This window comes from Chryseobacterium sp. MIQD13, assembly GCF_050496705.1.
Classification (GTDB): Bacteria; Bacteroidota; Bacteroidia; order Flavobacteriales; family Weeksellaceae; genus Chryseobacterium.
Genome location: NZ_JBNWAF010000004.1, coordinates 346,029 through 403,699, shown reverse-complemented (window position 1 = coordinate 403,699; position 57,671 = coordinate 346,029). Strand labels below are relative to the sequence as shown.

Sequence of the window (57,671 nt, the reverse complement as noted above, 5' to 3'; positions counted from 1 at the left end):
AAAACTGTTTGTGCAAAAATACTTGATGCTACCATAACAGTAGCAAAAAACGAATAAAGTTTTTTCATGATTTAAAAAATTTGATTATTAATAATTTACCTCTCAAAATTAATTTTTTTTTTTCATTTGGGACAATAATCGGATTAAATTTTTGTTAATAATGATTAACCCATTTCCATTAACATTTTTTAGTTATTTTTACGAATTATTTTGAAAGACTTGCGCAATCTTTTTATTTTAATCGGTTTGTTTTTCATGGGCATATTTTCGGCCCATGCGCAAATATTTTCGTGGAAAAACCCAAATATTCCGGAGGACAGTATTAAAAAAGACAGTGTTCTTGCCGCAAGATTTGAGCAGGATATTTTTGCAAAAGATACTCTTGATTTTGTAAAAACCAACAACAAAATAATTGTAGACGAAGCTGTACTCGTTAAAAACGATAAGAAACGGTTCCTGGGAGAATTGAATTCTAAAGGCTCCATTATCCGTGGAATTACATTCGGTAACAATCAGGGCCAGTCTGTACAAAGTTCTATGGATCTTCAGATTTCAGGGCGGCTTTCTAAAGATGTGACTATTCTAGCCAGTATATCGGATCATAACCTTCCTATTCAGGCTGATGGCTATACACAAACCCTGGAAGAGTTTGACAAGATCTATATGCAGCTGAATATTAAGGATAAGTCCATTCTCCGAGCCGGACATCTTGACCTTGTGGATGCCAAGACCTATTTTGCTAAATTCCAGAGACGCAGTATGGGGCTTGAGTTTCAGACTGAATTCGGAAAAGATAACAAGACTTTTGTTGATGTTTCTATGGGTGTCGCCCGAAGTGAATTCCACAGAGTCCGTTTTCAGGGAGTGGAAGGTAACCAGGGACCATACCGCTTGACAGGAAAGAACGGAGAACAATTTATTACCCTTATCTCAGGTTCTGAACAGGTATTTATTGACGGTATTCTTATGAAACGTGGGGAAAACCAGGATTACATCATAAATTATAATACCGGAGAGGTAACATTTACCAGTTTCCGTCCGATTTTCCAGCAGAATTTCATCACGATTTCATATAACTACACCAACAGAAATTACTCCCGATATTTATTCACCGGAAAATTAGAGCATCAAAGGGAAAAGTTTAAAGTAGGTCTGAACTGGTTCATGGAAAATGACAATAAAAATGCCCCTCTTTCTTTAAACCTTTCAAAAGAAGACGAACAGATTCTTGCTGACGCAGGTAACGACCCTAATCTGATGTATGCTCCTTCAGGTGTGGTTACGGCATATGATGTTAATAAAATCCTGTACCGCTTAAACCCAGCCGGAAACTTCTACGAATTCTCAACGGATCAGAATGAAACACTTTATCAGGTCTCGTTTACTTATTTTGGTATCAATCAGGGTGATTATAAGATTACCCAGACTACCAATAACGGCCGTGTATTTGAATATGTAGGAAATAATATGGGTGATTATAAAGCTGTAAGAAAGCTTCCTTCTCCTCAGAAATCACAGGTTTACTCTGTAAACTCAGAATATCTTTTAAAAGAAGGGAAGATAGGTGCAGATTTCTCCTTAAGCAATTATGATATCAATTTATTTTCATCAAAAGATGCAGCTCAGAATATAGGATATGCATGGCGTATTTTCGGAAATAAAAGCTTTACAAAAAACAACTGGAAAGGAACTCCCAGCTTTGAATATCAGTATATTGACAAACAATTCCATATTCTAGACCGTATCAATGATGTGGAATTCTCAAGGGATTTTAACTTAGTTCAGGAATTCAGCCAGAGAACTCAAAACAGATTTATTTTCAGCTTTTTAAATAAATGGAATAATAAATCCACCTTAAATTACCGCATCAACTATCTGGATGAACAGGACACCTATAAAGGGATGAAAAATGATCTTGATTTCAGCTGGATCACGGGCAAATTCTTTACAAAAGGAAACCTCTCATATCTTAATACAACCGCTACGCTTCAGGACACCAAATTTATCAGAGGTGGAGTTTCTACGGAATTCACAGGAAAAAAAGGAAGCTGGGCTGTCGGGGGAAGCATGGAACATAATGAGAAAAAGTATAATGATACCCAGCTCATGGATGTTACCAGTTTCAGCTGGAAAGAGATCTTCGTCCAGAAAAAAATCGGCGACAGTACCCGTACAAAGCTACTTGCGAAAGTGTATATGAGGGATAATGATTCTGTACGGGATAACAGACTGGAAAGCATGAATAACATTCTGGGAATCATGGCAGAAAGCCAGCTGATTAAGACAGAGAGAACCACTTTAAATGCTTTGGTACATTACAGAAAATTCTTTTATCAAAATGATGAAGCCGACATGACAAGGAATAATGATTTTGTAGTTGGAAATATTCTGTATAACCAACAGCTGTTCAGAAACGGGATGCGTCTTCAGGCATTTTATGAGCTTGGAAACGGACAGGAAGCACAAAGGGAATTCCAGTACCTTAAGGTAACTGACGGACAGGGTGTGTATAAATGGACGGATTACAACGGAGATGGGGTTCAGCAGCTTGATGAATTTGAAATTGCAGAATATTCCGATCTTGCCCAGTATATAAGGATTTATACAAATTCCGTTCGCTATATTCCTTCCAATAAAAATAAGATCCAGTTAGCATTATTTGTCAATCCGTCTATTGTATTTAACTCTGAAAATGCATTTTTAAAGCGCTGGAATTTCAATGTTTCATTAAACTCACAAAACTCATTCTATAAAAAAGATAAGGTTCTGGTATTGAATCCTTTTGAAAAAAACAGTGACCAGATCTTAAAAAACCAGAATATTTTAGCCTCTGTACAGTTTAATCCGACTGAAAAATCCGGATGGAACGGAAATTACCGTTTTATTACCAATGACAACCTCATCAATGCCAATTTCAGCAATGAAGAACGTGAGCAGGTTTCCCATTTTATCAATATTGGATATTGGTTTAATAAAGAGTTCAGGGTTGACTGGGAAAATTCGATCCACGATCTCAAAAATTCATCTCAGTTATTTGCCACAAGAGATTACCGTCTGAATAATATTGAAACGAAACCAAAGGCAACTTATAAATTTACCGATGCCATTCAGGCTGAACTATCGTCTGCTTACCGCCAGAAAAAAAGAATTGATGGTGAAGAATTACTGAAAGCGTTCGACATTACCGGAACGATTCAATGGGAACGTAAAAAAACTTCGATCAGGGGTAATTTCTCTTTCATTAATAACAATTTTACAGGAAACAATTTCAGTATCGTAGGAAATCAGATGCTGGATGGCCTTAAGCCAGGGAAAAATCAGGTATGGAGTGTTTTCATTCAACAGGCGATCAATTCTTTCCTTCAACTTAATTTAAATTATGAAGGGAGAAATTCTGGAGACAGAACCATTCATATCGGAAGTATGCAGGTAAAGGCAAGTTTCTAGAGTGTGAGAGTTTGAGAATCTTAGAATAAATAGGCCAGGACATATTAAATCTAAGCTTTAAAAAGTCTGAAATCTGATGTCTGAAATCTTAAATCTTGATTCTAATTCACCACTTATTTCTAACCTTTCTCAAATATCTATCACTCATTTATCGTAATAGATATTATCATATTCTCAAATGTTTATAATTTCGTAAATTTGCCGCATGGTAAAAATAGGCAATATAGAACTGCCGGAATTTCCGCTTTTGCTGGCTCCGATGGAAGATGTAAGTGATCCTCCGTTCAGACGTCTTTGCAAAATGCATGGAGCAGACTTGATGTACTCAGAATTTATTTCTTCTGAGGGCTTGATTCGTGATGCGATGAAAAGCCGTAAGAAACTGGATATTTTCGATTATGAAAGGCCGGTTGGTATCCAGATTTTCGGTGGCGATGAAGAAGCAATGGCAATGTCTGCAAGAATTGTAGAGACTGTAAACCCGGATCTGGTTGACATTAATTTCGGATGCCCTGTAAAAAAGGTAGTGTGTAAAGGTGCTGGAGCAGGAGTTCTTAAAGATATTGATCTTATGGTACGCCTTACCAAAGCTGTTGTAAGCTCTACCCATCTGCCGGTAACTGTTAAAACCCGTTTAGGATGGGACAGTACAAGTATCAATATTGATGAAGTGGCGGAACGTTTACAGGAGACAGGAATCAAGGCATTAACAATACATGCGAGAACCCGTGCTCAGATGTACAAGGGGGAAGCAGACTGGGAACATATTTCCAGAATCAAGCAGAATCCTAATATTGAGATTCCTATTTTCGGAAACGGCGATATTGATTCTCCGGAAAAAGCTCTTGAATATAAACAGAAATATGCCTGCGACGGAATTATGATCGGCCGTGCGGCTATTGGATATCCATGGATCTTCAATGAGATCAAACATTTTTTCAAAACGGGAGAACATCTTCCCGAACCTGTTATTGCCGACCGTTTATTAGCTGTTCGCCAGCATGCGGAATGGAGTGCAGAATGGAAAGGTGAAAAATTAGGGCTTATAGAAATGAGACAGCATTACAGCAATTATTTCCGCGGTGTTCCTCATTTTAAAGAATTCAGAAAAAAATTCCTTGAGGTCTTTACTTTGGATGAAATGGATGTGTTGATTAAAGAAACGCAGCAGTTCTACGAAGAATATCAGACACAGGTATAAATAACAAAAAACCATCAAAATTTGATGGTTTTTTTATTTTCTTAATATCCTTCTGAGGAAGTTTCATTTTTTATTAAGCCTAACGCTGAAGAGGTCCCGATCCTTTTCACTCCCATACTGATCATTTTTTCAGCATCTTCGGGGGTCCTTACTCCTCCGGCTGCTTTTACAGGAAGTTTGCCTGCATTATCCAGCATAATCTGTATGCCTTCAAATGTAGCACCGTTTGGTTTACCACCTTCTGTCTGATAAAAGCCTGTGGAAGATTTCACAAAAATGTTGGGAAGATCATTTTCGGAGAAATTTTCCAATGCCCAGTTGGAGATATTTTTAGTGATATCTGCAATCTGCGCATCCGTCAGTGCAGCAATTTCAATAATCCATTTAACTACTTTATGATGCTGCAAAGCAAGTTTCGTACACTGTACAAACTCATCTTTCACCAATGCAAGCTCACCTTTGAGATAGGCATTGTAATTAATCACAAAATCCAGCTCATCTGCTCCGTCTTCAATTGCTTTTGAAGCCTCAGCCAGTTTTTCGGCAATAGAATATGTTCCTTCATGAAAACCTATTACGGTTCCTACCACAACATTTGAATTTTTTTCCTGAAGATACTTTTTGATATCGGCTACATAATCCGGACGGATCATTACGGCAAAAATACCATTCTCCATAGCTTCCTGCGCAAGCTTTTTATCGATCTGTAATGTTTCTTCATCTGAAATACCTGACTGTTCAGGGGTCTTCAAATAGGTTGAATCCAAATATTGGGCAATGTTCATAATCTTTATACTTTCAGTTGTCTGTAAATACCTTGTTCCAAAGATATGAAAGTTTCCGTTCTTGTCACACCTTTCAGCTTCTGAAGTTTGCTCAGGATCTGCATCAGGTGGTCATTGTCTTTACAGAGAACTTTTAAGAATATGGTATAATTCCCTGTTGTATAATGGGCTTCCACCACTTCATTCACATCCTTCAGAGATTTTACAACATCCGGATAATGGCTGGGCTGATCTAAAAACATTCCGATATACGAAATTACTTTATAGCCTATCTTTTTAGGGTTAAGAAATGAAATAGAGTTTTCAATAACCCCCGCATGCTCGAGTTTTTTAATTCTTTGGTGTACTGCTGTTGTGGATATTCCAACATTTTTTGAAATGTGGGCTAATGATGTTTTAGCATTATCCATCAGCATGTAAATGATTTCCTTGTCAATCGAGTCTAAATGATAACTTGTGTTACTTGAATTTTTCATTTTCTACTTTATTATTTATGTTTTTGTTTGCTCAAATTTTACAAAAACCGGAAAGTGGTCACTATATCCGCCCAAGTACCGTGTACCGGCATAGGTTCGGAAGGGACGTCCTTCAAAATTTTTTATCCGGCTGCTTATTTTTTCAGAGTTAAAAATATGGGCACTCTGAAACTTCAAAATATCATTATCAAAAAGCGATTTTGACATGATAATTTGATCATACAACAGTCCGGACTTATAATGAAAAGTAGAATAATTTCTTGTTTGGAACAACTCTTGAAAAGGGTTTACCAGTACCTTATCGCGATTGTTGTCGTAGAGAATTTTTACTAAATTTTCATCATCAGGGTTTTCGTTAAAATCACCACACAATATTACATGTTCCTTTTCGTCACTTACAATTTTCAAAATCCTACCATGGATTTCATTAAGAATAAAGTCTCTTTTCGGCTTATTAATATCTTTTTCTCGCTTAGAGGGAAGATGGGCGATAAAAACATTAATAACAGATTCCTTATACTTAATTTTAGAAAATAGTACGTCTCTCGTTGTGTCGTAATTTTCTGTGTTTTTTCTATTTTCAATTTCAAAGAAGAAGGTAATAGTTTCTGAGTCTATTATTTCCACTTTGTTTTTATTATATAACAGGGCTACATCTACCTTTCTCTCATCCATAGAATTGTAATGCACAATTCCATATTCAGAATTAAAAGGTTCCATTTCCACCAGATCCTCTAGAACTTTCCTTCCGGAAACTTCAGAAAGTCCGATTAAAAACGGGAGGGTTTCATTTTCCTCCTTCATTAACTGAAAAACATGTGATATTTTAAAAAGCTTATTCCTATATCTTTTCTCATCCCAATTTCTCAAACCTGATTTTGTAGGATCTAATCTGTGAACAGGTTTCGGATCAGGCAAAAATAAATTTTCAACATTATAAAAAGAGAACATCTCCATCCGCAAAATTGCTATCTTAAAATTATCAATTTCTTTTTCGTTGTAAATTTATTATTTTTTTTCAAACTTCATTAATTTATTTATAATATTTTCATATTAATATTACACAAGCAACATATGAAATTTAACAAAAAATATCAATTTAAAACACCCTTATATCGCTAAATTATTAATTATTTGAAATTATTATCACAAAAAATAAAATTAAAACAATATATACATATCAAATTAACAAGAAAAAAAATATAAACTTTACCGAATAAAATTAACGATTTACATTTATTTCAATTTTATATAAATTTTTATTCTTTTTCGTTCACAAAATCCTATAAATATGAAATAAAAATATTTTTTTAACAGTTTTCGGCAATTATTTTTAAAGTAAATCAGGTCGTTTTTCCTGCGTAATTCTTACAGCTTCATCGTGGCGCCATTCTTCGATCAGGGCAAAGTTTCCGCTAAGCAATACCTTTGGAACCTCTAATCCTTTATATACCTCGGGTCTTGTATAAATTGGCGGCGAAAGAAGGTCATCCTGGAAGCTGTCTGTAAGAGCACTCTGCTCATCATTCAAAACTCCCGGAAGTAATCTTATAACAGAATCAGCAAGAACACATGCAGCCAGCTCTCCTCCTGTAAGTACATAATCACCGATTGAAATTTCCCTGGTAATATGAAGATCCCGGACTCTCTGATCAATGCCTTTGTAGTGACCGCAAAGAAAGATCAGGTTATTTTTTATGGAAAGGGTATTGGCAATCTTCTGATTCAGGGTAACACCGTCCGGCGTAAGATAAATTACTTCATCATATTCTCTCTGGGATTTAAGCTCAGAGATGCATTTATCCAGAGGCTCTATCATCATTACCATTCCTGCTCCGCCTCCGTAAGGCTCGTCATCAATCTGTCTGTGCTTATTAATTGCCCAGTCTCTAAGGTGGTGAAAATGAACTTCCACCAGGCCTTTATCCATTGCCCTTCTTAAAATAGAAGTCTGAAACGGACTTTCCATTAATTCAGGAAGTACGCTTATTATATCAATTCTCATTGTAATGTTCCGTTTTTCTTGGTAGGCGAAATAATTAATCTTAAAGAAGAATCTTTGTTGAAATAGCTCCACATCCAGTTGAAAAAGACCGCAAGCTTATTTCTTACGCTCAGAATCAGCATCAGGTGAAGGAACATCCAGAAATACCAGGCCAGAAATCCCTGAAACTTCATAAAGGGAAGATCTACTACGGCTCTGTGCTTTCCAATAGTTGCCAATGAACCTTGGTCTTTGTACTCATATTCTATCCAGTCTCCGGTATTCTTATTAAGAAAATTTTTACCTAAATTTTTTGCCTGATTTATAGCTACGTTTGCTACCTGAGGATGCCCCTGCGGATACTTTGGTGTTTCCATATAGGCAATATCCCCTATTGCATAAATATTGTCGTAACCTTTTATCTTATTAAATCTATCTACTATATATCTGTTTTTCACTAATTTTTCGGCAGGAAACCCGCCTACTACATTTCCGGTAACACCCGCTGCCCATATCACATTATTGGATGGAATATTTTTTCCACTTTTCAGATGTACCTTGTCACCGTCATAATCCGTAACGACCTCCCCACTCATAAAAGTAACTCCAAGATCTTTAAGATATTTTTCTGATTTTTCCTGAGCCTCACTGCTCATTACGGCAAGCGGCTTTTCTGTGGAGCTTACCAGAATGATCTTAAGCTGATCGAAATTCATGTAGGGGTAATCTCTCGGAAGAATTTCTTTTTTCATTTCTGCAAAAGCACCCGCCAGCTCTACACCGGTAGGCCCGCTTCCGACAATAACGATATTCCAGTTACCGTCGTCACTTCTGCTTTTCTCGAGGATGAGCTTTTCAAAGGTCATCAGTATATGATTTCTGATGCTTATTGCTTCCTGAGTATTTTTCATTCCGAAAGCCCTTGATTCCATTTCCTTGTTTCCAAAGAAATTGGTTTTGCATCCTGTTGCAATCACCAGTTTATCATAAGTAAATTCAGCATCATCTGTAATCACTCTGTTATTGACAGGATCAATTTCTTTTACCTCGGTAAGGCGAAACTGTGTATTTCTGGATTGCTGAAAAATCTTCCGGAAAGGGAAGGAAATATTGGACGGCTCTATCCTCCCGCAGGCAACCTGATAGAAAAGCGGCTGAAACATATGATGGTTCACCCGGTCCAGAACAATTACCTTTTTGTTCCTGTTATTCAATGTTTTCGCAAGTTGCAGTCCCGCAAATCCCCCTCCTATAATGATGATCTTTTCGCGTGTTTCCATAGTACACAAATTTACTGATTTTATTTAGCATTTAGTAGTGAAATAAGTTAGTTTTGCAAAACTTTATGACACCAAAAAAGTACACCAAAAAAACTGCCAAAAAAGTACATGAGAACCGCCGGAAGAATTATTTTTTCCGACGAAAAGTAATATTGGCCATTTTAATTCTGGCTTTAATAGGAACAGGTTTTTACCTGAAACAATCTATAAGTTATTATTACGCACTGTACTTTAACAAATTCCACCATAAAAAACTGCACAACAGTGAAGTGGAAGCAGCAAGAATCCAGAAAATCCTTACTGCCAATCTTGATAAAACTTACGGCTTTGATGTCTCGCACTATCAAAATAAAGAAGATATCAAATGGGATAGTCTGAGCATCGGAAATAAAACAATTCCACTGGAATTTGTAATTATGCGTGCTACAATGGGAAACCGAAATGCAGACAAGCATTTTGATGAATTCTGGGCAATGGCTCAAAAACATAAACTGATCCGTGGAGCCTATCATTTTTACAGGGCAGATGAAGATCCTGTTATCCAGGCCAATAATTTTTTAGCGAATGTAAAACTGGAAAGCGGTGATTTTCCTCCCATATTAGATATTGAAAAGATTCCTAAACGGAAAACAAATAAAAAGCTTGTGGAAGATCTGAAAGTATGGTGCAAGATCATAGAAGAAACGTATGGCGAAAAGCCGATTATCTACACCTATTATCATTACTACAAGGATTTTCTGAAAGGAGAATTTGATGATTATCCGCTCTGGCTGGCCAATTATAATGATGTACCCTCTCCTACTCCTAATGGCGAATGGGATTTCTGGCAGTTTACGGAAAACGGGATTGTTCACGGGATCAATACCAAGGTAGATCTTGATATCTACAATGGGAACTCATGGTCTTTGAAAAGGCTTACTTTAGATTAGTTATTTCTTCAAAAAGTTCAGAATATCTTCATTCAATTCTTCTGCATTTTCAAACGGGATCATGTGGGTTGCATTTTTATAGATCTTAAGCCCGGCATTGGGAATCTCTTTGGCCATCATTTCGGTGTGATCCTGCTTGATAACATCTTTATCTCCTGCAATGACCAAAACCGGATTTTTGATCTTCGCAAGATCTTTTTTACTGATGTGGGGCTCGTTTAGCATAATCTTTACCAATCTGCGTTCGTTGAATTTTTCGGGTTTGTTCTCTATGTTCAGGACCAGAAGCTGGTTTTTCATATGGGAAACAAGCCTTTCATCAACACCTTCAGGAAAAGCATTAGCACCGACTGCAATTACTTTATTACAGTTTTCTGAATATTTCAAAGCAAATTCAAGCCCTACAATACCTCCATCACTCCAACCGGCAATATTTATTTTATTCAGTCCCAGTTTATCTGCAAGAGCTTTTACATCATCTGCAAACTGAGTGTAAGTGAAATCTTTTTTAGAGGTGTCGGCACTTTTGCCCTGCCCTCTTGTGTCTACAGCAATCACTTTGAACTGTTTGGAAAGAACGGGGATCTGCTGGTAAAAATTCTGAATGCTTCCTGAGTTTCCATGAAGCAGGAAAAGCGGTTCGCCTTCACCATAAATTTCATAGTAAAGCTTTGTATCTTTCAATGGAAGGTAATTTCCTGAGGCTTCATTTTTTCCGTACACTGATTTCCCAGCTTCTATATTATATTGGGAAACATCGGAGATCAGCCCTTCAAGATCATCTCCGGAAGCTGCTGTTTCATCTTTGATATTTTTTGCACTTTTGTCCACTTTTACATCGATATTAATAGCCGGTGCCGCCAATGTCATTTTATGCCAGTCTCCGTAAAATTTCCTCATGAATCCTGTTCTGAAAAGAGCAGCACTGATGTTAATCTTCCCTTCGAATTCTTTCAGGAACTGGATACCGATAAAAAATTTTCCCTGAACCCAGATGTTATGCTCATTGACATCCAGCGTATACGTTCCATCTTTGATCATATCCTCTGTAAGCTGAACTGTAATTTCTTCATCGAGAATATTTTTATCAGGAAAGCCGTTTTTCTCTGTATAAATACTGTATCTCATCAGTACAGGTTTGTCCGAAACATAGCTTGCAATATTCAGGTTGATATTTCTGATCTTGGATCGTTTGCTTGCATTAAATTCAAGGGCTGTTTCACCAAGGAAGTCTTCTTTTCTGAACTTGGGATTAACGGAATACAGAACATGTTTCGTTTTGGTATTCACGCCCCAGTTTTTATCAACCAGTTTCTTAACTTTGATATTGACTTCTTTAATATTCTTAACTTTTTCTTTTAAAAATATCTGCTGCCGATCCTGTTTTCTGAAATTCTGTACTGTTTCCGTATAAACCTCATAACCGGGAACCTCTACTTTGAGTTTTCGTGAAGAGTCAAAACCGGAAAGGTCAATAGAAAAATTACCTTTTTCATCGGAAACTGTACCGCCATTTTCTTTTTCCACTCCAATTCTTACATAAGGAACCGGCTGGTTTTCATTTTTGGAGACAACAGTCCCGGAAATCACCTGCGCATTAAAAGAATAAACCGCTAAAAAGAAAGAGAAAGCATTAATTTTTTTCATGGTATAAGTTTGGTGCAAAATTCTTTATTTTCCCTATTGAATACTCATAACGGCTTACTAAATTTTAAAATCGTTTAGTTAAATTTATTCTAAAAAATCACCAGTTTGTGATCAAAATTCTAAAAAATATATAAACTTTCTTTTTTAAAGGATATTCATGATCTCTTCCCAGGAATGTACTCTTTTGTAGCTTTCATTTTCTATCAGCTCATTGTGAGGCTGGGTAAAAATAAGTTTTTCTCCTGCAAAATGATCCAGGTTTTTCGGATAATCATCGATCATAATATCTCCGTGAACTACTTTTTTGCTGCCGCATAATACAATCTGTTCCCAGCTGATAAAAGGAAAATGCTCAGCCAGCCAGTCGAACTTTTCCCTTAAACTGTTGGGAAACTCCATTCCTGCAGAAACAATATACAGTTCATATTTATTGTTAATATATTCCAATGCTTCACGGCTTCCCTCCATTACAGGAAGTGTTCTGAAAAATCCAATTTCATTAACGTGTTTTTTACCATTCGGAAACGCTTCAATTTCCGGTTTCCCCGAAAGACTGCTGATCTCTAATTCGTTTCCTGAATCTCTTTTTTCAAACTGCACAAGCTGGTGGTAGACATCTGCCATTACCCCGTCCATATCTACAATTACTTTTTTCATTATTTAAATCTGATTTAGTATTGATCTTTAAAAAGTGTAATATTATACTTCAGCAAATTTATTGAATGTCTTTTTAGAAACCTGATTTCAGAATATTAAATAAATCTTAAAACACTTTCTTAACGTGAATCCAAAGGAGTAATGAATCGTCTTTTCTAGTTACATTTTCGTACTTTTGCGGCTCAATCCAAAATCAATATCAAACCATTACATTCCAATGAATTACGTTTCTGCAGAAAATCTTACTAAATCTTATGGCATCAAAGTTTTGTTCAAGGATATCTCTTTTCACATCAATGAAGGAGACAAAATAGCTATTGTTGCCAAAAATGGAAGCGGAAAATCTACCCTCCTGAAAATATTAATGGGGAAAGAAATTGCAGACAGCGGTACGGTAGTGATTAATAAAGATATTCAGGTTGTATTATTTGACCAGGAAATAGAATATAATCCGGATCTTACAATTGATGAGTTTATGATGACTCTGGATTCTGAGCCTATTCTTGCGCTTAAAAATTATCATCAATCTCTCCATTCTACAGACGATGCTTTCATAGAAAAAGCATTGAATGATATGGAAGCCCACAAAGCCTGGGATCTGGAAAACGAAATGAAGCAAATCCTTTCCCAGCTTAAGATTACAGATCTTGATGCCAAGATGGGAACGCTTTCCGGAGGACAGGTAAAACGTGTTGCACTGGCAAAACTTTTGACAGAAACGAGAGCAGAACACAAGCATACACTTCTGATTATGGATGAACCTACCAACCACCTTGATGTGGAAATGGTAGAATGGCTTGAAAATTATTTAACGAAAGCAAAAATCACTTTACTGCTGGTAACGCACGACCGTTATTTCTTGGACAGTGTTTGTGACATTATCTGGGAGATGGAGGATCAAAATCTTTACCTTCATAACGGTTCATATGCAACATATCTGGAAAACAAGATGATTCGTGAGGATAATATGAATGCGACGATTGATAAGGCCAACAATCTTTACAGAAAGGAGCTGGAATGGATGCGCAGACAGCCTAAAGCACGTACTACAAAATCAAAAAGCAGAATAGATGCTTTCTACGAAACTGAAAAGGTAGCCAAAACCGATACAAGCAAACAGGGTCTTGAGCTTGATTTTGAAATGAAACGTCTTGGAAATAAAATCCTTGAATTAAAAAATATTGATAAAAGCTTTGGAGATAAGTTACTGCTGAAAGATTTCAGCTACCAGTTCCAGCGTGGAGAAAAGGTAGGAATTGTAGGAAAGAACGGGGCCGGGAAATCTACTTTACTAAATATTATCCAGGGTTATGAAAAATATGACAAGGGTGAAATTGAAACAGGAGAAACCATTTCATTCGGATATTTTTCACAAAAGGGACTTAAATATAAGGAAGATGAACGTGTTATAGACTTTATTAAAGAAATTGCCGAGTTTTATCCGCTTGCCAATGGAAAAAGTCTTTCTGCATCACAGTTTTTAAGATTATTCTTATTTGATGATCAGACACAGTATTCTCCTATCTCAAAATTATCCGGTGGGGAAAAAAGAAGGCTTCACCTGATGTATATTCTTTATCAGAATCCTAATTTCCTGATTTTTGATGAGCCGACGAATGATCTTGATCTTCCAACGTTAACGGTTCTTGAGAATTTCCTTCAGCAATTCCAGGGTTCACTGATCATTGTATCTCACGACAGGTATTTTATGGACAGGATTGTAGATCACATTCTTGCATTTGAAGGAAACGGAAAGATCAAAGATTTTGTCGGAACTTTCTCAGAATATAGAGAAGCGAAAAGCCGTGAGGATGCTTTGGAAAAAAATACAGTATCCAAGCCGGAGCCTGTGAAAGAAACTGTTGTAGTGCCAGAAGCAGCTCCTGCAGCCACTTCCAAAAAAAGAAAAATGTCCTTTAAGGAGCAAAGAGAACTGGAAACCATAGAAAAAGAAATGCCTGAACTTGAGCAGCAGCGTGCTAAAATCATGGATCAGCTTAATAATGAAACGGATTATGAAAAGGTGGCCAAACTTTCTGCCGAACTGGAAACCGTTTCTGAAAAGCTTGAAGAATATGAAATGAGATGGCTGGAGCTTCAGGAGATCTTATAAGTGAAGGGGTTTGAGAGTGGGAGAGTTTGAGGGCTATAATGCTTAGAATATACTAAATATAAAGTACTGTTAATTTCAAACTCTCCCACTCTCAAACCCTCCTACTCAATTTACAAGTATACTATTTTACCTTCTTTTGAGCTTTCCAGAGAGGCATCAATGATTTTCATATTCTGAACAACTTCTCTTCCCTGAGACGGCAATGCATATCCGAAGACAATATATTCATAGATCTGCTGGTAATAATTCATATAGTTTCCCGGTTCGCTGGAAGTTAAAATTCTTTCTGTTTCTGAATTGTCATTCAGGAAATTTAGAATTCCGTCCGTTCCTTTTAAAGGTTCTGTCCATTCTTCACCGTAAACAGGTATGATTCCGGCAACCAATTCATTTTCCTGATTATCGGTTCTTTCCTGTAAAAAGCTTCCTTTTTCTCCGTGAATGGCATATGCGTAATGGGCTTCTTTGGTAAAAACAGATGACTTCAGCCTTACTCTGAGATTATTTTTATAATACAGCAGAATCTCAAAATAATCATTGGCATATTCTTCTCCTTTCATGGAAAATACATCTGCGAAAAGCTTTTCCGGATATCCGAAATACTGTACTGCCTGATCTACAAGATGGGCGCCAAGATCATGAAGTGATCCTGAACCTGTTTGCTGCGGATCTTCTTTATGCTGTTTTCCGCTGGGTGTAGTACGGAATCTGTCGAAACGAATTTCTGCTTCTTTAATATTTCCCAGTTTTCCTTCATTCAGAATTTTATAGACCTGTAAGAAATCACGGTCAAACCTTCTGTTCTGATAAACACTTAGAAACAAGTCTTTCTCCTCCGCAAGATTTACCAATTCTTCTGCTTCTGAAACGCTTACGGTAAATGGCTTTTCAACGATTATATTTTTCCCGGCTTCAAGTGCCATTTTTGCATATTCATAATGAGTCTGAACAGGGGTATTGATAATTACCAGTTCTATATCTGCAGTCTGAAGCATCTCCTCTACCGAACGGTAAATGGTAGCTTCCGGATATTTTTCTTTTGACTCTTCTTTGCTTCTTTCTACTACAGCGCTCATAAAAAATCCGGGATGTTCTTTCAAAAAAGGAGCATGAAATACTTTTCCACTCATTCCAAAGGCACACAGTCCTGCTTTTACCAATTGCATAATGTATAATTTTTAACAAATATATTCAATAATCTGCAGTTTAAAAGGGTTATAACTTATGGGGATTTTTATCAGTTCGTCAAGGTATGACAAAAATCATTTTATTATTTTTATTAATTCTAAATTAATCCTTTCCAAATTCTTATTTTTGCCGCTATTTAAAACTAGTCTACATAAAAATAAAATGAATAAACAACTTGCATCCTTAGGATTTTTGCTGGCAGCCCTTTCATTAGGTGCTCAAATGAAAAATTCCGAAGCAGATACCATCAGAACCCAAACTATTGAAGACATTAATCTTCATAAAACAGGAAACCCGAACCAGGCAAGATCATTATCTGCAAAGTCTAATCTTACGGTAATGGAAAATCCTCAGCCAATCTCTATTGTAACTCATGAAATCATTGAGCAGCAACAGGCAAAACAGCTGAGTGATGTTCTTCAGAATGTGAATGGAATGTATGTTACTTCATCCAGAGGAAATTCTCAGGACAGTTTTGGAGGCCGTGGTTTTCTTTTGGGAAATGATAATATTTTTAAAAACGGTGCAAGAATCAATAGCGGTGTTTTCCCGGAAGTAAGCGGACTTGAAAGAGTTGAAGTACTGAAAGGCGCCAATGCAATGCTTTACGGAAATACGGCTGCAGGAGGAATTATCAATATGATTACCAAGAAGCCGAAATTCAATTTTGGCGGAAGCATAGGATTAAACGGCGGAAGCTGGAATTCTTATAAGCCGACTGTTGATATTTACGGACCATTATCAAAGAATATTGCGTTCAGGGTAAATGGTGCTTATGAGTATGCTGAAAGCTTCAGAGATGTTGTAGAGTCTGAGAAATACTATTTCAATCCTTCATTTTTATTCAACTTAAGTCCGAAATCTCAATTAATTGTAGAAGCAGATTATCTTAAGAATAATTTTACTCCGGATTTCGGGATCGGTTCTATTACAAAACCTGATAAGAGCTATGTAATGAATGATCTATTGTCAAGAAATGCTTTTCTAGGTACTGACTGGCAATATCAAAATGTAGAACAGCTTTCTACCAATATTACATTTAATCATCAGTTCAGTGAAAGATGGTCACTAAATGCCACAGCTGCTTATCAAAACTATACCAAAGATTATTTCTCAACCGAAAGAGTACAGTGGGAATATGCTTCAGACAACAGATTAGTTTGGAAAAGACCATTGAACAGAACATATAATGAGCAAAACTATACTTCATTACAGGCTAACATTAACGGGGAGTTCAATACCGGAAAAATTAATCATAAAGTCTTAATAGGAGCAGATGCAGATTATGGACTGGCAGATTCCTATACATACTATGACCCTACTATTGCGGATTCAAAGAAAGCTCTTTATGGAAGCTCTTTCCTGTTTGGCACAAATGGTAACTCCAACGGACTTGTTTATCTGGATGATCCTTCAACATGGGCAGGAGGCAGTATGCCAACTTCTGAGCACGTTGCAAAATTTGAACGCACAAGAATCCCTACTCAAAGAATAGGAGTATTTGCACAGGATTTCATCAGTATCTCCAAAGAGTTCAAAGTACTGGCAGGATTAAGATGGTCTTATGTGGAGAACAAAAATACCAGAAAAGAAAATTTTAAAGACAACACGACTCCGGACGTTCCGTTTTCAAGTTCTTCCGATATGGCCATATCACCGAAAGCAGGTATTGTATATATGCCTAATGATAATTTGTCTGTATTCGCAACCTATACCAATTCATTCTCTAATAATGTAGGTTTGGACAGGGAAGGAACGGGACTTAAGCCTACCTATATTGATCAGTATGAAATAGGAGCAAAGAAAAACCTATGGAATAACGCTCTAGCTGTCAACCTTACTGTTTACCAGATTTTATATAAAAATTATTATCAGGTAGCTCTAAATGATGCTGGTGTGCAGATAGATCCGAACGGACTTTTAAAAGATTTTGCCGGAAAAATGAGAAGCCGTGGTGTTGAGCTTGATATTACAGGAAATCCGACAGAAAACTTATCCATTATAGGAGGTTTCTCTTACAACAATTCAGTATATCTTGATACTCCGGAAGATTTCGGATATGTTGAAAAACAAAGAATTGTAAGAACTCCGGCTACAACGGCCAATGCATCAGTATTCTATAAATTCACAAGATTTGCAAAAGGCTTAAAAATAGGTGCCGGAGCTTATTATATCGGCAACCGTCTGGCTGGATGGAATGATACCAAAACCGGAAGCAACAGTTTAGCTTCAAGAAACGGAGTAAGCAGGGTATTTGAATTAAAAGACTACACAACTGTAACACTATCTGTAGGTTACGAATGGAACAAATTCTCTATTCAGGGCAAAGTGGGCAACCTGTTTGATGTTGTGAATTACAACGTACACGAAAATTATTCCGTAAACCCTATTACGCCAAGAAACTACTATTTTACATTGACGTACAGACTTTAGAATTAAATATTACAATAATTTCATCATTCAAAGTGGAAATTGCATTTTTGCAGTTTCCGCTTTTTAAATTATAAAACAAACAATACGATATGGACAAGATCAAGGATACAAGAACTTTTATGAGAATCACGCACCGTTATCTGGGATATTTTCTTGCAGGTATAATGGCTGTATATGCATTAAGTGGAGTTCTGCTTGTTTACAGAGATACAGATTTTCTGAAAAAAGAAAAAAAGTATGATAAAACTGTTGCTGTCAATCTTTCAGAAAAAGAACTTGGAAAAGAGCTGAAGATCAAAGGTCTTGAAGTAGAAAAAACGGAAGGCACTGTTCTCCATTTCAAGCAGGGAACTTATGACGCTTCTACTGGGAAAGCAAAATATTCCAAAAAAGAACTTCCTTTTGTATTGGACAAGATGGTAAAACTCCATAAATCCCAGTCAAAAGACACATTATCCCCATTGAATACATTTTTTGGCATCTCCTTATTTTTCTTTGTGATTTCAAGTTTCTGGATGTTTAATCCTAAAACAAAAGCCTTTAAACGTGGGATAAAATTCACCATTGCAGGTCTTATTATTTCGGTGATTCTGTTATTTATTTAAATTACAATATCGTTAAAAAAAAGACCAAATAATTCACATTTTGATTACCTCAAAATTAACATTCATTCTGAATTTTTGTCTTAAATTAAGAAGTCTGGCACATTTCTTGTGTTTTCTTTAACCAACAAATAGTACCATTTAATTATTAAAATAATAAATTATGAAAAAACTAATTTTTGCAGGAATATTGGCAGCAACAGGTTTAACTGCAACTGCTAACGCTCAGATTCAAAAAGGTAATTGGCTGGTAGGAAGCAGCCTTTTAACAAGTAGTTTCGGTTTAAATACCGGTGGTGGTTACAATATTGCACTACAGCCTAAAGGAGCCTACTTTATAGAAGACAATGTTGCAGTAGGTGGATATGTAAAATTAGGAATAAGCAAATCAACCAACAGCAGCCCAACAAGATTTGACTACGCTGTAGGTGGTTTAGGTCGTTATTACCTATCTCCGGGTGAGAAAGGAGTGAATAACTTATTAAACCATGGACGTTGGTTCTTTGAAGGTAATGTAGGTCTTGGAGGATCATCTGTTGAAAACGGTAACTCAACAACTGGTCTTGACTTTGGTGTTGGCCCTGGTTACTCTTATTTCATTACTCCAAACATTGGACTAGAAGGTCTTGTTAAGTATGAAGGACAGACTGGTTTCGGAAGTGAAGGATTAAACTCTAATATTACTTTCAATGTAGGATTCAGTATTTATTTACCTACTTCAAAAGCTAAAGACATAGCTAACGACTTAAAATAATCACTTTATTTACGTAAATAAAAAATGAAATCGCCCCGAAAATATTTTTCGGGGCGATTTTCGTACAAATTAAAACTAAACTATAAAAAATCAAATAAATCATGTATTGGGTTGTGGCGTATATCTCAGATACGGCTTTATTTCTGTAACTCCTTTCGGAAAAATTTTCCTCGCATCTTCCGTAGAAATGGCGGGCGGAACAATAACATCCTCACCATATTCCCAATTGACGGGAGTTGCTACTTTATGTGAATCAACCAGCTGAAGAGAATCCAGTACCCGCAGGATTTCATTAAAATTTCTTCCTGTAGAAGCAGGATAAGTAATAATTAACCTTACTTTTTTATCCGGATCTATAATCAGTAAAGAACGTACAGTAGCTGTAACTGAGGCATTCGGGTGAATAAAATCATACAGCTCAGAAATTTTCCTGTCTTTATCTGCAATAACAGGAAACTGTACTTCTGTATTCTGGGTCTCATTAATATCTTTGATCCAGCTCTGATGGTCTTCTACCCCATCTACACTTAAGGCAATAACTTTCGTCCCTCTTTTATCAAATTCCGATTTCAGTTTTGAGGTATATCCCAGCTCCGTAGTGCATACCGGCGTATAATCTGCAGGATGTGAGAATAAAATTCCCCACGAATTTCCCAAAAATTCATGAAATTTAATATCACCTAAAGACGTCTCTGCCTGAAAGTCCGGTGCTGTATCTCCGAGTTTGATTGACATAATATTTCGCTTTATTAGTCTACAAATTTAGTAGACTTTTTGGAACTGGCAAAATTTTTGTTGAAAATTTATTTATCTTTAATAAATTTTTTTTTCATGCAGAACAATGGATACAGCTACGTAGATGTCATTTACAGGGTTTTGGAAAGCTGGTATATGAGGTTTGCCGAGCTCACACCCAAACTAATCGTAGGAATTTTAGTATTTTCTTTCTTTCTGGTTACCAGTAAATACCTAAGTTTAGGTGCCGTAAGACTATTTCACAAATTTTTCCCGAAAAGCCAGAAAGAAAGCTCACTGGTTACTTTAATAAGTATATTCAGATTTCTCATCATGCTGATGGGAAGCTTTATTGCTCTTGAAATAATGGGCTTTAGCGGATTCCTTTGGAAATTTATCGGAAGTTTAGGGGTAGCCGGGGTAATTGCCGGGGTGGCTTTAAAAGATCTGGTATCAAGTATTTTCTCGGGAATGCTGATCGGGATTGATAAGGCTTTTAAAGTGGGCGATTATATTACAATAGGAAATCATTCCGGAACGGTTCAGGAAATTGGTTTTTTAACGACAAAGATCATCACTGACGATGGGAAGAAGGCCTATATCCCGAATCAGGTAATTTTCAATGCGCCTTTCTATAATATTACAGCATCACCTCAGCGAAGAATTATCTTAAATTTTGAGATTCCTGCCGATGAAGATATCACTAAGGCACAAAAAGGAATGCTGGACGTTATTAAAAGCCTGGAAAATGTAGATAAACTGGATACTTCAGAAGTTATCTTCACTGACTTAAAACAGGGTAATTTTAACCTCCAGGCCAAATTCTGGATGAAAGTAGGCGCCAATATGGTTCAGCTGAAAAGTGAGGCCTATCTGAAGATCAAAGAACGTCTGGATGCAGATAATATCCAGCTGGTGACTCCTACAAGCATCAGCATTACCAATGGAGAACATATTCCTGTCGAAAATCAGGATCAATCAGTATAAACCGCTTTTCTTAAGCGGTTTTTTATGCCTTAAATTATTGTGTATGCTTTAATTTCAGACTGTCCTTCTTATGCATCTTCGCAACGGAATCATTTTGAATTAAAGGTTCACCCATTACGTAATTATCATTGTACGGAATGCTGTCTTCTTCCATAACCACAAGACCTGTGGTTGCTGTACAGGTTTCTTTCGGCTTGGAGCAGCCTGTCAAAAATAAAATTACAGAAAATACCCACAAAGCTATTTTATGATTTCTGAATGATCCAGGAATGTATTGAAAGAATTTGTTTTCCAGCGATGACAGTTTTTCATCTTTAATATTCAACTGATTGTTGAGAAACCTACCACAAATTTCTTCATTCTGTCTTTCATTGAAAATATGTTCAATTTCTTCAGGCTTCTTTTCAGTAAAATCAATAACACATTTGCTACAGACGGAACAGAATCTTCCTTTTTCCTTAGGCGACATCGTTTCCCAGTTTTCTGAACATGGATTGGGGATGTGTAAATTTTTCATCAGATTATTTTTCTTTTTTAAATATAAAAAACCGTTCCAAAAATTGAAACGGTTTTTTTATATTATTTAAAAGTTCCGGCTTATGCTAAAACTTCTTTTACTTTGTTTGCAGCTTCTTCTAAAGTAATTGCAGAATGTACAGGAAGACCTGACTCGTCAATTAGTTTTTTAGCTTCTACAGCATTAGTTCCCTGTAATCTTACGATCAATGGAACAGGAAGGCTTCCCATAGCTCTGTAAGCATCTACAACCCCCTGAGCAACTCTGTCACATCTTACGATACCTCCGAAGATGTTGATCAGGATAGCTTTTACGTTAGGATCTCTAAGGATAATTCCGAAAGCAGTCTGAACTCTCTGAGCATCAGCAGTACCACCTACATCAAGGAAGTTAGCAGGATTACCACCAGATAATTTGATGATATCCATAGTTGCCATTGCAAGACCTGCACCGTTTACCATACAGGCAACGTTACCGTCAAGTTTTACGAAGTTAAGACCAGCTTCACCAGCTTCAACATCCATTGGATCTTCTTCTCTTGTATCTCTTAATTCAGCTAAGTCTTTGTGACGGAACAATGAGTTGTCATCCAAAGTTACTTTAGCATCTACAGCGATAATTTTGTTGTCTGAAGTTTTCAATACCGGGTTGATCTCGAAAAGAGAAGCATCAATTCCAGTGTAAGCATTGTAAAGAGACGCAATGAATTTTGTGAATTCTTTGAAAGCGTTTCCTTCAAGACCTAGGTTGAAAGCAATTTTTCTAGCCTGGAATCCCTGAAGACCTAAAGCAGGATCAATGATTTCTTTGTGGATCAAATGAGGAGTTACTTCTGCAACGTGCTCAATATCCATACCACCTTCAGTAGAATATACGATCGTATTTTTACCTTCAGCTCTGTCTAAAAGAATAGAAACATAAAATTCTTTAGTTTCAGTTTCTCCCGGATAATATACATCCTCTGCCACCAAAACAGAATTTACCTTTTTACCTTCAGCAGAAGTCTGAGGGGTAATAAGCTGCATTCCGATGATGTTTTGAGCGTTTTCCTTAAGTTTATCCATGTTTGGAGAGAACTTTACACCCCCACCTTTACCACGACCACCTGCGTGGATCTGTGCTTTTACAACCCATCCCTGAGCTCCGGTTTCAGCAGTCAGTTTTTCAGCCGCCGCTACAGCTTCGTCTACATTATTAGCTACGAAACCGCGTTGGATAGCTACTCCATACTTTGATAAAATCTCTTTTGATTGATACTCGTGAAGATTCATATTATTTTTATTATTTTATTTTAAAATTTAAAGGTTGACAAATTTACTAAAAAGACATGGAAGTTCAAGTTTATTGACTCAAAAATTAAAGTACAGTGAACTTGATTTTTAACATGTTTATGAAATTCGCTCTATTCTTCGGATAATTTTTCAGACTGTGAACCGATGAACGGGATTTTCGGTGCCAGAAAATAACCTGTCAGACTGGCAAAAAGTATCGGAACGAAATAAGTAAAACCGGTTAAGGTTCCCAAAATAATCGTTGTACTCATTGGTGTTCTCGTCACACAGGCATTGATCGCAGCCATACAGCTTACGATCGCCAAAGTGGTATCAACTGTAGGAAATAGCTGATGAATAATCAGTCCTAAAGTTGTTCCGACAAAAAACAGCGGAATGATGAAACCTCCTCTCCATCCGGAAGTAACGGTAACAGCAATGGCAATGATTTTAAAGACAAGGATCACGATCAAAAAATTCAGGGCAAAACTCCCGTTGATCAGCTCATTGATCTCATGATGTCCGAAATACCTTGTGATCGGAAAATTATAGGCAATAATTCCTAAAATAATTCCTCCGGTCAATGTTTTTATATAGATAGGAAACTGTCTGTATTCAAAGATTTTTTTGAAAAATTTGACTACAAAAATAAAGATCCAACCAAAAATGGTAGCCACCACCCCAAATAAAAAGGCATAGATAAAATCATAAACCCCCGAATAATGATAAGCCTTAAGATCCCATGTTGCCCCAATCCCCAAATGAATAATCAAAGCAAACATAACATAACTGAAACAGCTTGCTACCAAAGCAGGAATAATAGCTTTATAATATTCCACTGCATGCCTGTGATGCAGAATTTCAAGCGAGAAAAGACTTCCTCCGAGTGGTGCTCCAAACAGAGCGGTAAAACCTGAAGCCATCCCTGCAATACTCAAAGAACGGAGCTCCTCTCCTTTCAGTCTGAAAATTTTTCCAAGCCATGTTCCTGTAGATCCGGTTACCTGAACCAAAGGTGCTTCAGGACCGAGGCTTCCTCCCGATGCCACACAAAACAGTGATGAAAGAATCATGGAAGGATTATTTTTTGGATCAAGTTTTCCTTTATTAAACCTGATGTTATTAACAATCAGATGAATTTCTCCCGGATCACCGATAAAGTGAATAACAAGTCCTGCAAGCAGACCACAGATTGCCATTGTAGGAATAACCATCCAGCCTTGAAATTCAGCTAAAAATTCTGTAAAATGTTCCAGTACGATCCAGTAACCTCCTGCAATAGCCCCGCCAACAAGACCTGTAAAAGCCCACATGAAAAAAGTCCGGCTAAATACAAACGGATTGAATCTTATGGGCTGATCCAGAAGATTGAATGTTCTTATTAGCCGTCTTCTTCTATTGATTTTCATTTTTAGATTCTGTTTTTAGCAAAATAAAGAATAAGCATTCCCCAGCTCAGGATCATAAAAAGTCCTCCAAGAGGGGTAATAGGTCCTAAAAATTTCAGATTAACTCCAAGATAATCCTGAAGGCTTAAGAAATAAATGCTCACCGAAAATAGAAGTGTTCCTGTGATCATCAGAATTGAGGTCCATTTTTCAGATGAAGTTTCAAATTTCAAAATGTACCCGATAATCAATAAGAAAAATGCAGCGTACATCTGGTATCTTACACCTGTTTCAAAGCTTTCAAGTCTTTCCACAGACAGTATTTTTTTTAAAGCATGGGCTCCGAAGGCTCCCAAAATCACTGAAAGCATTCCATAGACAGCACCGAAAATTAAAGTAATTGTTTTCATTTTATAACTCTTCTAATTCTAGATTCAAATATTTTTTTGTTTTATAATCCTGCCACGTTCCGATAATTTTATTTCCTTTCAGATCGGCTTCCACCAAAGCTTTTGGTATCCATTGCTTCAGTTCCTCACTATGATAATCATCTTCTGTGATAGAAAAATGATCATGGACAAATTCTCCTCTCCAGTTGATGGGCTGCTTATTCTTATCATACCAATAGGTAGCAGAAAAGGAATCATCCTCATTGATTTCGTTAAACAAAACCGTAATGGAATATTTCCCATCAATTTTTCCTTTGAATAATTTATTGGCGGGACTTGTTCCGTTAACTTTTTCAGATCCGGAAATCAGGTTTTTCGCATAAGGACTCCAGTATTTTTCAAGTTCTTTATAGGTAAATTCAAGTTCATGGCTTCCCAGATCATCCAGTGCCCGCATTGCATGGTTCGAACATCTGCCTGCCACAAAAGTAATTTTATCCTTTCCGAAAAAATATTTGATACCATTCAGGGTATAATCCATAAAACAGCCTTCGTACATACCAATCTGCTCCTGAGCTTCTTCTGAAGGATTTTTTTCAGATTTCAATTCGGCAAGAAAATCATCAACTCTTTTTTTGATTTTTCTTTGAATTAAACCATCAACTGTTTTGACGCTACCTGCTTGAAACAAATCTTCAGCGTTGATATAATTTCCTGTCCTCAGGTCAAAATTCATCCATTCAGAAAAACCTTCCGGATAAGCCCCCGAAGCTTCACCATCTATTCCAATGCTTAAAATATTCCCAGGCGTATCCAATTTCTCCCAACTGTAAAAATATACGTAGTTGGTATATGAATTGGTCGCCGTAGAAGCTTTTTTAAAAGGATTACCGCCGGAATTAGGAATATACTCCAGTTCACTGACCTGCAAAAAAGTATTGATCTTATTTTCAATCCGAGGATTTTGCGGGTAAGAAACCAGCGGGAAAACAGCATCTTCGGATTTGGGCTGCAAATCACTGATCTTTACATTTTTCTGCTGGGAAAAACTTAAGCATGAAAGCAATAAGAAAAATACTGTGCTCCTTTTCATCATTTAGAATGTAAGTAAATCAATATCATTTTTGCCACCAACGTTGATATTCCCAATATAATAAAGACATTGGAAAGCTTTTTGGAATTTCTAAAGCCCGGCGAATCCGTTTTCTTTAAAAAGATCCCGAAGATGATAAATATAATAGGCAAGATAATCTGCAGCATTACTGAGCTCTTAATCTGTTAAATTCGTTGATAACCTCGTGATGGCTTACCGTTTTATCCTTAAAATAGGTAACGAAGTGCTGTTTTTCCTCTTCTGTAGCCCCCATCTGATTTAAAATATTCAGTAAGTGCATTTTCATATGTCCCTTTTGGATTCCCGTTGTAACCAAAGAACGAAGGGCTCCAAAATTCTGGGCCAGCCCGGAAACAGCAAGAATACTCATCAGCTCCTGTGCAGAAGGTTTTCCAAGCAGTGCAAGTGAGAATTTCACCAGCGGATGCAGATTTGTAAGTCCTCCCACTACTCCTACAGAAATTGGAAGATCGATCCAGAATCTAAAAATCCCGTTATCTGTTGTACAGTGCGTAAGAGATCTGTATCGTCCATCTCTTGCAGCATAGGCGTGGGCACATGCTTCCGTAGCTCTGAAATCGTTCCCGGTAGCGATTACCACAGCATCTACCCCATTCATAATTCCTTTATTATGGGTTGTAGCACGGAAAGGTTCAATTTCAGCGATGGTAACAGCCTGTTTGAATTTCGCCGCAAACTCTTCATTGGAAATTCCACTGTCGTCTTTTAAATCTTCAATTTTACAGGAAACCTCAGCTCTTACAATACAGTCAGGGGTGAAGTTGGAAAGGATATTCATCACGATCTGAAGCGTATTTTTCTCTTCCTGTGTGAAATCCTCGCTTGTTGCAATTTCCTGCTTCATTGTTTTTCCGAACTGCTCAAGACATGAATTGATGAAATTCGCCCCCATGGAGTCTACTGTATCAAAGCTTGCTTTAAGTTGATAATAGTTGGGCATTTCAGAAGTTTTATCTATCAATTTGATATCTAAAATTCCGCCGCCACGTTTTCTCATGTTAGCAGTAATCTCTTCTGTAGCTTCAAACAGTTTTTTCTTTAAATTAAAATTAAAGAAATGCAGAAGTTTATGAGGCTCTACATTGAATATAAAATGGGTATGCCCCAGTTTTTCATTATTAATAATAGTTGTCTTGAAACCGCCTTTATCAATCCAGAACTTCGCAGCTTTGGAAGCCGCAGCCACTACAGAACTTTCTTCAACCGCCATTGGAAGAGCGAATAATTTTCCGTCAATTAAGAAATTCGGAGCAATTCCGTAAGGCATGTAGAAATTGGAGATCGTGTTTTCAGAAAACTCTTCATGAAGTTTCTGAAGTTCAGCATTCTCATTCCAGTATTGTTTTAATATATTTTGATATTCTTCGTTTCCTTCAAGGTATTCGCTGACAAGCCAATCGATTTTTCCCTGTTTTGTAAGTTTAGAGAAACCTTCTACCGGTTTATGATTCATAGCATAAATTTAATATGTGTAAAGATAGTAATTTTGTCAGTCTCCGTTGTGGATAACTTCTATAGAAAAAGCTTGACATTTATCAATTTTGGAACTACTTTTGAATAATACTTTGATACAAATTGTAACATTCCCCTGAAAAATGAATTTTGAACGCCTTAAAGAAAAACTCGAAATACTTGCTGATGCTGCGAAATATGATGTTTCCTGCTCATCCAGCGGAGGAACGAGAAAGAATACAAAAGGTGCTTTGGGAGACAGCTCAGTAAGCGGAATCTGTCATACCTATACGGAGGACGGGCGATGTGTGTCTCTTCTCAAAATCCTGTTGACCAATCACTGTATTTACGATTGTGCCTATTGCGTGTCCAGAAGTTCAAATGATATTAAAAGGGCTGGTTTCACAGTAGAAGAAGTCGTTGACCTGACTATTAATTTTTATCGTAGAAATTATATTGAAGGCCTGTTTTTAAGCTCAGGAATCTTTAAAAATGCAGATACAACGATGGAGCGTCTGGTGAGGGTGGCGAAAAAACTGCGTTTAGAAGAAAACTTCAATGGTTATATTCATTTAAAATCTATTCCGGGAGCCAGTGATGAACTGATGCAGGAAGCTGCTTTATATGCGGACAGATTATCCATTAACCTTGAAATTCCTACAGAAAGTGGGCTGAAACTATTAGCACCTGAGAAAAACCGTCAGGATATGCTCAATCCTATGAAATATATTCAAAACGGGATTGCTCAATATAAGGATGAGAAGAAAATTTTCAGAAAAGTTCCGAAGTTCGCTCCTGCAGGACAATCTACACAGATGATTGTGGGAGCAACCAATGAAAATGATCTTCAGATTATAAAGGTAGCCGATCATTTCTATAAAAATTTTAATCTGAAAAGAGTGTATTATTCCGGATACGTTCCTGTTTTGGAAGATAAAAGACTCCCTTCATTAACAACGGAGGTTCCGATGCTTCGCGAAAACAGACTTTACCAGTCTGACTGGCTGATGCGGTTTTATGGTTTTAAAGCTGAAGAAATCCTGGATCCGAATATGCCTTTTTTAGATCTTGAAGTTGATCCCAAATTGAGCTGGGCTTTGAGACATTTACATCAATTTCCGGTTAATTTACAGACTGCGGATTATCAGATGATTTTAAGGATTCCTGGAATTGGAGTAAAAACGGCACAAAAAATCGTTCAGGCACGCCGTTTTCAGATTTTGAACATGGATCATCTGAAAAAACTGGGAGCTGCTGTCAACAGGGCAAAGTATTTTATAGATTTCAATGCAGGAAATGCTTTTCTGAAATATTTAACAGATAAAAATTTCAGGAAATTGCTTGTAGGCGGAAGCTCTTCCAAATTTCACAACCAGTTTTCCCAGCAGCTGAGTTTGTTTTAGTGTATTGGCAGATATAAAATTCAAAAATAAATTACCTCATCAGTATGAACACTCTTCTTTATGACGGAAGTTTTGACGGCCTTTTAACAGCTGTATTTGAAGTTTTCGAATACCATTATAAAGAGGTGGAAATTATAAGTAAGGACAGGTTTCATCAGGAAAATATTTTTGCAGAAATTCATGAGGTAATCACTCAAAATGATAAAGCTGAACGGGTTTTAAATAAGCTGGAAAAGAATATTAGAAAATCAGGTATTCATGAGCTGTTAAAAGTTTTTTTATCTGAGGATATTGAACTGGAACATCTTATTCTATCAGCGGTAAGGCAGTCCATAAAACATCCTGAAGAAAATATCCTTCAAAATTATGCAGATAATGATATTGTAAAGATTTCAAAAATCTGCAAATCGGTAAGCAGAGAACGGCACAGAATGACCGCTTTTGTCCGATTTGAAAAAATGCAGGACGGTGTTTTTTTTGCAAAAATAGATCCTGATTTCAATGTTCTTCCGCTTATCCGAAAACATTTCAAAGACCGTTACCAGGATCAGAAATGGATGATTTACGATTTGAGAAGACATTACGGAATTCTATACGATCTGGAAAACTGTGATTTTTTCTATCCCGAAGAAAAGTTGGATCTTCACCAATACCAGCAGAAATTCCATGACGAGGAGCCGAATTACCAGACTTTATGGCAAAGATATTTTACAAAGACCAATATCAAAGAAAGGAAAAATTTAAAGCTTCACATCCAACATGTCCCGAAAAGGTACTGGAAATACCTGACAGAGAAAGAGAAATGGTAAATCACTTATTTTTCAGTTTCTCTTTCTGAATTGTCCTCAATGCTTTCCTGACAATATATGCCGTTTCTTTTGTTGGACTTTCACGAAGCCATTCATCACAGATTTCCGTTACGAATTCAGGCTGTGACTTACTTGCATCATTCAGCCAGTTTCCTATACTGTCCTGAACATATTTTGATGGATCGGACCGTAAAGGTTCCAAAATATCCAGTCCTAATCCAGGATTTTGCTTCAGTTCATTAATATGTGAGCACCAGACTCCTCTTGGCCTGGTTGCTTCACTTGCAAAACGCCTTATATTTTCATCATCATGTTTTGTCCATTCTGATAAAATCAACAGGCTTTCCGTAAGGTTCTTTGAAATATCAGGACGTACAGCCATCCAACAGATTTCCCTTACTCCGAAGTGACTATCGGAAGCAAAACTCTGTATAGCTTTCAGTTTTGTCTTAATATCAAAAGCAGGATCCCTCCCGGTTGCATAAGCCGCCCAGCAACGCACCAGATCTGCCCGATGTACAGAAAGTTTCGATAAAAAATTCTCATCCTGATTCTGAATTGAAAGATCAAGCAGTGTGATTCCTATTGCTTCATTGACGGTATTTACAGTTGTTTTTTTCAACTGATTTACATTTTCCAGAACAGGATCTAGGTATTCTGGTCTGTCATTTTGAAGAAGCAGGTTTTCCAGTAAAACCTTCTGATCTACTGCAAGCCATTCCGTGAGATTGGCAGTTTCTATTTCTCCCCGGTTCAGCTGCTCCAAAATATCATCCGGAATATCTTTAATGGAACGTGCTCCTTTTCTCTTCTCAGTCATCATTATTAATTATTAACTTTACAAAAGTCTGAAAGAGAATCAAGATAGGCAATACCGCATATTTTTCGCTCATAGGGATAAAAAAGTCAATTTTATGAAAACAACAGAACAGGCCGAAGAAAATAAAATATGTCCGTTGGAAATGGCTGTTAACACCATCAGCGGAAAATGGAAAATCCCTATTGTATGGCAGATTAATGAAGGTAAGAAACGGCCAAGTGAGTTTCTCCGTGGTATTGCTAAAGTAGATCGCCGGGTTTTAAACCAGCAGCTTGGTGAAATGGTACAGGACGGCATTCTGGCAAAACAATCCTTTAATGAGTTGCCGCCCAGAGTGGAATATGCGCTGACTGAGCTTGGAGAAAAACTGGTGGAGATTCTCTGGCAGTTAAACGGCTGGGGAAAACTTTTGATTTCTGAAAACGACAAACTTAAATAAAAACTACATGAAAAAAATTATTCCTCTCGTTATTGTTGTATTAATGACTTCAGCCTGCAGCAACGATAAAGCTGTATCAGGAAAAACCAAAATAGCAAAAGCTTTTATCCAGGAAAATGCGGTGAAGATCAATAAGGAGAAAAATACGATCCGGGAAAGGTTTTCTGCTCCCGAAGGTTATGTATGGATTGAAGAGCAACCGGATTCTTTCGGATATTTCATTGAAAATTTCAAGCTGAAACCTTATGGCAGCCAGATTATGAAATATGACGGTACTCCTATTGCAACACAGGATCTCCATGAAGCTGTTTTTGATATTGATACCGGAAGCAAAGATCTTCAGCAATGTGCTGATGCCGCCATCCGTCTGAGAGCTGAGTATTTATACAAAGCCAAAAGATTTGATGAAATTAAGTTCCATTTTACAAGTGGCGATCTGGTTTCATGGAATGATTATAAAAATGGAATCCGTGCTTTTGTGAATGGAAACACTGTCAGTTTCAGAAAAACGGCAGATTTTGATGATTCCTACCAAAATTTCAGAAAATATCTCGATCTGATCTTCAACTATGCAGGAACAATTTCTTTAAATAAGGAAACAAAAGCTGTTACAAAAACTTCGGATCTGAAAACGGGTGATATCCTCATTACACCGGGAAGTCCGGGCCATATTGTTTTTATTTCCGGCGTATGTAAAAATAAAAAAGGGGAAAAGTTATTTTTATTAAGCGAAGGATTCACTCCGGCTCAATCTATTCATACACTTTTGAATCCTTTTGATAAAAATATTTCACCATGGTACAGTCTTGATGTAAATTCTTCAGAAACAAAAACAGCGAGGTATTTTTTTAAGCCTACAAATTTCAGAAGCTTTTAATAATTTATATTCAAAACTCTTATCAACTTACTGCCATTATCTGAACTTGTTTTTGTAAATTTGTGTTCGAAATTTTTTACTTGATGAAAGAGAGTGCTGTAAAAAAAATTGCAGTTCTTACTTCAGGAGGTGACTCTCCGGGTATGAATGCGGCATTAAGGGCGGTTGTAAGAACCGCAAACTATTATAATATTGAATGCTACGGAGTAAGGGAAGGCTATAACGGACTCATCAATGATGATTTCCTGAAAATGGGTCCCCGTTCCGTAAAAAATATAATCAACCAGGGCGGAACGATTCTTAAATCTGCCAGATCTGTGGAGTTCAGGACTCCGGAAGGACGTCAGAAAGCTTATGACAACTGTGTGAAACATGGTGTGGATGCATTGGTATGCATAGGAGGTGACGGAACTTTTACCGGAGCAAAGATCTTCAATGAAGAATTTGGGATCAGAGTGATTGGTGTGCCGGGAACTATTGACAATGATATTTTCGGAACAGATAATACAATTGGCTACGACACAGCTTTGAATACAGCTATGGAAGCTATTGACAAAGTTCGTGATACCGCAACTTCCCACAACAGGGTTTTCTTTGTAGAGGTAATGGGCCGTGATGCAGGTTTCATCGCTTTAAACAGCGGATTGGCAACTGGTGCCCTTGACATCCTTATTCCTGAGAAAAAAGACAGTATGCAGGATCTTTTCGCTAATTTCAGAAAAGCTGAAAAGACAGGAAAAGCATCAAGCATTGTTGTAGTAGCTGAAGGTGAGAAGCTTGGAAATATTTACGAGCTTGCCAAGCAGACCAAAGAAGAATTCCCTGATTATGATATCCGTGTAACCATTCTAGGACATATCCAGAGAGGAGGTTCTCCAAGCTGTGCAGACAGAGTTCTTGCCAGCAGACTGGGTTATGGCGCCGTAGTAGGATTAATGGAAGGAAAAACAAATGTAATGGCCGGAATGCGTTCCAACGATTTGGTATATACACCCATTGAAGAGGCCATTAAAAAACATAATGAAATCAATAAAGATCTTTTACTGATTTCCGAAATTTTAGCAATCTAATTATTTTTTTATAATCTAAAACAAACTATTATGTCAACAATCAAAGTAGGTATCAACGGTTTTGGTAGAATTGGACGTCTTGTTTTCAGAGCAATGACTGAAAGAGATAACATTGAAGTAGTAGGAATCAATGACCTAATCAATGCAGAATACATGGCTTACATGTTAAAATATGATTCTGTACACGGTATCTTCCCGGGAGAAGTTTCTGTAGAAGGAAATGATCTTGTAGTAAACGGAAAAAGAATCAGAGTAACTGCTGAAAGAGACCCGAACAACCTAAAATGGAACGAAGTAGGTGCTGATTATGTGGTAGAATCTACAGGTCTATTCCTAGATAAGGAAAGTGCTTCTGCTCACTTAAATGCCGGTGCAAAAAAAGTAATCCTTTCTGCTCCATCTAAAGATGATACTCCAATGTTCGTAATGGGTGTAAACCACAAAGAACTTACTGACGATATCAAAATTTTATCAAACGCGTCTTGTACAACCAACTGTTTAGCTCCTTTAGCTAAAGTAATCCACGATAACTTCGGGATCGTTGAAGGTCTTATGACTACGGTACACGCTACAACGGCAACTCAGAAAACTGTTGATGGTCCTTCAGTAAAAGACTGGAGAGGAGGTAGAGCTGCTCTTAACAACATCATCCCTTCTTCTACAGGTGCTGCTAAAGCAGTAGGAAAAGTAATCCCTTCACTAAACGGAAAACTTACAGGTATGTCTTTCAGAGTACCAACTGTAGACGTTTCTGTAGTTGACCTTACTGTAAGACTAGAGAAAGCTACTTCTTACGATGAGATCTGTGCTGCTCTTAAAGCTGCTTCTGAAGGTGAATTGAAAGGAATCTTAGGATACACTGAAGATGCAGTAGTTTCTCAGGATTTCGTAGGAGATAAGAGAACTTCTATCTTTGATAAAGACGCTGGTATTATGCTTTCTCCAAACTTCGTAAAACTTGTTTCCTGGTATGACAATGAAATGGGTTATTCTAACAAGTTGGTGGATATGCTTGTACACGCTGCTTCTTTATAAAAGTAATAAGCAATAAATAATGAAAACCTTCCCGATGGGAAGGTTTTTATATTTTTCAGGAAATTTTTAATTTTTTGATAAATTATAAGTAACTCCGAAAAAGCCGGCAAGTTTATATATTCCCGAGTATGTAATTTCTTTTATATTGGAATTAATGAAATCATCATTACCATCTAAATTATTTCTGTCGAGCCTTTTAACATTAACCATAGATAATCCGCCGCTTAAAACAAGCCTGTTTTTATCCAAAAATGCAATAGAAGGACCGAAGTAAAAACTGATTTTAGCCTCCGTATTAGCACTCAGTCCTGCCGAAAAGCCCCATGAAAAGTCTTTTTTGGTCCAAAAGACATGAGCCAGCCCGCCGATTGAATGAGTAAGTTTATTGGACTCTAATTCCTTTACTCCGACAGTATTTCCCGCAGTATCATACTTTAAAGCAAAATTCTGGTCGCCAATAAAACTTAGCATATATCCTGTACTAAAGTTAACTCTTACTCCACCACCACTTGTCTTCACAGTAATAGAATTAAACTTACGCAATTCTTTACCGTCAGCTGATAAAAGCACAGGCGTTAAAGTGACCTCATCATCATTCAGCTGAACACCGTCTGTATAATATATAAAATCCTCTCTCTGCAATTGTTTGTAGAGTACATCGCCGGCACTTGCTTTTTCTGTAATTTCCTGAACAATTTCCGGATCATCAACCATTTTCATAATCTTTTTTGCAAAAAGCATTTCATCGTCGTAGTTAGCAGTAGCTTCTTTTAAGCCAGGGTTGCTTCCTTTTTTATTATCATTTGTATTACTTACAACTTCCTGGCTATTATTACTTACTTTTATTCCACCGGCAATACTTTTCATTTTAGAATACAATGTACGAAGATCAATGATCAGCTCACTGATCTCTTCATTATTCTGGTATGCTGCGTTGTACAGATTAGTCGCTTCTGTTTTAATTAAATCTATATTCTTTACTAAAGGATCATCCCCAATTACATTTTTTCTTATGTCATTTTCAAAATTGGCCTGTAATGCAACACTATTAGCTTTTTGGAGAAACTCTTTATATAGATTCATAAAGTCATCTGAATTACCAGTCCCGAGTTCTTTAACCTCTTTTTCTTCCAGTTGCCCAAAAATATCAGAAGTAAAAGAAAAATTTTTCCCGGTTGTTTCTACCTTATTACCTTTAACTTTGAATACATTTACATTCGTTATGCAGAATTTAATGCTCTCCCCCCTATTAAATTGATAAGATTTTATTTCGTCCTTTCCAAAAGGATTTATTACAATAATCCTGTTATCGGCAATACATTTTGTACTTTCAGTAAGGTTTTCTCTTTCCTGCTGTCCAAAGACAATTCCTGTAGAAAGTACAAACAACATTAATACAATTGTTTTCATGGCTATTAGTTTTCCACAAAGTTTGGAATTCCATGAACACAAGTAAATTACCCGTTCGGGTGATTTTGAATTATCAAAAAGGGCAACAAGGAAGGTATATAAAAGAAAAAAGCCTCTCCAGCAACGAGAGGCTATTAGTTTATCATTTTCAAACAACTAAAAAAGAAAAGAGTAAACTGTTTTTATAACATTCATTTAATTAACTTCGAATAAATTGCTGTAAAAATTCCATTGCCTAAAACTTAATATTTTCCTTAATCGAAATAAATTATAGAAAAAATTAAATCATTAAACAAAATGAAATGGATAAATTGAGCTTCCATGGTTATTAGTTCCTACAAAGTTTGGAATTTTATCAAAGTAAAAAAATCCCCCTTTTGTGGTATTTTGTAAGTATTTTGGTTATTTTAGCTAAAACTAATATATTCATGGAGAGCTCAGAAAAAAAACATCCTCTCATTGAAATCTGGAATACTTACCCGGGAGTCAGGAGAGACAGAAAGATTCTGGATAAACCACCGATTGAACGCATCATTGGCGAAATGTTTGCAATAGGTGAATTTTATTATTATGCTTTAAACCTTACGAACAGTACCCTTTCGCATCATCACGAAAATATTCTTAAGCTTCATGGCCTCCCCTCCTATCCTGAAAATTTAAAGGAAGTCATTGATCTCACCCATCCTGATGACATTGCGTTTGTGATGCAGGCCGAACAGATCCTTGTCAACAAAATAACGGAAATAGGTCTGGAACACCAGCTTTATATTAAAGGCAGCTACTGTTTCAGAATGAAAACAGCAGAAGGCAATTACGAGCTGTTTCATCATCAGTCTATTATCACCATGGAAGATGAAACCGGTATTCCTGTACAAGCTATAAACATTCATACGAATATTCATCATATTACAAAAGAAAACCCTTATACTGTACTGGTTTCCGGGATAGGTCCCAGAAATGATTTTCATCAGGTAAAACTGGAAGGTTTTTCGAAAACAGAAAATTTTTCCGAACATTTAACGAAAAGAGAAATGGAAATCCTTGCCCTTATCACCAAAGGTTATTCCGGGCCGGAAATAGCTCAGGCACTGATTTTGTCTGAACATACCGTTCGCACGCACAGGAAAAATATTTTACGGAAAACAGATTCAAGAAACAGCAAGGAGCTTGTAAAAAAAGCATTTGAAAGAGGTCTTATTTAATATCAGTAACATTTAATAAAGACTGACAAATCTCACCGCTGAATTTCGGTGCAAAACTTGTATTTTTATACAAGATGGACAAACCGATTTTACAACCTCGATTTAAAGATTCACCCCACTTCAAAGATTTCTGGGAAAAAGGCAATGGAAAACAGCTTATTGATTTTTCCGGAGCAGAAGTGAGCTTTAAGAATTTTGAGAAGTTTTCACAATATTTTCATCATGTAGATCAGGTCGGTGATGAAGTTGTAAAAGATGTTTATCTCGTTAAAAAGTTTCATGAAGCCTCAAGAGAGATTGAAGGCTACATACGGAATGGTGTTTCGGACACAGACCATATTCCTGAAAGTGTAAGAAAGCTTTTTCTCCAGACTCAAAAAGTCCCGGAATGGCTTGATTACAACCTGCTGAAAAGCGGCGCGGAACTCTGCATGAGAAGCAATCTGGATTCTCTTATTTCTCTGAGGGATTACTGCCTGATGGGAGGCTATGATTACGCCTACCTCAACAAACCGCTTACTGCCACGGAAGCCCTGAAAAAAGGTGCTGTAAAACGTCTTTCGGAAACGCTGGATTTCTGGGTGAATGCTACCCGTTATGATGCACTGGAACTGCATGCAAAAGGTTATGAATTTGCCATAAAAACCCGTCTGATTCACTCTTATGCACGACTTTCCATCAGGAAATATTACAAAGAATGGGATACGGAAAACTGGGGAGAACCAATCAATTCATGGGATATGATGGCTACTTATATTGGCTTCAGTCTTGTTTTTCTACACAGCCTTCAAAAACTGGGAAATACTTTTTCTGCTGAGGAGGAAAAAGGAATTTTCCACCTCTGGAAATATGTAGGATATTTATTGGGTATTCCGGAAGAGCTTCTTCCTGACAATAAAAAACAGGCAACGGAATATTTCTATCTGTGGACATCTGTACAACCACCTTCAGATAAGGATTCTATTTTACTGGCTCATTCCTTACTGAATGAATCACTGGAAAATCCCATTTTAAAATTCAAATTCGAAAGGAAGAATCTGAGGTATCTTCACATCTGCTGTACATGGTTCCTGCTGGATGATGAGGTATGCAAAAGATTGCAGATTCCTGATGTTCCTGCCAAAAATATATTTCCAAAAACAAAGATCATGATCAACAAGGTCTATGATAAGCTGGTAAGCCGGGATGCAAGAATAAAAAAGGGAAACAAAGATCAGATGAAGGTACTGGACGACTATCTTAACATTACTAAGAATTCAAATTTTCATTAGAAAAATACTGAGAAAACTCTTCCTGGAAAGTATAAAATATATTTTTCATGCTCTGAATCATAAGATCCTGCATCTCTTTCGTAATGAACAATATCCCCTATAAAAATTTATCATTTTTTAATTCAAAAAACATATTTTCGGGCTAAATAATATTAGCTTTTGATATTTAAATTATGTATTTTTGAGAAATTATTTTAATAGAGATGAGTAACATTGATGATAAGAAAAAAGCACTGGCTTTAGTGCTTGACAAGCTAGATAAAACATACGGAAAAGGAACTGTAATGACGTTGGGAGATGATTCTGTAGACAATACAATAGAAGTAATTCCTTCAGGATCTCTTGGGCTGGACATCGCATTAGGCGTTGGCGGGTATCCAAGAGGAAGAATCATTGAAATATACGGTCCTGAATCTTCAGGTAAAACGACTTTAACTCTTCACGCTATTGCTGAAGCTCAGAAAGCAGGCGGTATTGCTGCATTCATTGATGCGGAGCACGCTTTTGACAGAACTTATGCTGCAAAACTGGGAATTGATCTGGAAAACCTTATCATTTCACAGCCGGACAATGGTGAGCAAGCGCTTGAAATTGCAGATAACCTTATCCGTTCGGGAGCTATTGACATCGTAGTTATTGACTCGGTGGCAGCCCTTACTCCAAAAGCGGAAATTGAAGGGGAAATGGGAGATTCTAAAATGGGTCTTCATGCAAGATTGATGTCTCAGGCATTAAGAAAACTTACTGCAACGATTTCAAGAACAAAATGTACTGTAATCTTCATCAACCAGTTGAGAGAAAAGATTGGGGTAATGTTCGGAAATCCTGAAACAACAACCGGTGGTAATGCTTTGAAATTCTATGCTTCTGTAAGACTGGACATCAGAAAAGCAAGCGCACCTATTAAAAACGGTGATGAAGCTATCGGAAGCCGAGTGAAAGTGAAGATTGTGAAAAACAAAGTAGCGCCGCCTTTCAAACAAGCTGAATTCGACATTATGTATGGTGAAGGAGTTTCCAAAGTAGGTGAAATTCTTGACACTGCCGTAGATATGGGAGTTGTGAAGAAAAGCGGATCATGGTTCAGCTATGAAGAAACAAAACTTGGTCAGGGACGTGACGCGGTGAAGGATGTTTTAAGAGACAATCCTGAGCTTGCTGAAGAGCTGGAAAATAAGATCAAGGAAGAAATGAAGAACAAGAAATAATTGATAAAAAACGGTCTGAAATTCAGACCGTTTTTCTTTTAACTTTATATGCCTGTAAAAACACATTGAGATAGATGATTACCGATTATAAAAAAATTGATCTCTTCGGGAAAACATTCATTCAAAAAGTGGATGTGAAATCTCCTTTTGAATTTACCTTTCCGGTTGCCGAGCAGGCCTGTTTTTTATATATGCTTACGGGTGAGATACAATATCAGTTTGATGATATTCATACCGATATTCCTAACAGGCATTCGTTATTGCTCAATTGTGTCAATTCCGGAAACCATATCCATAATTCAAGTACTAACAGTAAAGGCGAACTTGTCATCATAACCTTTCATCCGGATATACTAAAGAAAATCTATGAAAGAGAGCTTCCTTTGCTACTTCAGCCAGGCAACAAAGTAACCAACCAGTTGAGTGGAAAAATAAACAACGATTTTCTCATTCATAAATATATCGAAGGGCTTCTCTTCTATTTTGAAAATCCGGCTCTGGTCAATGATGAGATCCTCATTCTGAAACTGAAGGAAATAATCCTTCTGCTGTCACAGACACAAGAGGCAGAAACCATACAGGCCATATTATCCCAGCTTTTTTCGCCGACAGCCTATACTTTCAAACAAATTATTGAAGCCAATCTGTTTTCGCAGGCCAGCATTGAGGAACTGGCACAGAAAACCAATCTAAGCGTTTCATCTTTTAAAAGGGAATTCAAAAAACTATATGATAACTCTCCCGCCCATTACATTAAAACCAAAAGGCTGGAAAGAGCCACCGAATTACTATTGATTTCCGATGAACGTGTTACCACTATCGCTTTTGAGTGTGGGTTTAATGATCTTGCCAATTTCAACAAAAGTTTTCAGGAAAAGTACAATACCACTCCCACAAATTACCGTTCAAAGCTGAATAAGGAAATGTAAAAACATCACACTTATTATCACTATCCTTCCTGTATTTTATTTTTTGAACCAAACAGACAGATAAATGAGCCTATTTGCAAAGTCTCTTTTCTGTTTCTGCAGCAATTTTGCAACAGTAATTCAACATTCAAAAAAACAAAATTATGGGACTATCATATTTAGGAATTTTCCATACCGCTATAGGTATTATTGCTATCGTAGCAGCAGTTACAGACTTTATTAGAAAAGGAAAAATTGATTTAAACACACCTTCGGGGAAAATTTACTTTTATTTTACGCTGATCACTTCACTGACTGCTTTGGGATTATCTAAACACGGAGGGTTTAATCCGGGGCATATTTTTTCAGTTTTCATTATTGTTTTAATATTGACAGCTTATTTTCTTCATAGCAAAAAGCAGGGAAACAACAGAGCCAGATTTTTTGAAAACTTTCTCCTATCCTTCAGCTTTTTCTTATCGCTGGTTCCTACCGTTAACGAAACATTTACGCGTGTTCCCATCGGGCATCCTTTAGCTAAAGCACCAACGGATCCGGTCATTGGGCAAACCCTTCTTGGTCTTTTCGTACTGTTTGTTGTTGGTTCCGTTTTTCAGTTCAGGGAACAAAGAAAAATTAACAGATCCGTATAAATTTTTGTAGTTAAATATTCCCGTTTTTAGAAGAAATTCTTTACAAATAAATGCCATTCTGTCACATTCTGACGCATGGTATTTTTTTTGAGAAAGGAATAGAAAATTAAAAACAAAAATTATTATGACTAAAGGAAATATTAATGTATCCGTGGAAAACATTTTCCCGCTTATTAAAAAATTTCTTTACAGTGATCACGAAATATTCCTGAGAGAACTGATCTCCAATGCAACGGATGCTACTTTAAAACTGAAGCACCTGACAAGCATCGGGGAAGCAAAAGTTGAGTACGGAAATCCAAAGATTGAGGTAAAGATTGATAAAGAACAGAAAACTTTACGCATTATAGACCAGGGAATCGGTATGACAGCCGAAGAGGTTGAAAAATACATCAATCAGGTTGCTTTTTCGGGCGCTGAGGAATTCCTTGAAAAATATAAAGATACAGCAAAAGATGCTGGCATCATCGGACATTTCGGTCTTGGATTCTATTCTGCATTTATGGTGGCGGAAAAAGTGGAAATTCTTACCAAATCTTACAAAGACGGATCTGCAGTAAGATGGATCTGCGACGGAAGCCCGGAATTTACACTTGAGAAAACAACTGATAAAACTGATAGAGGAACGGAAATCGTTCTTCATATTGCAGAAGATTCTACAGAGTTTTTAGAAGAAGCTAAAATCCGTGAGTTATTATCAAAGTATAATAAATTCATGCCTGTTCCTATTAAATTCGGGACAAAAACTCATACACTTCCATTACCGGAAAACGCTCCTGAAGATGCGGTTGCAGAAACTGAGGAAGTGGACAACATCATCAACAATCCTACTCCGGCATGGACAATTGCTCCAAGTGAGCTTACGAATGAGGATTATATGAAGTTCTACCACGAGCTGTATCCAATGCAGTTTGAGGAGCCTTTATTCAATATTCACCTGAATGTTGATTATCCTTTCAACCTTACCGGAATTCTTTTCTTCCCTAAACTGAGCAACAATCTGAATATTGATAAGGATAAAATTCAACTCTATCAGAATCAGGTATTCGTAACGGATGAAGTGAAGGGCATTGTTCCTGACTTCTTAATGCTTCTGAGAGGGGTAATAGATTCTCCGGATATTCCGCTGAACGTTTCCCGTTCTTACCTTCAGGCAGATGGTGCGGTGAAGAAGATTTCTTCTTACATCACTAAAAAAGTTGCCGACAAGATGTCTTCCCTGATCAACGAAAACCGTGAGGATTATGAGAAGAAATGGAACGATATCAAGATCGTAATCGAATACGGAATTATCACAGAAGAGAAATTTGCAGAAAAAGCAGACAAGTTTACATTATACCCAACCACAGACGGAAAATACTTCCTGTGGAATGAATTAATTGAAAAAATCCAACCTTCTCAAACAGATAAAGACGGTAACACGGTAATTCTTTATGCTACCAATGCTGATGAGCAGCACAGCTACATTCAGGCAGCAAATGATAAAGGTTATGAAGTTCTATTACTGGATTCGCCTGTAATTTCTCACGTAATCCAGAAATTGGAGACTACGAAAGAGAAAATTTCATTTGCAAGAGTGGATGCAGACCACATCAACAACCTGATCAAAAAAGATGAACCGGTTATTTCCAAATTAAACGAAACTGAAAAAGAGTCTCTAAAGAAAGGCGTGGAAGAAGCCGTAAAGGATGCCAAATTCACAGTACAGCTTGAAGATCTTGACAGCAGCGATGCTCCGTTTACCATCACTCAGCCTGAGTTCATGAGAAGAATGAAGGAAATGCAGGCTACCGGCGGTGGCGGTATGTTCGGAATGGGTGGTTTTCCGGAAATGTATAATCTTGTAGTGAATTCTAACAGTGAGCTTTCCAGCCAGATCTTAAAGACGGAAAATTCTGAGGAAAAGGAAATGCTAATTAAATATGCTTTGGATCTTGCAAAACTCTCTCAGAATCTGTTGAAAGGAAAAGACCTGACGGATTTTATCCAGAGAAGCTATAAGCAGTTGGAGAAATAATAATATCAAATCATATAAAAGACTGTTCCCAATATAAGAACAGTCTTTTTTTGTCTTTTAAGTTGATGAAATAGTTTTAAACGCAAAGATTTTATCTCCGATAAAATTGTACACCGCTGCTGTCATTGCGAGCAAAGCGAAGCAATCTCTTAATAATCTTAACTACTGAACTTCTTCTTAATGGTTTTTATTCTGAAACATTAAGTTTTGAATTAAGATTTTAAGAATATTAAGCTCAACTTCGTTTTTTAAGTGAGATTGCTTCGCTTTGCTCGCAATGACGGTTTGTGGTTTTGTATGGTTTTAAAGAAAATTATCAATATATTGATTTGACTATTTTAATATTATCAACTTTCTCTTTATTTTCTGTTTATTGATAAGAAGCAGGCCCATATTTTTTCAATTTTTTATTGTACATTTTAAGGTTTTTTTCCATTTTTGTATAAAATGCCGGATATGCAAAAAGAAAAATTACGCGCCATCAGAAAACAGAAAGGTTATACGCAACAGCAAATAGCTGATATTATCGCGACCGATGTATCCAACTATAGCAGAAAAGAAAGCGGAGATGTAAAAATTGTAAGGGATGAATGGGACAAAATTGCACGTTTCCTGAATGTTTCTGTGGAGGAAATTTATGTAGACGAGGAAGCTAAAGTTGTGATTAATAATGATCATCCTGTATTTAACGATCAATCAAGTTCAACTGGAATTATGACTCAGTATAATAATATTCCAGGTTCTATTATTCAGAATCTTCAGGATTATATCTCTTTTTTGAAAGAGGAGAATGAAAAATTAAAAGAAGAGCTGAAAAGTCCAAGAGGGAGAAAATAGCAGTTACGATTTAAATCTGTTGCTGTTTTAGCATATAAATTAATGCCATGAGTACTGTTAGGTATTATGGCATTTTTTATTGTTGTATGTTTTACTACCCCGTCTTTTTGTAGGCAAAAATCCACCCCTTCAGAGAAAGGGAATAGGATCCGACTTCTGGTAGTTTGATGCACGACATAAAGGCTTATACCAAAAATAGGTTCCGGCGGCTTCGCCGCCGGAACCTATTTTTGGTATATTATAATTTATCAATAGCTTTCAGGATTTCTTCTTTGTTATTTACCAAACCTTGCAGGTGATCTCCTTCAGATTCAATGAAAACCTTGGTACCTGCAGCATTATCAAAAACCAGCTTTCCTTGTTCGTAAGGAATGGTTTTATCTTCCTTACCGTGAATAACAAGCAGCGGCAGTTTCCCCAGAGCTTTCACATCTTCTTTGGCTGCATATGGAGAAATCATAGACTGTAAAATAAAATCCTTGTATTGAGGGGTAAAATGAGCCGCAATATCCGTAAAAGAGGCCATTGGACAATCCAGAATAAGTCCGGAAATCTCAGAAATATTATCTTTGGCAAGATGCGCCGCAATTTGGGTTCCTAAAGAAGCTCCATAGATATAGACTTTCGTATTCTTGATATCAGGTCTTTTCATCAGTTCATCAAAAATTTTCTGACCGTCTTCCGCTATATTTTTGTGATTGGGTTTACCTGTAGATAATCCATACCCTCTGAGATCTATCATTACCACCTGATATCCGGCATCTACAAGAGGTTTGGTCATGAACTGATAGGTAGTGACATTTCCTGCTGCTCCATGAAAATAAAAAATTGTCTTTCGAGGATTTTTGGTATCAGTTTTTGCTATAAAAGCTGTAATTGTATCATTTTCTACGGGAAAATTAATCTGTTCAGAAATTTTGAACTCAAATGGCTTCATGGTTTTGTTTGGCTGATAGAACTTATCATCCATCTGAGCTTTTGAAAATACGGTAATAAAAAGGAATACTAAAGACAGAATTGAAATTGGTTTCATAGTTTTTTGTTTTATTTATGAACCAAAGGTATTGTGACGGATATCAATTAAGAAAAATATTCTGCTGAACCGTATGTATTCCTGCCTGAATGGTATAATTTACAACATTATATCTCTTCCAAAGGGTCCCAGAAGAGTTTTTTAAAGTTTTTTATTCTAAAATTTTCAACAGTAATCCCTTCTGCTTCCAATCTTTTCTGGAATTCAGGAACAGACAGTGTACCGGAGCTGGAGATCACGCGATGTGCGGGAACATCTTCAGGACAGCCACCCATTGCCTTTCCTACGTGCCGGGAATGGTTCGGGTACCCTACAGCTTTGGCTATGGCTCCATAAGAGGAAACTCTTCCTTTTGGAATAAGTCTTGTGATTTCATAAACCTGTTGTTTGAAAATTTCGTCCATAGTACCTGTTATGCTGTTAATAAATAGTTCCGAATAATAATTTCTGCATCATTTTTGAACTCTTCATATCTCAATGATGTTTCATTTAAATATAAAGATATGAAAAAATCATTTTTCAAGCTACTGAATACAGTGAATAAAAAGGTGCTTCCAAAGCTGAGTAATAAAGATCCCAACAAATTAACCAAACTGGAAAAAGGTATTCTGGCTTACCGTTATTTTGTGCTAGTAAATTCGCTTGAATAATTTTCCTTAAGTCGTTGTCATTGCAAGCGAAGCGAAGCAATCTCTTAATAATCTTAACTACTGAACTTTTTCTTAATGGTTTATTTTGAAACATTAAGGTTAAATAAGGTTTTAAGAATATTAAGTTTAAACTTTGTTTTTAAGATGAGATTGCTTCGCTTCGCTCGCAATGACGTTGGAGAAATAAAAAACGCTCCAAAATGAATTGAAGCGCCGGTATTTTTAATAAGAACTTAATCTTAAGAATTCTCAAGGATATAAGAGAACATCAATGGTGCACAGATGGTAGCATCACTTTCAACGATGAATTTCGGTGTGGTGATATCAAGTTTACCCCAAGTGATTTTCTCATTCGGAACTGCCCCTGAATATGAACCGTAAGAAGTTGTAGAATCCGAAATCTGGCAGAAATAAGACCAGAAAGGAATATCATGCATTTCCATATCCTGATACAGCATTGGCACTACACAGATAGGGAAATCTCCTGCGATACCTCCACCAATCTGGAAGAAACCAACTCCTTTTCCACCTGAATTTTTAGTATACCAGTCTGCAAGATACGTCATATACTCAATTCCTGATTTCATAGTAGTTGCTGTAAGCTCACCTTTGATACAGTAAGAAGCGAAGATGTTACCCATTGTAGAATCTTCCCATCCCGGAACTACGATTGGTAAGTTTGCTTCTGCAGCGGCAATCATCCAAGAATTTTCTCTTGGAATTTCATAATACTGCTCAAGAACTCCTGAAAGGATCATTTTGTACATGAATTCATGCGGAAAATAACGCTCGCCTTTAGCTTCTGCATCTTTCCAGATTTCTACGATATGTTTTTGAAGTCTTCTGAAAGCTTCCTCTTCCGGAATACAAGTATCTGTAACTCTATTTAATCCTCTTTCCAACAGGTCCCACTCGTCCTGTGCAGTAAGATCTCTGTAATGAGGAACTCTTTCGTAGTGAGAGTGTGCCACAAGGTTCATAAGATCTTCTTCAAGGTTAGCTCCTGTACAAGAAATAAAATCAACTTTTCCCTGACGGATCATTTCTGCAAGGATTTTCCCCAATTCAGCAGTAGACATAGCACCTGCCAAAGTGATCATCATTTTTCCGCCATCTTTAAGATGTGCAACATACCCTTTAGATGCATCCACCAATGCAGCCGCATTGAAGTGCAGGTAATATTTCTCTATAAATTCAGAAATCGGTTTGCTCATTTATTTAATTTTTGCAAAGATAAAACTTAAAAACGGAATGAAGCAGCTGCGCTTAAAGAAACTCTGTGTAAACTTTCTTTTTCATCTTCACCGAATTTATAAGTTACTCCGTTATACTTCATTTTACTTAAGGTTCCGCCACTTAGGCCAATTTTCGGACCAATTAAAAAGTTCTTCGTAACCTGATATTGGTATCCCAAATCAAGCTCTGCTCCCAAAGTACTTCCTTTGGCTTTTACATTGGCTGTTTTTGATGTATAGGACATTACTCCCAAAGCTACATCTGCAAATATTTTATGTTTTGTGGGTTGATTATCATTGGAAAGTCTTCCGGACACACCAAAAAATGTAATATTATCTTTTGTAGTTACCGGAACAGAAACCGGCATTCCATCTATATATCCTAAAATATATCCGTCACTTGATGCGCTGTAGTTAGAGTATTTTAGCCCGAATGCCATTCCTTTCTTTATTTCATAATGTGCTGAAACATCGAAATTCATTCCGCTCTTCAAACCTTTTACATATTCTTTTTCTTCCCTGCTAAGACCTGATGCCGTTTTTGCAACCCTCCATGCATAACCTACAGAAGGCGTAACAGAAAATTTTTGAGCAAAAGACATGGCGGAAATGGAAAATAATCCAAGAGCTATTAATTTTTTTATCATGGTTTAGAATTTGGCGCAAAAATAGGATTTTTTATGAAAGTAAAAAGTACAGCCCACACTATACTTCTGTTTCAAAGAAAATATCTTTTCACAATCCTAAAATTTAAACTTCCTGTTCTCTTTTTTCTCTGAAATTTTCTTTTTGGTATCCAGACGTTTCTGCTTCTGACCTTTTGAAGGTTTTGTTGCCACTCTTTTCTTTGGGACAATTAAAGCTTTGTCAACGAGTTCAATAATTTTTTCAATTGCCTTATTCTTGTTCATTAGCTGTGTTCTGCTCTCTGATACAGTTAGAAACAGATAGCCATCAGCATTGATCCTGTTTTTTAATTTATTTTGAATCAGCTCTTTTTGGTAACCATTAAAAAATTCAGACTCAGTAATAAGCCAAAGAACAGTCACGGAGGTTTCCACCTTATTGACGTTTTGGCCCCCTGCCCCACTGCTCCGGGAGGTTTTAAAGCTGAGTTCTTTTGAAAAGTCTTTCATATTTTTATTTTGAAAATCAAAAATCAGGTGATTCACTTATTTTTCTTTCTAATTCTATCCTGTTTACCTTACCGTTGGGAGTTCGCGGAATTTCTTCAACGAAAATAATTCCTTTTGGCTTATGAAAATTCTTCTCAAAAGGTATTCCTGATATTTTTGATGTAAGATCCGCAGATTCTTCTCCTTCAATAACAAGCATCAATTTCCGGCCCAAACTTTCATCTTTTACTCCCACAAAAACTGCTTCGTTGGGAATCTCTTTTTTGACCAAAGCTTCCAGAGTTTCAGGGAAAATTTTTGCTCCTCCTGAATTGATCACGTTGTCTATACGCCCGAGAAATTTGAACTGCCTTTCGTTTTTAATTTCAACTAGATCATTAGTCTGAAGCACCTCAGCATTAACATTTGGGGCAAAAATTTTCAGACAACCCCTGTCATCTGTGCTAATAGAAACGTTTTCAAAAGCAGTAAAATAGTCTTCAGCTTCCGGCATCACCTGCTTCAGTGCAATATGGGAAAGGGTTTCGGACATTCCGTAGGTTTCAAAAATACGGATGCCCTCTAATTTTTGAGTTTGTTCTATTTTTCTTTTTAGGGATTCAGAAACTGCTGCTCCACCTATAATCAGGTTTTTAATCAAGTACAGTTTATCCAGCGAGTTCTCTACCTGAAGCGGAGTCATTGCGCAGAAATCAACTACTTCATTCAGATGTTCTGCCGGTTTCAAGGAAGGTTCTGTAACAAACAGCTTTAATTTTCTCTCAATAGAGCGGACTATCATCATTTTACCTGAAATGTATTCAACCGGCAGGCATAATAATGCTTTATTTCCCTCACTCAATCCCAGAAAATTACAGGTCATTACAGCAGAATTAACCATTTTATTTTTTTCGATTTCAAAAACTTTGGGTGTTCCTGTAGAACCGGAAGTCTGTACTTTTACAGTAGCTCCGTCAGAAAACCATTCGTCTAAAAAATTTTTGATTTTCTGTTCGAAATCTGTCTGAAAGGATAAATTATTAATATTGAGATTCTTGAAGTCTATCAGCATGATCATGTGAAATAAAAAGCAGTGTAAATTTAAAAAAAACTTTAAAAAGTTCTTGTATCTAAAGAAAAAAGCTGTAAATTTGCACCACTGAAATAAACAAAGACCCATGGTGTAGCGGTAACACTACTGATTTTGGTTCAGTCATCTGGGGTTCGAATCCCTGTGGGTCTACAAACCATCCTTTTTAGGATGGTTTTTGTTTTTTTAGAATCTACAGATTTTTATAACGAAACGGAATTTTCACAATATCAATTACCTTTTCACCTTTATTATTTTTTCCTACAGTCCATTTTACTTTATCTGTAGCCTTTATTGCGGCTGATTTCACTTCAATATTAAAGATTTCATTTTTTCCGTAAACTGATATATTCAGGACATTACCATCATCATCAATTTTAATAATAATTTGTGTATCCAAGGTTTCAGACAAAGATTTCAAAACCTGCTTATTCAGATTTTGCTCTACTTTTTTTACAAAAGCTTTGTTTCCATCAGGAAATTGTGCAGGAAAAGTAGTTGAAGGCGGCGGCGGAACAGAAGAATCTTGCGGCTGCCTGGACTCATACTGATCTGAAACCCGTGAACTTGGTTCAGCCTTTGTCTTTTGTGAGAAAGCTACCGTAGAAATTAAAGCAAAAATTAATAATGTAATTCTTTTCATAGTTGAATATTTAGTGCAGTGAAACAGTACGATAAGATACAAAAAAGGACAGATAAAATCTGTCCTATATAATTTTAGCAATTCAAAGAAGCCTTTATCTGATACTATTTGTTTTTATATAATTTAAACATCAAAAACAGGAAAGTAAGCCATACCGGAATTAAAATAACCTGAATTTCCATTCCTGTGATACTCATCAGGACCAAAATAGCTAATAAAAACAAAATACAGATGTAATTCGAGACCGGATAGAATATGGAAGGGAATTTTGATTCAATCCCCAATTTCATGATACTTTTCTTAAACTTCAAATGGGTATAACAGATCATCAGCCAGTTGATAATGAGGGTAGAAACTACTAAAGCCATCAGATATTCAAATGCTTTTTCAGGAACCAGCTTATTAATAATAATACAGATCCCTGCAAAACAGGAAGATACAATAATCGCATTGGTAGGAACATGGCTCTTGTTCAGCTTTGTTAAAAACTTCGGCGCATTTCCCTGCTGTGCCAGTCCGAAAAGCATACGGCTGTTACTGTAGACACTGCTGTTGTAAACGGATAAAGCTGCCGTGAGAACAATCAGGTTCAAAACATTGGCAATAAGTGAATTAAACTGTATTACTTTTCCGAATAAATTAAACTCAAATCCATTTAAATTCTGGAAAACCATTACGAAAGGGCTTGTTCCTTCTGTAATTTCTCTCCAAGGGCTTAATGCAAATAAAATCACTAATGCTCCAACATAAAAGATCAGAATTCTGTAGATTACCTGATTGGTAGCCTGTGGAATAGTCTTTTCAGGATTCTTGGCTTCTGCAGCAGTAATTCCTATCAGTTCCAGTCCTCCAAAGGAAAACATAATCATAGCCATGGCTGCAAAAAGCCCTGAATAACCACTTTCTGTTTTATTGAACAGTCCTTTTGGAAAAAATCCTCCATCGTTCCATAAATTCTGAATACTGGCTTTATCCCCTCCGGTACCGCTTACCAACAAGTAAATACCGAAAAGAATCATCGCAACAATAGCTACTACTTTAATGATGGAAAACCAGAATTCAGTTTCCCCGTATACTTTTACAGAAGCAAGATTTAAGGCATTAATAACAATGAAAAAGAACAAACTGGAAACCCAGAGCGGGATTTCCGGCCACCAGAAATGGATATAATGCCCTATCGCTGTAAGTTCAGCCATACTGACAAGGATATACAGAATCCAGTAATTCCAGCCGGAAGCAAAACCAGGGAAATTTCCCCAATATTTATAGGCAAAGTGGCTGAAACTTCCTGAAACAGGTTCCTGAACCACCATTTCTCCAAGCTGACGCATAATAAAGAATGCAATAATTCCTGCCAAAGCATAGCCCAGAATAACGGAAGGACCCGCTAAAACTGCTGCCGGACCAATTCCAAGAAACAATCCCGTTCCTATGGCGCCTCCGAGGGCAATTAATTGAATATGTCTGTTGGTTAATCCTCTTACTAGAGATCCGTCATTAGATCCCGTTTTCTGTTCGCTGCTCATAAAATCAATTATGCCCTAAATATATAAAACTTTAGAGAAACTCACATTCTATGGAACTGTAAGAACATCCAAGAAGTTCAGTTTTAAAGAATTAAAAAGTAAAAAAGCAGGATTTGCCTATAAAAACTCTTCAGGAATTGAAATATTATTCTTTTTCATGTATTCCAAAAGTCCCTGATATTTATCTTCAGAGCCATCTGTTCCACATTTATGGGAGATACTGCATATATCGGAAGGTTTGATTTCCAGAATATCGGAGATTTTTGTCAGTATTTCCAGATTAATCTTCACTTTGGAATTTTCAATGTCAGAATATGCCTTTTGGGAAATGCCCATTTCAAAAGCCATATACTCCTGCGTAAAGTCTTTGCTTCTACGGATTTTCCTGATATTTTGACCACATACTTTCATCGCTTTTGTTTTAGTAGTTTTCGGTATAGTTTAGAAGCTTAGCTACTAGACTTACACAAAGTTAATAAATACCTTTGGCAAAACATTATACACGTTACATGATATTTATTTTTTCATATAAATCTAAGGTCAATACCATCTGATTTCAGAGGATAAATATCACTTCGGTACAACACAATTGGAATTATGGAGACGCAAAAATTCAATTATGACAATAATATTGTCAGAGCATTCTTGTATGCTACTATCGTATTCGGGCTGGTCGGTTTTTTATTAGGGCTTTCGGCTGCGCTGATGCTTTTTTACCCTGAATTGCCGGAATTCTTATTCGGAACGGATGATACCACTATCCAGAGCTTAAGAAGCGGAAATATACAAGGTCTTATCAATACTCAGGGCGCCATGGGATTCGGAAGAATCAGAATGCTTCATACAAGTGCCGTTATTTTTGCTTTCGTATGTAATTCCTTCTTCTGCGGTGCCTACTACAGCATGCAGAGGCTTTTAAAAACAAGAATGTACAGTGATACATTATCATGGATTCACTTCTGGAGCTGGCAGCTGATGATTGTTGCAGTAGTGATCACATTCTTAATGGGAATCAATACTTCCAAAGAATACGCAGAACACGAATGGCCGATTGACATTCTGATCACCTTCTCATGGGTTGTTTTCGGAATCAACATGTTCGGAACCATTGCAAAGAGAAGGGTAAGACACCTTTATGTAGCGATCTGGTTCTATATAGCTACATGGATTGCCGTAGCTATGCTCCATATCTTTAATAATCTTGAAGTTCCCTTATCATTCACCAGCTGGAAATCCTATTCCGTATATTCCGGGGTAAAAGATGCACTTGTACAGTGGTGGTACGGTCACAATGCCGTAGCATTTGTACTGACAACTCCGGTATTAGGTCTGATGTACTATTTCATGCCGAAAGCGGCACAGCGTCCCGTATTCTCTTATAAATTATCCATTATTCACTTTTGGTCGCTGATTTTCGTATACCTATGGGCTGGTCCGCACCACCTTCAGTATACGGCGCTTCCGGCATGGGCTCAGGCCGTAGGTACAGGATTCTCTATCATGCTTATTGCCCCTTCGTGGGGAGGAATGCTGAATGGTCTTCTTACCTTAAGAGGAGCCTGGGATAAAGTAAGGGAAAATCCGATCCTTAAATTCTTTGTGGTAGCAGTTACCTGTTATGGTATGGCTACTTTCGAAGGACCTTTACTGGCAACAAAATCCTTAAATAAAATAGGGCACTATACTGACTGGGTAATCGGGCACGTACACCTTGGAGCACTCGGATGGAACGGTTTCATGGCCTTTGGGGTTGTATATTACCTGATCCCTATCATGTGGAGAACTCCTTTGTGGTCTAAAAAACTGGCCAACTGGCATTTCTGGCTGGGAACACTGGGAATTATCTTCTATGCAGTTCCGATGTACATCTCAGGATTCACACAAGGATTAATGTGGAAACAATTCAATCCGGATGGAACTTTGATGTATAAAAACTGGCTGGATACGGTAACGGCAATCATTCCTTACTTTAAAATGAGATTCTTAGGAGGTATCCTTTATCTTTCAGGGGCTATTTTAATGGTGGTGAATGTGATCAAAACAGTAAGATCAGGATCATTCCAGAAAAATGTTCCTGCGGAAGCGCCTGCGTTGGCAGATATCGGAAGCGCAAGAAAAGAAGGCGAAGGTGTTCACCTTTGGCTGGAAAGAACTCCTAAATTACTTTCTATACTGGCTTTCATTACTGTAGCCATAGGCGGACTGATAGAAATTATTCCAACATTATCCCTTAAACAGAGCGTTCCGACTATTACAGCTGTAAAACCTTATACTCCACTGGAGCTGGAAGGTAGAGACCTGTATATCCGTGAAGGCTGTAATTCCTGCCACTCACAGATGATCCGTCCTTTCCGTGATGAAGTGGTAAGATTTGAAGGGAAAAACGGGCAATATTCCAAAGCGGGAGAGTTTATCTATGATAGACCATTCTTATGGGGATCTAAAAGAACAGGGCCGGATCTTCACAGAGAAGGCGGCAGAAACCCGGATTCATGGCACTTTAAGCATATGTACAACCCGAGAATTACATCCGCAGGTTCTATTATGCCTCGTTTTCCGTGGCTGATTACGAACAAGCTTGACCGTACCCAAATGGTTGACAAGATGAGGTTAATGAAAAACTCTTTTGATGTACCTTATTCAAAAGCGGAAATAGATTCTGCAGGTAGATGGGCAGATAACCAGTCAAAAGCCATTGTACAGAGAATTTATTCTGAAGCGGCAGATGTGAAAGATCAGATGGAAAAAGAAAGATCTGCAAAAGGAGCATCTTATGTCCCGCTTGAGCAGAGAGAAATTGTAGCAATGATCGCCTATCTGCAAAGATTGGGAACTGATATTAAAACGACACAGATCCAGACGGCAAGCGCTGAGTAATAATTCAAAATTATACTGTTATGAAAAAGAGAACCCCTATTTCAATATATATCGCAACAACGATAGGCTTAACGATCATGGCATTTGAAATGTTCGCCGGAGACTCAGGTTATTTTTCTTCACCGTTTTTCTGGGCGCTGATCCTGATCGCTGTTATCCTTCTTATGATTATGAATTCTATCGGGGATCTGGTTGAAAATGAAAGCTTCAGCAGATTATCGGATGAAGAAAAGAAAGCATATTTAGCAGAAAAAAGTATTCCTTATTACCAGAAACTTTGGAATTCAGCTTTTAAAAAGCAGTCTGCTACTGAAGAAAAAGATATTCTCATTGATCATGGTTTTGACGGGATCACAGAGCTAGATAACTCACTTCCAAAATGGTGGATCGGCCTTTTCTGGTTCGGATGTATTTTCTGTGTAGTTTATCTTACTGCTTTTGCTTTCACAGAATACGCTCACCCGGAAGCTGAATATGATAAAGAAGCCAAAACAATGCTTGCCTCTATTGCTGAATATGAAAAAACTGCGCCTCAGATCAATCTGGAAACAGCAAAATACAGTGCAGACAATATTGCAGAAGGCCAGGAGCTTTTCAAGACTAACTGTGTGACCTGTCATGGTGACGGTGGAAAGGGAGGCATCGGTCCGAATCTTACGGATACACACTGGATCAATATCAAAGAAAAAAGTCTGTTTAAAAATGTCTTCTGGATGCTTGAAAACGGCTCTCCGAACAATCCTACGATGAGACCATTCATCAAGGAGGGAACCATTACCGGAAGGGATGCAGAGAAGATTGCAGCCTATATTTATCACATTAACCAGGAAACTTCCCCTATAACAACTTCTCAGGGCGGTGCCGCACCTCAGGGTGAAGAAGTGAAATGGGAAAACGGTAACAATTAACAAAAATTTATTATCTCCATATATCTCTTGCCCCCTTTGACACTACTCTAACATTTGAATTCATTTTTGCTAACCTTTTCAACCTTAAAAAAATGATACAAAGGGGGCCTTTTAAAGAAAAAAAATCCAAACCTTGGTCTGTCTTCATCAACTAATTCACTTGACAACTACTGAACTAAATTCCATAACAAGACAGCCAAGGCAGGATTTTTGCATTGTTAACAGGGTACCACAACAAAGAGCTAATAAAATAGTATTCTATATCTTTGTTAGAAACCTAATCGCATTTGAAACTTAAAATCAACAAAAGAAAACTCCTGAGGCGTATTGCAATAACCTTTATTTCAATATTGGTTTTTCTTACCCTGCTGATTCTGAGCCTCAAACTCCCCGCCGTTCAAAACTTCATCAAAGACAGACTGATTGTATATCTTGAGAAAAAAATCAAGACTCCGGTAAGCCTTCAGAGGGTTTACATAGGATTTCCCAACAGCCTTGTGATGGAAAACCTTTACCTTAAAGGACAGGATGTAGATACGCTTCTGGCTGTAAAAAAGCTGGATGTAGGCTTAAATATGCTGAAACTCATCAGCTCTACCGCCGATATTACTTCTGTAGATCTTGAAGGTGCCCGTGCCAATGTGGTACGAAAACCTAACGGTGCTTTTAATTTCGATTATATCATCAATGCTTTTGCAACAAGCGATAAGGAGGAAAGTTCTTCCAAGCCTTTCATTATTTCACTGGATAAGATCAATTTAAAAGATATTGGGGTAACGTTCAATGACCAGCAATCCAGGAATGATATTAAGTTATATTTCAAATCATTTGATACAAGGGTTAAGACTTTTGACCTCAATAAAAATACCTATGCCGTTAATGATATCAATCTCGATGGGCTGAAATTAAAACTAAAGCAGGATCTTCTCGAAGAGGTCTCCAAAAAAGTAGAGAAAAAGGTAGATTCCCTCAATGATAAAAAACCTATGAGTATTGGTCTCAGAGGAATCAAACTTACCAATTTTGATATTGATTACGGTGATGACAATACCAAAACTTTTGCTAAAGTCCTGTTCAAAGAATTAAGCACAAAGGTTAATAAACTGGATCTGGAAAATAATGTTTACCATATTTCCAATGTTGTTCTTTCCGGGGCAGATATTAATGCCAATCTTTATCTTCCCGCTCAGAACGCTAATCCAAAAGGCTCAAAAGAACCTGAAGTTTCCAAAGCTTCAGATCAGGATAAAGCGATGAACATTATTCTTGGGAAACTTGTCCTGAATGATGTAAAAGCCGTGTACAACAACACCGCTATTGCTCCTACCAAACAGGGAATGGATTTCAACCACATGAATTTCTCCAAAATGAACGTAGAAGTAAGAAACTTCAAAATGGAGAACAATACTTTTGCGGGAACAGTGAATTCAGCAGAAATTCAGGAAGGAAGAGGTCTGAATATCCAGAAATTCAATACGGATTTTGTGTATGCAGAAAAACAGGCTTATCTGAAAGATCTTTATCTCCAGACTCCGAAAACACTGATCCGTGATGAGGTTATTTTAAACTATGATTCTTTTGAGCAGCTGACCTCCAATCCCGGAGTGGTAAAAATTTCAGCGAACATCAAAGATTCCAGAATCGGTTTTGCAGATATCTTAAATATCGTTCCGACTTTACGGAATACAGTTCCATTCAACAAATATCCGAATGCTATCCTGAATGTCAATGCAAATGTTCAGGGAAGCATCAATGATCTGCTGATTAAAGATCTTAAAGTTTCAGGATTGGATCAGTTGAGAGTAGCTGCATCCGGAAGAGTTAAAAACGCAATGAAGCCTGAAAATCTTTATTATGATGTAAGGATCGGGGAATTTTCAACAGAAGCTAAAACCGTTTATAACCTTGTCCCGAAAAATACAATTCCTTCCAATATTGCCCTGCCTTCTCATTTCAGTATTAAAGGAAATGCAAAAGGATCGACCAAATTGGTAAAAGCAGACCTGAACCTCTACTCTACCCTCGGAAATGCTACTGTTCTTGCAGATGTGGACATGAGCAGGAAAAACCGTGAGCTGTATGATGTAAAAGCCAATCTTCAGGCTGTTCAGGTAGGAAAAATCATTAAAAATAAAGATATAGGACCTGTCACTGCACAGATCTCAGCAAAAGGAGAAAGCTTTGATTTCAAAAATGCCAACGCCAATCTGAAAGGTCATGTTGCCTCGGCTGTCTACAAAGGTTACCGTTATCAGGATATGGACCTGACCGGTAAAATCAATAAAGGGGTTTACAATATTGTTCTCAACTCAAAAGACCCGAATGCCAATCTGAATTTAATCGCTTCAGGGGTTTATGATGAAAAAAATCCTACGGTGAAAATCAATGGTGAAGTGATCAAGCTTGATGTGAATAAGCTTGGATTCTATGAAAAACCTATGATCATTGCAGGAAAAATAGACGGAGACTTTTCAAGCCTTAATCCGGATGCTCTGAACGGTTATTTAAATCTTAAAGATTTTGCATTTTCGGATACCAAAGAGGTTTATCCTGTACAGGAAGTGAATTTAAAAGCTTCTTCAACACAGGATTCAACACAGATTATCTTCAATTCCCAGATTGCTGATGTTTCTCTGATCGGAAAATATAAGCTGACACAGATCTTCGGAGCTTTAACGCAGACTATTAATCAATATTATCAGTTTCAGAAACCGTCAAAAGGACAGAAAATTGATCCGGGCCAGTTTTTCACATTTAATGCAAAGATCAAGAATGACGACCTGATCAGGAAGTTTGTTCCCGATTTAAAAAGTTTTGAAACGATCAATCTGACAGGAAATTATGATGCAGATTCACAAAAAATAGAAGTTGACGGACAAATCCCGCAATTGCTATACGGGGAAAATTCGTTGGAAAATATTGCTTTAAAAGTCACCAATGAAAATCAGGCACTGCAATACAGCCTTAATGCCGGTGCTTTACAGAGTTCCAGCTTTACCCTGAAAAAAATTGGTGTTACCGGAGATGTAGCAAACAATATCATTAATTATAATATTACCACCAAGGACGATAAAGATGCCACGCAGTTCCTTATTGCAGGAAATGCCAAATCCCTGAACGATATCACAGAGATTTCTTTAAACCCGGACGGATTAAAATTAAATTATGCAGACTGGAATGTAGCTGAAAACAATAAAATCCAGATCAGCAGCCAGGGAATCCTGGCGGACAATTTCGTTCTTTCCAACGGCGGAAGCGAGATTTC

At 37.1% G+C, this 57,671-nt stretch carries 52 protein-coding genes and 1 tRNA gene (2 of these 53 cut by a window edge); 26 read left to right on the top strand and 27 right to left on the bottom strand.

What is annotated here, in order from left to right; translation table 11 throughout:
• Positions 1-68, bottom strand: the beginning of a protein-coding gene (locus ACQWU4_RS18770; RefSeq protein ID WP_429937271.1) for a T9SS type A sorting domain-containing protein. It extends 706 nt beyond the left edge of the window; only the first 68 of its 774 coding nucleotides appear in the window; it begins with the start codon at positions 66-68; its stop codon lies beyond the left edge, outside the window.
• A 187-nt stretch (positions 69-255) separates the two neighbouring features.
• Between ACQWU4_RS18770 and ACQWU4_RS18765 the strand changes: the two genes are divergently transcribed.
• Together ACQWU4_RS18765 and dusB are read left to right on the top strand one after the other, a co-directional pair.
• Positions 256-3,447 carry a hypothetical protein gene (locus ACQWU4_RS18765; protein WP_429937270.1) on the top strand — a complete coding sequence of 1,064 codons (3,192 nt, stop codon included), beginning with the start codon at positions 256-258 and terminating at the stop codon, positions 3,445-3,447.
• Between the two features lie 205 nt (positions 3,448-3,652).
• Positions 3,653-4,648 carry a tRNA dihydrouridine synthase DusB gene (gene dusB, locus ACQWU4_RS18760; protein ID WP_429937269.1) on the top strand — a complete coding sequence of 332 codons (996 nt, stop codon included), beginning with the start codon at positions 3,653-3,655 and terminating at the stop codon, positions 4,646-4,648.
• A 41-nt stretch (positions 4,649-4,689) separates the two neighbouring features.
• On the opposite strand, the gene deoC is transcribed toward dusB, so the two are convergent.
• The 5 genes from deoC to ACQWU4_RS18735 form a co-directional block, all read right to left on the bottom strand.
• On the bottom strand, positions 4,690-5,436 hold the full coding sequence (deoC, locus tag ACQWU4_RS18755; protein ID WP_429937374.1) for a deoxyribose-phosphate aldolase: 747 nt from the start codon (positions 5,434-5,436) through the stop codon (positions 4,690-4,692).
• A 2-nt stretch (positions 5,437-5,438) separates the two neighbouring features.
• Positions 5,439-5,909, bottom strand: a complete 471-nt coding sequence (locus ACQWU4_RS18750) for an Lrp/AsnC ligand binding domain-containing protein (RefSeq protein ID WP_034702324.1) — start codon at positions 5,907-5,909, stop codon at positions 5,439-5,441.
• Between the two features lie 15 nt (positions 5,910-5,924).
• The gene (locus ACQWU4_RS18745) at positions 5,925-6,860 is read right to left on the bottom strand and encodes an endonuclease/exonuclease/phosphatase family protein (protein ID WP_429937373.1); all 936 of its coding nucleotides are present in this window, start codon (positions 6,858-6,860) and stop codon (positions 5,925-5,927) included.
• Positions 6,861-7,242: 382 nt separating this feature from the next.
• Positions 7,243-7,914 (bottom strand): tRNA (guanosine(37)-N1)-methyltransferase TrmD, encoded by a 672-nt coding sequence (gene trmD, locus ACQWU4_RS18740; protein WP_429937268.1) that lies wholly within the window; start codon positions 7,912-7,914, stop codon positions 7,243-7,245.
• Positions 7,911-9,173, bottom strand: coding sequence for an NAD(P)/FAD-dependent oxidoreductase (locus ACQWU4_RS18735; protein WP_429937267.1), 1,263 nt, complete (start codon positions 9,171-9,173; stop codon positions 7,911-7,913). Before ACQWU4_RS18735 ends, trmD begins: the two co-directional genes overlap by 4 nt.
• Positions 9,174-9,238: 65 nt before the next feature.
• On the opposite strand from ACQWU4_RS18735, the gene ACQWU4_RS18730 reads away from it, so the two are divergent.
• The gene (locus ACQWU4_RS18730) at positions 9,239-10,102 is read left to right on the top strand and encodes a glycoside hydrolase family 25 protein (RefSeq protein WP_429937266.1); all 864 of its coding nucleotides are present in this window, start codon (positions 9,239-9,241) and stop codon (positions 10,100-10,102) included.
• Here the strand turns inward: ACQWU4_RS18730 and ACQWU4_RS18725 are convergent, their stop codons facing one another.
• Positions 10,103-11,749 carry an alpha/beta fold hydrolase gene (locus tag ACQWU4_RS18725; protein ID WP_429937265.1) on the bottom strand — a complete coding sequence of 549 codons (1,647 nt, stop codon included), beginning with the start codon at positions 11,747-11,749 and terminating at the stop codon, positions 10,103-10,105.
• A gap of 144 nt (positions 11,750-11,893) precedes the next feature.
• Positions 11,894-12,406 (bottom strand): 5' nucleotidase, NT5C type, encoded by a 513-nt coding sequence (locus ACQWU4_RS18720; protein WP_429937264.1) that lies wholly within the window; start codon positions 12,404-12,406, stop codon positions 11,894-11,896.
• Between the two features lie 217 nt (positions 12,407-12,623).
• Between ACQWU4_RS18720 and ACQWU4_RS18715 the strand changes: the two genes are divergently transcribed.
• Complete coding sequence (locus ACQWU4_RS18715; protein ID WP_429937263.1) at positions 12,624-14,519, top strand: ABC-F family ATP-binding cassette domain-containing protein; 1,896 nt, start codon at positions 12,624-12,626, stop codon at positions 14,517-14,519.
• Positions 14,520-14,629: 110 nt separating this feature from the next.
• Here the strand turns inward: ACQWU4_RS18715 and ACQWU4_RS18710 are convergent, their stop codons facing one another.
• Positions 14,630-15,685: a Gfo/Idh/MocA family oxidoreductase gene (locus tag ACQWU4_RS18710; protein ID WP_429937262.1), complete on the bottom strand. Its 1,056-nt coding sequence runs from the start codon at positions 15,683-15,685 to the stop codon at positions 14,630-14,632.
• Positions 15,686-15,869: 184 nt separating this feature from the next.
• On the opposite strand from ACQWU4_RS18710, the gene ACQWU4_RS18705 reads away from it, so the two are divergent.
• From ACQWU4_RS18705 to ACQWU4_RS18695, 3 genes are all read left to right on the top strand, one after another.
• Entirely contained in the window at positions 15,870-18,140 is a 2,271-nt protein-coding gene (locus ACQWU4_RS18705) for a TonB-dependent siderophore receptor (RefSeq protein ID WP_429937261.1), read from the top strand.
• A gap of 89 nt (positions 18,141-18,229) precedes the next feature.
• Positions 18,230-18,745 (top strand): hypothetical protein, encoded by a 516-nt coding sequence (locus tag ACQWU4_RS18700; RefSeq protein WP_429937260.1) that lies wholly within the window; start codon positions 18,230-18,232, stop codon positions 18,743-18,745.
• A gap of 160 nt (positions 18,746-18,905) precedes the next feature.
• Complete coding sequence (locus tag ACQWU4_RS18695; RefSeq protein WP_429937259.1) at positions 18,906-19,496, top strand: hypothetical protein; 591 nt, start codon at positions 18,906-18,908, stop codon at positions 19,494-19,496.
• 99 nt (positions 19,497-19,595) lie between these two features.
• Here the strand turns inward: ACQWU4_RS18695 and ACQWU4_RS18690 are convergent, their stop codons facing one another.
• Entirely contained in the window at positions 19,596-20,231 is a 636-nt protein-coding gene (locus ACQWU4_RS18690) for a peroxiredoxin (protein ID WP_429937258.1), read from the bottom strand.
• Positions 20,232-20,327: 96 nt separating this feature from the next.
• Here ACQWU4_RS18690 and ACQWU4_RS18685 point away from each other — a divergent pair, with 96 nt between their 5' ends.
• On the top strand, positions 20,328-21,218 hold the full coding sequence (locus ACQWU4_RS18685) for a mechanosensitive ion channel family protein (RefSeq protein ID WP_429937257.1): 891 nt from the start codon (positions 20,328-20,330) through the stop codon (positions 21,216-21,218).
• 34 nt (positions 21,219-21,252) lie between these two features.
• Here the strand turns inward: ACQWU4_RS18685 and ACQWU4_RS18680 are convergent, their stop codons facing one another.
• The 6 genes from ACQWU4_RS18680 to ACQWU4_RS18655 form a co-directional block, all read right to left on the bottom strand.
• On the bottom strand, positions 21,253-21,735 hold the full coding sequence (locus ACQWU4_RS18680; RefSeq protein WP_429937256.1) for a hypothetical protein: 483 nt from the start codon (positions 21,733-21,735) through the stop codon (positions 21,253-21,255).
• 80 nt (positions 21,736-21,815) lie between these two features.
• Complete coding sequence (gene sucC / locus ACQWU4_RS18675) at positions 21,816-23,006, bottom strand: ADP-forming succinate--CoA ligase subunit beta (RefSeq protein WP_429937255.1); 1,191 nt, start codon at positions 23,004-23,006, stop codon at positions 21,816-21,818.
• A gap of 131 nt (positions 23,007-23,137) precedes the next feature.
• Positions 23,138-24,415 carry a chloride channel protein gene (locus ACQWU4_RS18670; RefSeq protein WP_429937254.1) on the bottom strand — a complete coding sequence of 426 codons (1,278 nt, stop codon included), beginning with the start codon at positions 24,413-24,415 and terminating at the stop codon, positions 23,138-23,140.
• Between the two features lie 2 nt (positions 24,416-24,417).
• A complete protein-coding gene (locus ACQWU4_RS18665) occupies positions 24,418-24,804 on the bottom strand; it encodes a DUF423 domain-containing protein (RefSeq protein WP_429937253.1) in 387 nt (128 codons plus the stop codon).
• Between the two features lies 1 nt (position 24,805).
• Positions 24,806-25,879, bottom strand: coding sequence for a hypothetical protein (locus ACQWU4_RS18660; RefSeq protein ID WP_429937252.1), 1,074 nt, complete (start codon positions 25,877-25,879; stop codon positions 24,806-24,808).
• Between the two features lie 163 nt (positions 25,880-26,042).
• Positions 26,043-27,371, bottom strand: a complete 1,329-nt coding sequence (locus tag ACQWU4_RS18655; RefSeq protein WP_429937251.1) for a hydroxymethylglutaryl-CoA reductase, degradative — start codon at positions 27,369-27,371, stop codon at positions 26,043-26,045.
• Between the two features lie 142 nt (positions 27,372-27,513).
• Between ACQWU4_RS18655 and ACQWU4_RS18650 the strand changes: the two genes are divergently transcribed.
• Both ACQWU4_RS18650 and ACQWU4_RS18645 read left to right on the top strand, forming a co-directional pair.
• Entirely contained in the window at positions 27,514-28,773 is a 1,260-nt protein-coding gene (locus ACQWU4_RS18650; protein WP_429937250.1) for a putative DNA modification/repair radical SAM protein, read from the top strand.
• A 44-nt stretch (positions 28,774-28,817) separates the two neighbouring features.
• Positions 28,818-29,582 (top strand): TIGR03915 family putative DNA repair protein, encoded by a 765-nt coding sequence (locus tag ACQWU4_RS18645; protein ID WP_429937249.1) that lies wholly within the window; start codon positions 28,818-28,820, stop codon positions 29,580-29,582.
• 1 nt (position 29,583) lies between these two features.
• Here the strand turns inward: ACQWU4_RS18645 and ACQWU4_RS18640 are convergent, their stop codons facing one another.
• Positions 29,584-30,402 (bottom strand): DNA alkylation repair protein, encoded by an 819-nt coding sequence (locus tag ACQWU4_RS18640; RefSeq protein ID WP_429937372.1) that lies wholly within the window; start codon positions 30,400-30,402, stop codon positions 29,584-29,586.
• A gap of 94 nt (positions 30,403-30,496) precedes the next feature.
• Here ACQWU4_RS18640 and ACQWU4_RS18635 point away from each other — a divergent pair, with 94 nt between their 5' ends.
• The 4 genes from ACQWU4_RS18635 (at position 30,497) to gap (ending at position 33,823) form a co-directional block, all read left to right on the top strand.
• Positions 30,497-30,841 (top strand): winged helix-turn-helix transcriptional regulator, encoded by a 345-nt coding sequence (locus tag ACQWU4_RS18635; RefSeq protein WP_429937248.1) that lies wholly within the window; start codon positions 30,497-30,499, stop codon positions 30,839-30,841.
• 7 nt (positions 30,842-30,848) lie between these two features.
• A complete protein-coding gene (locus ACQWU4_RS18630) occupies positions 30,849-31,718 on the top strand; it encodes a DUF4846 domain-containing protein (protein ID WP_429937247.1) in 870 nt (289 codons plus the stop codon).
• A gap of 83 nt (positions 31,719-31,801) precedes the next feature.
• Positions 31,802-32,788, top strand: a complete 987-nt coding sequence (pfkA, locus tag ACQWU4_RS18625) for a 6-phosphofructokinase (RefSeq protein WP_429937246.1) — start codon at positions 31,802-31,804, stop codon at positions 32,786-32,788.
• A 30-nt stretch (positions 32,789-32,818) separates the two neighbouring features.
• Positions 32,819-33,823, top strand: coding sequence for a type I glyceraldehyde-3-phosphate dehydrogenase (gap, locus tag ACQWU4_RS18620; protein ID WP_429937245.1), 1,005 nt, complete (start codon positions 32,819-32,821; stop codon positions 33,821-33,823).
• A gap of 66 nt (positions 33,824-33,889) precedes the next feature.
• On the opposite strand, the gene ACQWU4_RS18615 is transcribed toward gap, so the two are convergent.
• Positions 33,890-35,233 (bottom strand): hypothetical protein, encoded by a 1,344-nt coding sequence (locus tag ACQWU4_RS18615; RefSeq protein ID WP_429937244.1) that lies wholly within the window; start codon positions 35,231-35,233, stop codon positions 33,890-33,892.
• A 428-nt stretch (positions 35,234-35,661) separates the two neighbouring features.
• On the opposite strand from ACQWU4_RS18615, the gene ACQWU4_RS18610 reads away from it, so the two are divergent.
• The 7 genes from ACQWU4_RS18610 to ACQWU4_RS18580 all read left to right on the top strand — a co-directional run bounded on the left by ACQWU4_RS18610 (position 35,662) and on the right by ACQWU4_RS18580 (position 43,329).
• Positions 35,662-36,435, top strand: a complete 774-nt coding sequence (locus ACQWU4_RS18610; RefSeq protein WP_429937243.1) for a response regulator transcription factor — start codon at positions 35,662-35,664, stop codon at positions 36,433-36,435.
• A 74-nt stretch (positions 36,436-36,509) separates the two neighbouring features.
• On the top strand, positions 36,510-37,706 hold the full coding sequence (locus ACQWU4_RS18605; protein WP_429937242.1) for an oxygenase MpaB family protein: 1,197 nt from the start codon (positions 36,510-36,512) through the stop codon (positions 37,704-37,706).
• Between the two features lie 203 nt (positions 37,707-37,909).
• A complete protein-coding gene (gene recA, locus ACQWU4_RS18600; protein WP_040997229.1) occupies positions 37,910-38,914 on the top strand; it encodes a recombinase RecA in 1,005 nt (334 codons plus the stop codon).
• Between the two features lie 74 nt (positions 38,915-38,988).
• The gene (locus ACQWU4_RS18595; RefSeq protein WP_429937241.1) at positions 38,989-39,843 is read left to right on the top strand and encodes a helix-turn-helix domain-containing protein; all 855 of its coding nucleotides are present in this window, start codon (positions 38,989-38,991) and stop codon (positions 39,841-39,843) included.
• Between the two features lie 143 nt (positions 39,844-39,986).
• Positions 39,987-40,475 carry a hypothetical protein gene (locus tag ACQWU4_RS18590; protein WP_429937240.1) on the top strand — a complete coding sequence of 163 codons (489 nt, stop codon included), beginning with the start codon at positions 39,987-39,989 and terminating at the stop codon, positions 40,473-40,475.
• Between the two features lie 124 nt (positions 40,476-40,599).
• Entirely contained in the window at positions 40,600-42,492 is a 1,893-nt protein-coding gene (gene htpG / locus ACQWU4_RS18585; RefSeq protein ID WP_429937239.1) for a molecular chaperone HtpG, read from the top strand.
• Positions 42,493-42,948: 456 nt separating this feature from the next.
• Positions 42,949-43,329, top strand: coding sequence for a helix-turn-helix transcriptional regulator (locus ACQWU4_RS18580; protein WP_429937238.1), 381 nt, complete (start codon positions 42,949-42,951; stop codon positions 43,327-43,329).
• Between the two features lie 238 nt (positions 43,330-43,567).
• Here the strand turns inward: ACQWU4_RS18580 and ACQWU4_RS18575 are convergent, their stop codons facing one another.
• Both ACQWU4_RS18575 and ACQWU4_RS18570 read right to left on the bottom strand, forming a co-directional pair.
• The gene (locus ACQWU4_RS18575) at positions 43,568-44,362 is read right to left on the bottom strand and encodes an alpha/beta hydrolase (RefSeq protein WP_429937237.1); all 795 of its coding nucleotides are present in this window, start codon (positions 44,360-44,362) and stop codon (positions 43,568-43,570) included.
• Positions 44,363-44,469: 107 nt separating this feature from the next.
• The gene (locus ACQWU4_RS18570; protein ID WP_429937236.1) at positions 44,470-44,766 is read right to left on the bottom strand and encodes an MGMT family protein; all 297 of its coding nucleotides are present in this window, start codon (positions 44,764-44,766) and stop codon (positions 44,470-44,472) included.
• A 99-nt stretch (positions 44,767-44,865) separates the two neighbouring features.
• Between ACQWU4_RS18570 and ACQWU4_RS18565 the strand changes: the two genes are divergently transcribed.
• Positions 44,866-45,012, top strand: coding sequence for a hypothetical protein (locus tag ACQWU4_RS18565; RefSeq protein WP_429937235.1), 147 nt, complete (start codon positions 44,866-44,868; stop codon positions 45,010-45,012).
• A 239-nt stretch (positions 45,013-45,251) separates the two neighbouring features.
• Here ACQWU4_RS18565 and ACQWU4_RS18560 read toward each other — a convergent pair whose 3' ends face one another.
• The 4 genes from ACQWU4_RS18560 to ACQWU4_RS18545 form a co-directional block, all read right to left on the bottom strand.
• Positions 45,252-46,226, bottom strand: a complete 975-nt coding sequence (locus ACQWU4_RS18560) for a deoxyhypusine synthase family protein (RefSeq protein WP_184165598.1) — start codon at positions 46,224-46,226, stop codon at positions 45,252-45,254.
• Positions 46,227-46,252: 26 nt separating this feature from the next.
• Entirely contained in the window at positions 46,253-46,894 is a 642-nt protein-coding gene (locus tag ACQWU4_RS18555) for a hypothetical protein (RefSeq protein WP_429937234.1), read from the bottom strand.
• A 96-nt stretch (positions 46,895-46,990) separates the two neighbouring features.
• Complete coding sequence (arfB, locus tag ACQWU4_RS18550) at positions 46,991-47,383, bottom strand: alternative ribosome rescue aminoacyl-tRNA hydrolase ArfB (protein ID WP_429937233.1); 393 nt, start codon at positions 47,381-47,383, stop codon at positions 46,991-46,993.
• Between the two features lie 16 nt (positions 47,384-47,399).
• Positions 47,400-48,434, bottom strand: coding sequence for an AMP-binding protein (locus ACQWU4_RS18545; protein ID WP_429937371.1), 1,035 nt, complete (start codon positions 48,432-48,434; stop codon positions 47,400-47,402).
• A 100-nt stretch (positions 48,435-48,534) separates the two neighbouring features.
• On the opposite strand from ACQWU4_RS18545, the gene ACQWU4_RS18540 reads away from it, so the two are divergent.
• A tRNA-Gln gene (locus tag ACQWU4_RS18540) sits at positions 48,535-48,605 on the top strand.
• Between the two features lie 40 nt (positions 48,606-48,645).
• On the opposite strand, the gene ACQWU4_RS18535 is transcribed toward ACQWU4_RS18540, so the two are convergent.
• The 3 genes from ACQWU4_RS18535 to ACQWU4_RS18525 all read right to left on the bottom strand — a co-directional run bounded on the left by ACQWU4_RS18535 (position 48,646) and on the right by ACQWU4_RS18525 (position 51,032).
• Positions 48,646-49,095, bottom strand: a complete 450-nt coding sequence (locus ACQWU4_RS18535; protein WP_429937232.1) for a hypothetical protein — start codon at positions 49,093-49,095, stop codon at positions 48,646-48,648.
• 104 nt (positions 49,096-49,199) lie between these two features.
• On the bottom strand, positions 49,200-50,621 hold the full coding sequence (locus tag ACQWU4_RS18530; RefSeq protein WP_429937231.1) for an amino acid permease: 1,422 nt from the start codon (positions 50,619-50,621) through the stop codon (positions 49,200-49,202).
• 117 nt (positions 50,622-50,738) lie between these two features.
• Positions 50,739-51,032, bottom strand: coding sequence for a helix-turn-helix domain-containing protein (locus ACQWU4_RS18525; protein WP_429937230.1), 294 nt, complete (start codon positions 51,030-51,032; stop codon positions 50,739-50,741).
• Positions 51,033-51,218: 186 nt separating this feature from the next.
• Between ACQWU4_RS18525 and ccoN the strand changes: the two genes are divergently transcribed.
• The 3 genes from ccoN to ACQWU4_RS18510 form a co-directional block, all read left to right on the top strand.
• Complete coding sequence (gene ccoN / locus ACQWU4_RS18520) at positions 51,219-53,498, top strand: cytochrome-c oxidase, cbb3-type subunit I (protein WP_429937229.1); 2,280 nt, start codon at positions 51,219-51,221, stop codon at positions 53,496-53,498.
• Between the two features lie 20 nt (positions 53,499-53,518).
• A complete protein-coding gene (locus ACQWU4_RS18515; RefSeq protein WP_429937228.1) occupies positions 53,519-54,406 on the top strand; it encodes a cbb3-type cytochrome c oxidase N-terminal domain-containing protein in 888 nt (295 codons plus the stop codon).
• A 287-nt stretch (positions 54,407-54,693) separates the two neighbouring features.
• Positions 54,694-57,671, top strand: the 5' portion of a protein-coding gene (locus ACQWU4_RS18510) for a translocation/assembly module TamB domain-containing protein (RefSeq protein WP_429937227.1). Its footprint extends 2,053 nt past the window's final position; the window shows 2,978 of its 5,031 coding nt (coding positions 1-2,978); its start codon is at positions 54,694-54,696; its stop codon lies off the right edge, out of view.

Coding starts and splice junctions, on each gene's coding strand:
- gap (WP_429937245.1), top strand. CDS start 32,819: ATGTCAACAATCAAAGTAGGTATCAACGGTTTTGGTAGAATTGGACGT.
- ACQWU4_RS18705 (WP_429937261.1), top strand. CDS start 15,870: ATGAATAAACAACTTGCATCCTTAGGATTTTTGCTGGCAGCCCTTTCA.
- ACQWU4_RS18695 (WP_429937259.1), top strand. CDS start 18,906: ATGAAAAAACTAATTTTTGCAGGAATATTGGCAGCAACAGGTTTAACT.
- ACQWU4_RS18735 (WP_429937267.1), bottom strand. CDS start 9,173: ATGGAAACACGCGAAAAGATCATCATTATAGGAGGGGGATTTGCGGGA.
- ACQWU4_RS18610 (WP_429937243.1), top strand. CDS start 35,662: ATGGAGAGCTCAGAAAAAAAACATCCTCTCATTGAAATCTGGAATACT.
- ACQWU4_RS18650 (WP_429937250.1), top strand. CDS start 27,514: ATGAATTTTGAACGCCTTAAAGAAAAACTCGAAATACTTGCTGATGCT.
- htpG (WP_429937239.1), top strand. CDS start 40,600: ATGACTAAAGGAAATATTAATGTATCCGTGGAAAACATTTTCCCGCTT.
- ACQWU4_RS18530 (WP_429937231.1), bottom strand. CDS start 50,621: ATGAGCAGCGAACAGAAAACGGGATCTAATGACGGATCTCTAGTAAGA.
- ACQWU4_RS18670 (WP_429937254.1), bottom strand. CDS start 24,415: ATGAAAATCAATAGAAGAAGACGGCTAATAAGAACATTCAATCTTCTG.
- ACQWU4_RS18655 (WP_429937251.1), bottom strand. CDS start 27,371: ATGAATCATAAACCGGTAGAAGGTTTCTCTAAACTTACAAAACAGGGA.
- ACQWU4_RS18635 (WP_429937248.1), top strand. CDS start 30,497: ATGAAAACAACAGAACAGGCCGAAGAAAATAAAATATGTCCGTTGGAA.
- ACQWU4_RS18765 (WP_429937270.1), top strand. CDS start 256: ATGGGCATATTTTCGGCCCATGCGCAAATATTTTCGTGGAAAAACCCA.
- ACQWU4_RS18710 (WP_429937262.1), bottom strand. CDS start 15,685: ATGCAATTGGTAAAAGCAGGACTGTGTGCCTTTGGAATGAGTGGAAAA.
- ACQWU4_RS18545 (WP_429937371.1), bottom strand. CDS start 48,434: ATGCTGATAGACTTCAAGAATCTCAATATTAATAATTTATCCTTTCAG.
- ACQWU4_RS18725 (WP_429937265.1), bottom strand. CDS start 11,749: ATGAAAAAAATTAATGCTTTCTCTTTCTTTTTAGCGGTTTATTCTTTT.
- ACQWU4_RS18685 (WP_429937257.1), top strand. CDS start 20,328: ATGCAGAACAATGGATACAGCTACGTAGATGTCATTTACAGGGTTTTG.
- arfB (WP_429937233.1), bottom strand. CDS start 47,383: ATGAAAGACTTTTCAAAAGAACTCAGCTTTAAAACCTCCCGGAGCAGT.
- ACQWU4_RS18595 (WP_429937241.1), top strand. CDS start 38,989: ATGATTACCGATTATAAAAAAATTGATCTCTTCGGGAAAACATTCATT.
- ACQWU4_RS18680 (WP_429937256.1), bottom strand. CDS start 21,735: ATGAAAAATTTACACATCCCCAATCCATGTTCAGAAAACTGGGAAACG.
- ACQWU4_RS18615 (WP_429937244.1), bottom strand. CDS start 35,233: ATGAAAACAATTGTATTAATGTTGTTTGTACTTTCTACAGGAATTGTC.
- ACQWU4_RS18515 (WP_429937228.1), top strand. CDS start 53,519: ATGAAAAAGAGAACCCCTATTTCAATATATATCGCAACAACGATAGGC.
- ACQWU4_RS18660 (WP_429937252.1), bottom strand. CDS start 25,879: ATGATGAAAAGGAGCACAGTATTTTTCTTATTGCTTTCATGCTTAAGT.
- ACQWU4_RS18590 (WP_429937240.1), top strand. CDS start 39,987: ATGGGACTATCATATTTAGGAATTTTCCATACCGCTATAGGTATTATT.
- ACQWU4_RS18575 (WP_429937237.1), bottom strand. CDS start 44,362: ATGAAACCAATTTCAATTCTGTCTTTAGTATTCCTTTTTATTACCGTA.
- ACQWU4_RS18665 (WP_429937253.1), bottom strand. CDS start 24,804: ATGAAAACAATTACTTTAATTTTCGGTGCTGTCTATGGAATGCTTTCA.
- ACQWU4_RS18715 (WP_429937263.1), top strand. CDS start 12,624: ATGAATTACGTTTCTGCAGAAAATCTTACTAAATCTTATGGCATCAAA.
- trmD (WP_429937268.1), bottom strand. CDS start 7,914: ATGAGAATTGATATAATAAGCGTACTTCCTGAATTAATGGAAAGTCCG.
- ACQWU4_RS18565 (WP_429937235.1), top strand. CDS start 44,866: ATGAAAAAATCATTTTTCAAGCTACTGAATACAGTGAATAAAAAGGTG.
- ACQWU4_RS18745 (WP_429937373.1), bottom strand. CDS start 6,860: ATGTTCTCTTTTTATAATGTTGAAAATTTATTTTTGCCTGATCCGAAA.
- ACQWU4_RS18730 (WP_429937266.1), top strand. CDS start 9,239: ATGACACCAAAAAAGTACACCAAAAAAACTGCCAAAAAAGTACATGAG.
- ACQWU4_RS18700 (WP_429937260.1), top strand. CDS start 18,230: ATGGACAAGATCAAGGATACAAGAACTTTTATGAGAATCACGCACCGT.
- dusB (WP_429937269.1), top strand. CDS start 3,653: ATGGTAAAAATAGGCAATATAGAACTGCCGGAATTTCCGCTTTTGCTG.
- sucC (WP_429937255.1), bottom strand. CDS start 23,006: ATGAATCTTCACGAGTATCAATCAAAAGAGATTTTATCAAAGTATGGA.
- ACQWU4_RS18640 (WP_429937372.1), bottom strand. CDS start 30,402: ATGACTGAGAAGAGAAAAGGAGCACGTTCCATTAAAGATATTCCGGAT.
- pfkA (WP_429937246.1), top strand. CDS start 31,802: ATGAAAGAGAGTGCTGTAAAAAAAATTGCAGTTCTTACTTCAGGAGGT.
- ACQWU4_RS18720 (WP_429937264.1), bottom strand. CDS start 12,406: ATGAAAAAAGTAATTGTAGATATGGACGGGGTAATGGCAGATGTCTAC.
- ACQWU4_RS18580 (WP_429937238.1), top strand. CDS start 42,949: ATGCAAAAAGAAAAATTACGCGCCATCAGAAAACAGAAAGGTTATACG.
- ACQWU4_RS18605 (WP_429937242.1), top strand. CDS start 36,510: ATGGACAAACCGATTTTACAACCTCGATTTAAAGATTCACCCCACTTC.
- ACQWU4_RS18525 (WP_429937230.1), bottom strand. CDS start 51,032: ATGAAAGTATGTGGTCAAAATATCAGGAAAATCCGTAGAAGCAAAGAC.
- ACQWU4_RS18690 (WP_429937258.1), bottom strand. CDS start 20,231: ATGTCAATCAAACTCGGAGATACAGCACCGGACTTTCAGGCAGAGACG.
- ACQWU4_RS18555 (WP_429937234.1), bottom strand. CDS start 46,894: ATGATAAAAAAATTAATAGCTCTTGGATTATTTTCCATTTCCGCCATG.
- ACQWU4_RS18560 (WP_184165598.1), bottom strand. CDS start 46,226: ATGAGCAAACCGATTTCTGAATTTATAGAGAAATATTACCTGCACTTC.
- ACQWU4_RS18535 (WP_429937232.1), bottom strand. CDS start 49,095: ATGAAAAGAATTACATTATTAATTTTTGCTTTAATTTCTACGGTAGCT.
- ACQWU4_RS18570 (WP_429937236.1), bottom strand. CDS start 44,766: ATGGACGAAATTTTCAAACAACAGGTTTATGAAATCACAAGACTTATT.
- ccoN (WP_429937229.1), top strand. CDS start 51,219: ATGGAGACGCAAAAATTCAATTATGACAATAATATTGTCAGAGCATTC.
- ACQWU4_RS18630 (WP_429937247.1), top strand. CDS start 30,849: ATGAAAAAAATTATTCCTCTCGTTATTGTTGTATTAATGACTTCAGCC.
- ACQWU4_RS18645 (WP_429937249.1), top strand. CDS start 28,818: ATGAACACTCTTCTTTATGACGGAAGTTTTGACGGCCTTTTAACAGCT.
- recA (WP_040997229.1), top strand. CDS start 37,910: ATGAGTAACATTGATGATAAGAAAAAAGCACTGGCTTTAGTGCTTGAC.
- ACQWU4_RS18750 (WP_034702324.1), bottom strand. CDS start 5,909: ATGAAAAATTCAAGTAACACAAGTTATCATTTAGACTCGATTGACAAG.